This window comes from Methylobacterium sp. 275MFSha3.1 (genome assembly GCF_900108435.1).
Lineage (GTDB): Bacteria > Pseudomonadota > Alphaproteobacteria > Rhizobiales > Beijerinckiaceae > Methylobacterium.
The window spans coordinates 224855-279350 of record NZ_FNWP01000008.1; the positions used below are offsets into that span (position 1 = coordinate 224855).

Consider the following 54496-nt stretch of genomic DNA (forward strand, 5'->3'; position numbering starts at 1 on the left):
CGCCGCCGGGCCCGACCGCCACCATGCCGGCCCTCTCGGCGCCGATCCTGAAGCCCAGCGCGCCGCCGGCCGCCAAGAGGCCGCGGGCGAAGCACCCGCCGAAGCCGGCCTCGGAGCCGGCGCGCCCGGCCACCGCCGCTCCCTACCAGGCGCCGCCCCAGCGGCACGCGCCGAGTGCCGGGCTGGAGCGGAACGCCAAGCTCGGCCTGCGCCGGGGGCGGCTCACGATCGAGGCGCGGATCGACCTGCACGGGATGGTGCAGGCCGAGGCGCATGCCGCGCTGACGGGCTTCCTGCTCCGCGCCCGGGCCGCCGGGCATTCCTACGTGCTGGTCGTCACCGGCAAGGGCGGCCCGGGCCACGCGGACGCCTTCTCCGAGCGGGGCGTCCTCCGCCGCAGCGTGCCGCACTGGCTGCGGGGGCCGGATCTGCGCGGCATCGTCCTCGGCTTCGAGGAGGCCGCCCGCCACCATGGCGGCGGCGGCGCCCTCTACGTCCGCCTGCGCCGCCGCTAGGACGGGCCTCGGCGCGGGACGCGCGGCAAACCGCGCCGGTTCCCCGCGGTTGCGGCCCGGACCGATCCCGCCGATATCCGGATCCGGCGCACGGGGCGCCGCGCACGGAGATGCCGCGAGAGCGATGCCGGAGCTTCCAGAGGTCGAGACCGTGCGGCGGGGATTGGCGCCCGCCCTGGTCGGCGCGCGGTTCAGCCGCGTCACCCTGCGCCGGCCCAACCTGCGCTTCCCGTTTCCCGAGCGCTTCGCCGCCCGCCTCGAGGGGCGAACCGTCACGGGCCTCGCGCGCCGGGCGAAGTACCTCACCGCCGCCCTCGACTCGGGCGAGACGCTGGTCATGCATCTCGGCATGAGCGGGCGGTTCGACGTGGCCCTGCCCGACGGCAGCAACCTGTCCCCGGGAGACTTCTACCTCGAGGGCGCCCAGGGCACGCCCCGGCACGACCACGTGGTCATGGCGATGAGCACCGGCGCCACGGTGACCTACAACGACGCCCGCCGCTTCGGCTTCATGGATCTGGTCCCGAGCGCGGAGCTCGCGGCCTGCCGCCACTTCGCCCGGATGGGCGTGGAGCCCCTCGACGGGCTGACCGGGGCTGTGATCGCGCAGCTCTTCCGCCACAAGCTCGCGCCGCTGAAGGCCGCCCTGCTCGATCAGCGCCTGATCGCGGGCCTCGGCAACATCTACGTGTGCGAGGCGCTGCACCGGGCGCGCCTGCATCCGGAGGCGCCGGCCGGGAGCCTCGCCCGGCCGGACGGGCGCCCGACGCCCAAGGCCAACGCCCTGGCCAAGGCAATCGTGCAGGTCCTCGAGGAGGCCGTGAAGGCCGGCGGCTCGACCCTGCGCGACTACGCCCACACGGACGGCAGCGCGGGCGCGTTCCAGCACGCCTTCCGGGTCTACGACCGGGTCGGCCTGCCCTGCAGCCGGCCCGGATGCGCCGGCGCGATCACCCGCATCGTGCAGGCGAACCGCTCGACCTTCTACTGCGCCACCTGCCAGCCCCCGGGCTGAGCGCGCCGATCGGCGCCTATCGCGCCGCGGAACGGCAATTTCGCCACAAACCCGACTAGGGTTACGCCCCTCGACGTGCGCACCCGGTTGCGGGCAGCCGATCCCGGCCCGCGACGCGTGACGGGTCGCGCGGGCCCAGACAGGATCCCGATGTTCTTCCGCCGCTCAAAGACGCCCGCGCCCGAGACCGCCGCGCAGGATCCGACGGACGAGCCCGCCCTGCCGCAGCGGCTGTCGCCGCGCTCGCCCGGCGAGGCGATCAAGCCGACCGTCGCGCCCCCGCCGCCGGAGAAGCCCGAGCGCGAGCGGAGCGGCCTCGTGGGCCTGATCAGCGGCGCCCTCACCTTCGCGGTGGTCATCGCCATCGCGGCGATGATCGGGATCACCCTGTTCCAGCGGCAGGTGCGCGAGCCGGGACCGCTCGCGGCCGACAAGGTCGTGGTCATCCCGACCCACAGCGGGACGGCCGAGATCGCCGAGACCCTGAAGCGCGAGGGCGTGATCGACCATACCGGCCTGTTCGAGTTCGCCGCCCGCTTCGGCGGCCGGCCGGCGCTGCGGGCCGGCGAGTACGTCTTCAAGGCGCACGCGAGCATCTCCGACGCGCTCGACACGATCGCCACGGGCCGGCAGGTCCAGCACGCCATCACCTTCCCGGAGGGCCTGACCTCCGAGCAGATCGTCACCCGCCTCAACGACAACGACGTGCTCGCCGGCGAGATCAACGAGATCCCCCCGGAAGGCTCACTCCTGCCGGACACCTACAAGTTCGAGCGCGGCGCCACCCGGCAGCAGATCGTCAACCTGATGAAGGCCAAGCAGCGCGAGGTCCTGAACCAGATCTGGCTGCGGCGCAGCGCCGACGTGCCGGTGCGGACCCCGGCCGAGATGGTGACCCTCGCCTCCATAGTCGAGAAGGAGACCGGCCGCGCCGACGAGCGGCCCCGGGTGGCCGGCGTCTTCATCAACCGCCTCAACAAGCGGATGAAGCTGCAATCCGACCCCACGATCGTCTACGGCCTCGTGGGCGGGCGCGGCACCCTCGGCCGCGGGATCCTGCGCTCCGAGATCGACCGGCCGACCCCCTACAACACCTACGTGATCGAGGGCCTGCCGCCGGGGCCGATCGCCAATCCCGGCCGCGCCGCCCTGGAGGCGGTGGCCAACCCGTCCCGGACCAAGGACCTGTATTTCGTCGCGGACGGCACCGGCGGCCACGCCTTCGCCGATTCCCTCGAGGCGCACCAGCGCAACGTCGCCCGCTGGCGGGCGGTCGAGAAGAGCCGGCAGGCGCCGCCGGACGCCGTCGACAAGGTGGAGCCGGGCCCGGATTCGACCACGCCGGGCCGCGCCTCGGCCTACGCGCCGGGCGGCGCCCCCGCGGGCAACGGGATCAACACCAACGCGGCCTTCGCCCTGGATACCGGCACGCCGGGCACGCGCGCCTTCGACGCCTCCGAGGGCACCCGCCTCGATCCCCTCAAGAACCGCAGCTACGATCTGGGCTCGCCCAAGACGGTCCCGACCCTGAGCGAACCGGCACCGGCGCCGCGGGGCCGCCGCTAGGCAGCGGCGCCGGTCCGCGCCGCCGGCTTCGGCGCCGTCGGGGTCGCCCTCAATGCGCCCGTGGGTTCCGCGGGCGCCGCGGCGCCTCTGGCGGCTCGCCCGACAGCGAGGCCGCGATCTGCCGTCCCAGCTCGTAGAGCAGCGCTTCGAGCAGCGGCTGCACCCGCGTCGCCTCGCCGGGCCCGAGATCGCCGACCAGCTCCCACAGGCGCATCGCGTAATCGGCCATCCGCTCGACGGCGGTCCCCGGCTCGGTCGGAGCCCCGAGAAAACCGACCGGCGGCTCGTACGGGCCGTCGACCCGGCTGTCGGTGATGTCGATCACGATGCCCCGGCCGTAGATGTGCCCGTCCGCGCGGCGCTCGAACCGGCCCCGCGCCAGGACCCAGCGCACGACGCCCGGCGCGGGCACGATGCGGTGCTCCCAGGCGAAGAGACCGCCCTCCTCGCGCACGCGACGGCGCTCGCTCTGGTCGCGGGCGAGGTCCTCCGGGTGGAAGAGCGCGGAGAGCTGCTCCCAGGTGATGCCGTCCGCCGCCTCGGCCTCGGTCAGGCCGAAGATCCGCGCCATCGTCGCGTCCCCGCGCACGCATCCCGTGTGCGGCGCATCCTCCCAGATGCCGACGCCCAGCGCGGACATCCCGAACGGCGTGAGCGCGGTCCTCCCCAATACTGATCGCGGCATGCGCCATCCGAGTTCATGTGCAGACGAGCGGGATTTCGAGCACACCTTCACTGCGGAATGCAACGTCGGTCGCGCGACACGAAAGTGAAAACGTGACCACCGCGACCGCGCGGGCGACGGCGGACGGGGCCCGCGTCGCGGGCGGGCGGCCCTACCGGTCCCAACAGCGTGCCGGGTGCCGCTCGACTGCACGGCGCCGCCCGAGATGGCCGGGCGCGCGGCGCGTCCGACGCGCGCCCGACGCGCCTCGCGACGCGGCGACGGCGGCGACCGGCCTCTTCCCACCGGAGTGATCCGTGCTACAGGCCCCGATCTTCACGGGGACGGGGGTCGGCGTGGCCCAGATCGCGAGCATGACCGGTTTCGCCCGGACGGCGGGCAGTGCCGGACCGGTGCACTGGGCCTGGGAGGTCCGCAGCGTCAACGGGCGCGGCCTCGACGTGCGCACCCGCGTGCCGGCCGGCTATGACGGGCTCGGCGAGACCGCGCGCACCGCGCTCCAGAAGACACTCACCCGCGGGCAGTGCCAGTTGACGCTGACCCTCACCAAGCCGGAGACGACCGCGCGGGTGCGGATCAACGAGACCCTCCTGGCGCGCCTCGCCCAGGCGGTGGCCCGGGTGCCGGTCCCCGAGGGCGTGGCCCCCGCCACGATGGACGGGCTGCTCGGCGTGCGCGGCGTGATCGAGGTCGAGGACGAGGCGGCCGACACCGACACCCTCGCCCGGGACCTGGCCGCGGGCGTGGTCCAGCTGGTCGCGGATCTCGTCGAGGCGCGCCGCGCCGAGGGGCGCCAGCTCGAGCAGGTCGTCACCGCTCAGGTCGACCGGATCGCCGCGCTGACCCAGGCGGCCGAGGAGAACCCGGCCCGCCAGCCCGAGGCCGTGCGGGCACGGCTGGAGGCGGCCGTCGCGGCCCTCGGCGGCAGCGGCCTCGACCCGGATCGCCTGCACCAAGAGGCGATGCTGCTCGCCGGCAAGGCAGATGTCCGCGAGGAGCTGGACCGGCTCCGCGCCCACGTGGCGAGCGCCCGGGACCTGCTGACGGCCGGTGGCGCGATCGGCCGGCGGCTGGACTTCCTGGCCCAGGAATTCGGCCGCGAGGCCAACACCCTGTGCGCCAAGGCCAACGATATCAGCCTGTCGCGGATCGGACTCGACCTGAAGGCCGTGGTCGAGCAGTTCCGCGAGCAGGTGCAGAACATCGAATGATGCCGGGCACGATGCTGGGCACGATGCCGGATCGGGACGTGAGGATACGGATGCGAAACGTCGGGGAGCCACGCGCATGACCGAGCCGGCCGGGAGCGTCTCCGACTCGATCGCGCGGCGCGGGTTGATCCTGATCCTCTCCTCGCCTTCGGGCGCGGGAAAGACCACCCTGACGCGGGCGATCGCGCAGGATCCGAGCTGGGCGCTCGACCTGTCGATCTCGGTGACCACGCGGGGGCGGCGCCCCTCGGAGATCGACGGGCGGCACTACCATTTCATCGATCGCGAGGCGTTCGACGACCTGCGCGAGCGCGACGATCTGCTCGAATGGGCCGAGGTGCACGGCAACTTCTACGGCACGCCCCGTCGGCCGGTGGAGAAGGTGCTGGGCTCCGGCCGGGACATGATCTTCGACATCGACTACCAGGGCACGCGGCAGGTGCGCTCCAAGCTCGCCCAGGACGTGGTGACGGTCTTCATCCTGCCGCCCAGCATGGCCGAGCTGCGCCAGCGCCTGGAGCGCCGGGCGGAGGATTCCGCCGAGACGATCGAGAAGCGTCTCGCCAACGCCCGGACCGAGATCCAGCGCTGGGTCGAGTACGACTACGTCATCGTCAACGACGACCTGCAGAACGCCTTCCGGGCCCTCCAGGGGATCCTGGCGGCCGAGCGTCTCCGGCGGGCGCGCCGCACCGGACTCGCCCCCTTCGTCGAGGGACTGCTGGCCGAGACGCCGTGATCCGGCCCTGGAGCGCTCTCCGCCGAAGTGGATACCGGTCGGGCGCAAGAGAGCGTGTCAAGACAAAGGCTTGGAGCTGTGCCCGATTGCAGCGCGATCGCGCACGGCTCTAGCGGCGGATCAGCACGACGCCGCCGATCAGGAGCGCGATCCCCAGGAGGCGTGGCAGGTCGACGGGCCGCTGCGCGAGGCCGAGCAGGCCGGCGTGGTCGAACAGCAATGAGGCGACCATCTGGCCCGTGACGAGGAGCGCGAAGAAGGTCGCGGCGCCGAGCTTCGGGACCAGCAGGATCGCGAGGCCGATGAACACCGCGCCGAACAGGCCGCCGCTCCAGGTCCACCACGGGATGCGCCCCGCCACGCCGACAGTCGGCACCGGGTCGCGCAGGGCGGCGGCGAGGAGCGCCATGCAGGCGAGCCCGACCGCGTAGCTGGAGACCCCGGCCCAGGACGCCGAGTCGAGGCCCGCGCGGAGATTCGCGTTCAGGATCTGCTGCAGGACGAGGCCGGCGCCCGCCAGCACGGCGAGCAGGGCGGAGAGCGCGAAGGCGAGCATTGCGGGACGGGCCTCGGGGTCGGGACGGCGGGCGGCATTGACAACCATCCCGGCCGATGCCGTCAAAGGCCGCGCTGACCCGCGTCCATGCAGTTTCGGCATGATGAACCCCGCACATCTCGACCTCTTCCGCGCCGTGATGCGCCACGGCGGCATGACGCGGGCCGCAGAGGTCCTGGGCATCGGGCAGCCCCATATCAGCCGCGCCATCGCGCAGCTGGAGGCAGCCCTCGGCTTCGCGCTGTTCGTGCGCGGGCACGGCAACGCGTTCCCGACCCCGGAGGGCGAAGCCTTCGCCCAGGAGGTCGCGCAGACCTACGCGGGCCTCGATCACCTGCAGCAGGCCGCGCGCCGGATCCGCGAGCGCGGCACCGGCGGATTGCGCGTCGCCTGCCAGCCCTCCCTGGCCGCCGGATTGCTGCCGCGCGCCATTCGCCGCCTCGACGCGGAATGCCCGGATCTGCGCATCTCGGTCCACGTCCCCAGCCCCGACACGATCTGGTCGTGGACCGCCTCAGGCCAGTGTGACCTCGGCCTCGCCCGGCCGCGCTCCGGCCATGCCGGGGTGAGCGCCGAGCCGTTCCTGCGGGTCGCGGCCGTGTGCGCGCTGCCCCGCGGGCACGCCCTGGCCCGCCGGCGCGTCGTCACGGCGGCGGATCTCGCCGGGGTGCCGCTGATCGCGGCCGGGTCGAGCCCCGTGCAGGCGGCCACCGAGGCGGCCTTCGCGAGCGCCGGCGCGACGCCGCGCTTCGCCCTGATGGCCGAGTACACGGCGGCCCGCTGCGGCCTCGTCGCCGAGGGACTCGGCGCCGCCATCGTCGATCCGGTCCCGGCACGGGCGCTCGGCGGGCTGCCCATCGTGCTGCGGCCGTTCCGGCCCGAGATTCCCATCGAGACGCTGCTGCTCCGGCCGGCGGGCCGGCCACCGGGGCGGCTCGTCGAGCGGCTGATGCTCCATCTGGCGGCGGAGCGCGACGCCCTCGGCGCCGCCTGAGCGGCTCAGGCGGCGGCCGGCAGCTCCGGGACCGGGCAGAGCCACGCGCGCATCGCCGCGAAGGTCGACACGGCCGCGCCGGTGAGCGCGGCCTCCGCGGCCGGGTCGTCGCCGAACGCGTCCAGGCGCGTGCGGAAGGCGGCCCACATCGCCCCCGCGGCGGGCCCGTGCGCCCGGTAATAGGCGAGCCCCGCGTCGGAGAAGCCGTGCAGGCCGGCGATGTGGCGGCCGATCAGCTGCCCGCCGAGGGTCGATCCCTCCAGCACGTAGAGCGCGCCCGTGGCGGCGGCCGGCCCGCGGAGAACCGGAGCGGCCGGTCTCGGGAGCGCCGCGACCGCGCCGGGCTGGAGGCCGAGATGGACGAGGTCGGCCGCGAGGAGCGCGAGTCGGCGGCGCGGCGCCAGGAACGGCTCGTCGGCGAGCCCGGACCCGATGGCCGATTCCCAGACTGCGTGGAAGCCGTAGAGGCGTCCCAGCAGCTCCCGGTAGCCGCCGAGCGTCGCCACCCGCGCCTGCCAGTCGAGGGACGCCTCCAGAGCCCGGTGGGCCGGATCGGTCGCGGCGCGCAGCCGCGCGTGCAGGCCGTCGCGGGATCTCACGCGGTGATCGTGAAGCAGGCGCCGGGAGTGTTGGCGACGGTGAGCTTGGCGTTGATCTGGTCGAGCATCGCCCGGATCAGCTTCATGCCCAGGCCGGAGCCCTTGCTCCGCGCCTTGGCGTCCGCCCAGTCGTCGGGCAGGCCGGCCCCGTCGTCGCAGACGCGCAGCTGGATCTCGCCGGGGCCGGAGGCCGAGACTCTGACCTCGACGCGGCCGATGCCCGCCGGGTTGGCCGCGTATTTGAAGGCGTTGGTGACGAGTTCCGTGGCGATCAGCGAGAGCGCCACGGCCTTGCGGTAGGGCACCATCAGGCCGGGCTCCGCCGACAGGTCGACCGCGTGCCCGTCGCCGGCCAGCCCCGCGAGGTCGTTGCACAGGCTCTCGATGGTCTGGCCGAGATCGACCTCGTCGAACCGATCCGCCTGGTACAGGCTGTCGTGCACCCGCGCGACGCTCATCACCCGCGCGGAGGTGTCGGCGAAGGCCTGCCGGGCCTCGCCGTCGGCGATCTGGCGCCGCTGCATCTGCAGGAAGGCCGAGACGATCTGCAGGGAGTTCTTGACCCGGTGGTCGATCTCCCGCGTGAGCAGGTCCTTCTGCTCGAGCAGACGCTCCTTCTCGGCGAGCAGGCCGGTGAGCTCGTCGATCTTGCGCCGCTGGCGCAGCACCACGCCCTCGACCGCCTCGGCCAGGGAGCCGGCGAGCTGGACCTGCCATTCCGCGAACGGCGCGGCGAAGCCGGTGCGCTCCTCGACCCAGCGCTCGAACGAGCGGCGGGGCAGCACCGCCACGGGACCGCTTCCGGCAAGCACGGGCTTGCGCGGGTCGCCACCCCACGTGACCGTGCTGGGCACCTCGGGCCGGAACCACACCAGCAGGTTCTCGCGCGAATCGTCCACGAAGGCCGCGAGCAGGCCGCTGGCGATCTCGCGATGCGGCCCGGCCTCCGGAAAGTCGGCGCCGAAGCTGTCGCTGCTGTAGACGACCTCGCCCTCCGGCACGCGCGCCCGCAGCCAGCTGGCGATCGCCGCCACCGTCTCGGCCGGCGGCGTCCGGCCGATCAGCGTGACCCGCTCGCCCGAGACGATGCCGGCGCCGGTGGCGCTGAACAGGTCGAGCAGCGTCGTCGTCCCGGCCGTCAGGGCGGCCACGAAATCGTCGGATCGCGTCAGGCCGCGCACGAGGCGCCCCTCGACGTCGAGATGCGCCTGCCGCTCGGCCCAGAGGCGGCGCGACTCGATCTCCTGCACCCGCATGGCGAAGGCGTCCGTGAGCACCGTGGCGGCCGCGCGCGTCTCCGGCGTGACGTAGTGCGGGCGGCGGTGGTGGCCGATCATCAGGCCCCACAGCCGTCCCTCGACCATGATCGAGATCGACATGGACCCGTTCACGCCGAGGTTGCGCTGGTACTCCAGGTGGATCGGCGAGAGCGTGCGGTGCTGGGCGAAAGTCAGGTCGATCGGGCCGTTGCCGGCGCCAGGGGCCGAGACCAGCCCGACCGGGACGCTGTCACGGTCGATGACGAAGCGGCTCTTGGCCTTGGTGTAGAGGGCCCGGGCCTGGGCGGGAATGTCGGAGGCGGGGAAACGCAGGCCCAGCAGGCTGCGCGACCAGCCCGGCACCTTGTCCTCGGCCACGGCCTCGCCGTTCCAGTCCGGGTCGAAGCGGTAGACCAGCACGGCCTCGAAGCCGGTCAGGGCCCGGATCTCGAGAGCCGCGATCCGGGCGGCCTCGGCCAGGGTCGCGGCCTCGCGCAGGCGACCGACGGCCAGCTCGGTATCGACCTGACTTGCCGTGGCGAAATCGTCGGCCGAATCCGGCTCCAGCTCCATCTCGACGATGACGCGGCCGGCATGGGCGTGGACGACGGCGTGATAGGCGCCGCGATCCGGGAAGGTCAGGGTCCGGCGCATGGAGGCGCCATCCTCGAGAGTCCCGCTCGCCAGCCGCGCGCGGATCGCCGCGACGACCTCCGCCGGAAGCACGTCCGCCAGGGGCCGGCCCGCCAGCGGCGGCTCGATCGGGTCGATGATCTCGCCGACATTGGCCGAGTAGGCCGCGACCAGGAGGGTTCCGGCATCGGCCGCGAGCATCACGGCGTTGGGCTGGATCGAGCCCGGGATGTGGATCGGCTCGCGCTCGCAGAGGCTGGCATCCACCGGCTCGGCGCGCACCCGCCGGCCGATCGCCGCCATCACGGCCTCGCGCGACAGGTCGGCGCCGAGGCTCTCGACGGGATCGATGGTCAGCCACGTCACCGGGCGCGTGCCGCCGATCTGGCCGTGTCGCATGTGGATCCGAGCCCGGAGCGGCTGCGGTAGCCGGCCGAAGACGTAGTCGAAGGTCTCGTCCAGGGCGCCGCGGCGCGCACCCGCGAGGAACCGGCCGCGGAAGCTCGGCACGTTGGTGCCCGGCATCACGTCGCGGAAATAGTCGCGCCCGAGGACGGCCTCGCGCGACAGCCCGGAGATCGCGCTCGCGCCCTCGCTGAAGGCCACGACGGTGCCGGCCGCATCGAGCCCGATCACGCCCTGGTCTAGGCGGTCGAGCGCGTCCGGCGCGATGACGTCGAGATCGACGTCCGTATCGGGGGCCTGGCTGGGCGGCATCAGGAGCGAAACCGGCTCATTCAGACCGGTATGGCGACCGAAATGGCCGAGCGCAATGCTAGTGATGTCAGCAAGATCAACGCCTCAGCTCCTCTGTATGATCTTAGACATAATACTGATAAGCCCTTCTTCAACCGTAGGATGGTACACCGGGCGATCATGCACGGCCTGGGCCGTCTGCTTGTCGGCGACGGCGTACGTGAGCAGGTGTGCGAGGTGTTCCACGGCCGGCCCGAGCATCTCGCCCCCGAGCAGTCGCCCGGACCGATCGGCCCAGATCCGCATGCCGCCGCGGTTCAGTCCCTCCACGCGGGCGCGCCCCTGGTCGGAGAAATCCAGGGCGCCGACGATCCGTCGATCGTCCTCCGGGTCGTAGGGCGCGCCGATCACCGCCGCCTGGGGATGGGTGAAGACCATCGCGAGGCTCGTCCACGGCTCCGGCGTCGCGACTGGGCGACCCGCCACGAGGGCGGCCGCGTTGGCGCCCGCGATCGTGCCCTGGCGGCTCGCCTCGTGCAGCACCGGTCGCCAGCCGTCGACGTCGCCGGCGATCAGGATCGGTGCCCCGGCGCAGACGAGGCTGCGCCGGTCGAAGTCCGGCACGCCCGTCTCGCCGATTCGAAGGCCGGTCGCCTCCAGCCCGAGGGGCTCCAGGTTCGGAGAACGGCCGGTGGCGGCCAGCACCCGCGCCGCCCGCGTGACCTGGTCGCGACCGTGGCGGTCGACCCAGCCGAGACGCACGCCGTCGCTGTCAGCAACGGCGTCCCGAACCTCGGCACCGAGGTGAAGATCCATCTCCGAACCGAAGATCGCGGCGGCCTGCCGGGCGAGATCGGGCTCGGTCAGGCCGGCGACGGTGTCGCCCGCGTCGATGACCGTGACGGCGACGCCGAGCCGGGCCATGGCCTGGGCGATCTCGATCCCGACGGCACCGGCCCCGAGAACGGCCAGCGAGGCCGGGAGATCGGGGATCTCGAAGAGCGTGTCGGTGGTGAGGACGTCCGCGCCGAGGCCCCGCAGGGGCTCCGGGACGATCGGGCTCGAGCCCGTGGCGATGACCGCGGCCCGGAAGCGGATCCGGATCGCGTCGTCGATCAGCAGGGTGCGGTCGCTCTCGAACCGCGCCGTGCCGCCGAGGCGCTCGTCTTCGGGGAGATCGTCGAGACCTTCGAGGACGCTGCCGACGAACCGGTCGCGCTCCGCGCGGAGGCGCCGCAGCACGGCGGGCCCGTCCACCGCGACGTCCGGAACCCGGATGCCGAACAGGTCGGCGGTGCGGGCCGCGTGGGCGGCGGTGCCCGCGGCAATCAGGAGTTTCGAGGGCATGCAGCCGACCCGCGCGCAGGTCGTGCCGCCGGGCCCGCGCTCGATCAGGACCGACCGCGCCCCCGCCGCCGTCGCGGCGCGATGGGCCGCGATTCCGGCGGTCCCGGCACCGATCACCGCCACGTCGTAGTCGAGTTCACGCATCAGCATTCCGGACCGTCCGCCGGGGCCAAAGCGTCACGGCTCAGGTTCGTTCCGCCTGCGCGCTCTCGTCTCAGCCCGGCCTGGACCGGCCGGGGCTCCGCGCGCTCCGGCGGCGCGGAGCCGGCGTGTCAGGCGCTGCGGCCAGGGGCCGTGCCGCCGAGGTGGAACACCCGGTGCGGGACCAGCTCGCCGCGCTCCACGTCGCCCACGGCGACCAGGATCCCGGCGCAGGTCGCGAAGGCCTTGCCCTCCACCGGGGCGTCGCGGCCCCGCAGGATGACCGACTGCCCCCGCATCAGGCGCAGGCCCAGATCGCGCGACACCGCGACCTCCGGGATGGCGTCGAGGGCCGTCTCCACCGGTCGCAGGTAGGCGAGGGCCGCCTCGGGGCTGCCGTCGGTCAGGGCCGAGACCGGGCAGGCCTCGGCTTCCGAGAAGGGGCCGACGCGGGTCCGGCGCAGGGCGGCCACGTGGCCGTAGCAGCCGAGCATCCGGCCGAGATCGCGGGCCAGGGCCCGCACGTAGGTGCCCTTGCCGCACTCGGCCTCGATCACGGTCCGCTCGCCGTCGTGCTCGACGATTGCGAGCCGGTCGATCTGCACCGGCCGGGCGACCAGCTCCACGGTCTCGCCCTCGCGGGCGAGGTCGTAGGCGCGCTCGCCCTGAATCTTGATGGCCGAGTAGCGCGGCGGCACCTGCTCGATCGCGCCCACGAAGGCCGGCAGCGCCGCCTCGACCGCCGCCCGGTCCGGGCGGGCGTCGCTCGTCGCGACGGGACGCCCCTCGGCATCGTCGGTGTCGGTCTCGATGCCCCACTGGACGGTGAACCGGTAGGCCTTGCGGCCGTCCATCACGAACGGGACGGTCTTGGTCGCCTCGCCGAGGGCGATCGGCAGGATGCCGGAGGCCAGCGGGTCGAGGGTGCCGGCGTGGCCGGCCTTCTTGGCGTTGAAGGCGCGCTTCACCACCGCGACCGCGTGGGTCGAGGTCATGCCGACATGCTTGTCGAGGATCACCCAGCCCGAGACGTCCCGGCGCTTCGGCCGGTCCGGACGCGGCCCGCGCTGCGGTCGGCGCCCCTCCGGCCCGCGGCGCTCAGCGCTCGGCGGGGGAGCCTGGCGCTCGGCCGGCGGAAAATCTTCCATGGAAACCGTCATGTCCGCGTGTCCCCCGGGGTCGATGCCCCGTCCCTTTCTGCTTGGTATCGGGACTCAATGCCCCGTCCCGGTCTCCGGTTCGTCGTCCTCGGGCCCGGACTCGAGGTCCCGCTGGACCCGCTCGTCCCGCAGCAGCCGGTCGATGCGCGCGGCCTCGTCGAAGGTCTCGTCCCGCCGGAACCGCAGTTCCGGCGCGAATTTCAGGTTCACCCGCCGGGCCACCTCCTGGCGCAGCACCTTCCGGTGGCGCTCCAGGGCGGCGATCACCGGCGCCTCGTCGAGGCCGCCGAGCGGCATCACGTAGGCCGTGGCGAGCTTCAGGTCCGGCGACATCCGCACCTCCGGCACGGTCACGACATGCGTGCCGAGCACCGGATCCTGGATATCGCCGCGCTGGAGCACCTCGGCCAGCGCGTGGCGCACGAGTTCGGCCACGCGCTGCTGGCGCTGCGAGGGGCCGGTGGAGGTCGGTTTCTGGGCCATTCTGTCTCGGGCCGGCCCGCCGGAGCGGACGGCGCACGTCCTGAAAAAAGAAAAGACGGCCGCGGCAGGTGCCGCGGCCGCCCTGTCCGGATGAGTCCGGAGCGTCAGAGGGTGCGGCGGATCTCCTCGACCCGGTAGCACTCGATCACGTCGCCCGCGCGCATGTTCTCGAAGTTCTCGAAGGCCATGCCGCACTCCTGACCGGAGGTGACTTCCTTCGCGTCGTCCTTGAAGCGCTTGAGCGTCTTGAGCTTGCCCTCGTGGATCACGACGCTGTCGCGGATGAGGCGGACATGCGCGCCGCGCTCCACGATGCCGTCGGTGACGCGGCAACCCGCGACCTTGCCGACCTTGGAGACCTCGAAGACCTCCTGGATCGTCGCCTCGCCCAGGCGCTCCTCGCGGAGCGTCGGCGGCAGCATCCCCGACAGCGTGGCTTTGATGTCGTCCACGAGGTCGTAGATGATGTTGTAGTAGCGGATCTCGATGCCCGCCCGCTCGGCGGCCTCGCGGGCCTCCTTGTGGGCGCGCACGTTGAAGCCGATGACGACGGCCTTCGACGCCTGCGCCAGGGTGATGTCCGACTCGGTGATGCCGCCGACGCCGGCCAGGAGGATGCGGGCCGCGACCTCGTCGTTGCCGAGCTTCTCCAGGGCGCCCGAGATCGCCTCGACCGAGCCCTGCACGTCACCCTTGATGACGACCGGCAGCTCCTTGCGGCCGGCGCCTTCCTTGAGGTCGCGCATCATGTCGACCAGCGAGCGGTTGGCACCGCCGGTCCGCGCGTTCTGGCGCTCCCGCTTCTGACGGGCGCGGTACTCGGTGACCTCGCGGGCGCGGGCCTCGTTCGGCACCACGATCACGCGGTCGCCGGCATCCGGCGTGCCGTTGAAGCCCAGCACCTCCACCGGCACCGACGGCCCGGCGTACTGCACGTTCTCGCCGAGATCGTCGATCAGGGCGCGCACGCGGCCCCACTCGGCGCCCGCGACGACGATGTCGCCGGTGAACAGGGTGCCGCGCTGGACCAGGACCGTGGCCACGGGGCCGCGGCCGCGGTCGAGCTGGGCCTCGATGACCGTGCCCTCGCCGTCGCGCTTCTCGTTCGCGCGCAGGTTCATGATCTCGGCCTGGATCTGGATGCCCTCCAGGAGCTGCGGCAGGCCGGCGCCGGTCTTGGCCGAGACCTCGAACTCGAGGGTCTCACCGCCCATCGACTCGACCTGGATGTCGTGCTGCAGCAGCTCCGTGCGGACCCGCTCCGGCTTGGCGTCCGGCTTGTCGATCTTGTTGACCGCGATGATCATCGGGACACCGGCCGCCTTGGCGTGCTGGATGGCCTCGATGGTCTGGGGCATGACGCCGTCATCGGCCGCCACCACGATCACCACGATATCGGTGACCTTGGCGCCGCGGGCGCGCATCGACGTGAACGCCGCGTGGCCCGGGGTGTCGATGAAGGTGATCATGTCGCCGGAGGGCGACGCGACCTGATAGGCGCCGATGTGCTGGGTGATGCCGCCGGCCTCGCCCTCGACCACGTTCTCCTTGCGGATCGCGTCGAGCAGCGACGTCTTGCCGTGGTCGACGTGGCCCATGATGGTGACCACCGGCGGACGGGGATCGAGATCCTCCTCCAGATCCGGCTCGTCGGAGGAGAGGCCCTCCTCGACGTCGGACTCGGCGACGCGGCGCACCGTGTGGCCGAGTTCCTCGGCGATGAGCTGGGCGGTGTCCGAGTCGATCACGTCGGTGATCTTGTGGATCTGGCCCTGCTTCATCAGCAGACGGATCACGTCCACGGCCCGCTCCGACATGCGGTTGGCGAGTTCCTGGATGGTGATCGTCTCGGGGATCGTCACCTCGCGGGACAGCTTCTCCTTCTGCTCCACGTGGCCGCGGCCGCTCATGCGCTGCTGGCGGCGGCGGAACGAGGCGACCGAGCGCGTGCGCTCGTCCTCGCCCGAGGTCGCGTTGGCGATGGTCAGGCGGCCGCGGTTGCGGTCGCCGCCCGGGGATTTCGGGGTCTTCGGCGGCGCGATGATCTTGAGCGGCATGCCGGGACGGCGGATTACCCGCTTGGTCTCGGACTCGTCCTCGTTGGTCTGGGCACCGCGACCGGCGGGGCGCGCCGCGGCCCCCGCGCCGGCGGGACGCGCGGCGGTCGCCGGCGTCGCGCTCTTCTCGGGCTCGGGCGCCGGAGCCGGACGGGCCATGAAGTTGAGGTCGCGCGGCTTGCGCGAGTCGGCCGTGATGGTCTTGCGCGGCTCGCCCGTGGAGGGGCGCGGCGTCAGCGGCGGGCGCGGAGCGGCCGGAGCCGCCGCGGAGGCCGCCGGGCGCGCGGCGGCCGGACGGGCCGCCTCGGGCTGACGGGCCGGCGCTGCCGCGGGGCGCGCCGGCGCCGCGGCGGCGGGACGGGCAGCGGCCGGCTGGGCCGGCGCCTCGGCCGGACGGGCCGGTGTCGCGGCGGGGGCGTCGGCCGCGGGTGCGGGTGCGGGGGCGGCGGCCTGAGCCTCGGCGGCCTTGGCAGCGTCAGCCGCCGCCGCAGCGGCGGCCGCAGCCGCGGCCTTCCGCTCCTCGTCCTCGCGACGGCGGGCCTCGGCGGCCTCGCGCTCGCGGCGGGCCTGCTCCTCGGCCTCGCGACGGCGCGCCTCGGCCTCGGCCTCCACCTTGCGGCGGGCCTCGGCCTCGCGGCGCTGCGCGTCGGCGAGGGCGGCGGCGCGGGCCGCACTCTCCTGCTCGCTCAGGGTGCGCAGGACGACCCCCGAAGCGGCGCGCTGCGCCGGACGCGGGGCCGGCGCCGTCGGCGCGGGGGCCGCCGGGCGTGGGGCCGGCGCGGGTTCACGGGCAGGGGCGGCCGGCGCCGCACCGATGACGCGGCGCTTCACCGTCTCGACCACGACCTGCTTGGAGCGGCCATGGGAGAAGCTCTGACGCACGGTGCCCGCCTCGATCGGCCGCTTGAGGCCGAGCGGCTTCGGGGAAGTCCGGTTCAGAGTCTTGTCGCCCGGGTTGTTCGTATCGCTCATTCAGCCTGAACCCTGAGGGTTTCCATCGTCCCGTGAACCGACACCCGGTGGCGCCGGTCAAAATAGTCCTGCGTCGTCAACGTGAGGCTTCGTCGATCCCGCCGATTCGGGCTGGATCGGGCTCCCCGGTCGCCGCGGCGGCGCCCTCGAAGGAGCGTAGCCGACGCCAACGCGACAGGCAGCCGGCGGCTCCGGCTCCTGCGACGAGCGCAGCGTGTATCACATGATCCCGACCTAAGGCCATGTCCAATTCGTCCTCGGACAGGTCATCGATGATCGGGATCCTTGACATGGCCCCGCCGTGGCGCCTGTGCAAGGCCGACGCGATCTTCCGCCGGCCGTCCGGGCTCGCCTCGGCGGCATGAATCACCGCAATGGCGCCCGGCTGCCCGCCGATCGCGGCCTCGACCTTCGAGAAGCCCGCGACCACGCAGCCCGCCTTGTTGGCCATGGCGATGGCCTGCCGCAGGTCGTCCCGCAGCCCGGCGGCGATCCGGTCCGGCAGGTCGGGGGCGGCCGGGGTCGGCCCCTTGAACGCCCGCGAGAACAGGTTCTTCCGCACCGCGGTCGCGACAGCCTCGCGCCGGGCGCTGATCCAGGCGCCGCGGCCCGGAAGCTTGGCGCGCAGGTCGGGCACGACGCTACCGTCCGGCCCGCGCACGAACCGGATCATCGCGTCCGGCGCCTGGACGACGCGCGTGACGATGCAGGTCCGCTCGGGCGAGCGGCGGCCGGGGCCGGCATCGAGCCCCCCGGCATCCAGCCCGTCCTCGGGCAGGGTCGTGTCGACCGCGACCATCGCGCCTCCGCCGCCGGCGCCCGCCTCAGGCCTCGGCCTGCGCGGGGGCGGCCTCGTCGCCCTCGGCCGCCTCGGCACCCTCCTCGGCCTCCGGCTCCGGCAGGGCCTCGATCCAGCCGGCCTTCAGGCGGGCGGCCATGATCAGGGCCTCGGCCTCGGCGCGGGACAGGTCGAACCCGTCGAGGTAGCCGGCGTGGCGCACGGCCTCGGGACCGCGGCCCTCCGTGTAGCCGACGAGGTCGTCGGTGGCGCAGCCCGCCAGATCCTCGACGGTCTTCACGTCATTCTCGCCGAGGGCGACCATCATGGGCGTGGTGATGCCCTCGATCTCGCGCAGCTCGTCGGCGACGCCGAGCTCGGTGCGGCGGGCGTCGTGCGCCTGCTCGATCCGGGCGAGGTGGTCCTGGGCGCGGGCCTGGATCTCCGTGCCGGTCTCCTCGTCGAGACCCTGGATGCCGGAGAGCTCCTGGATGTCGACGTAGGCGATCTCCTCGACGTTGCGGAAGCCTTCCGCGGCGAGCAGCTGGCCGACGGTCTCGTCGACGTCGAGCGCCTCCATGAACACCTGGGTCCGCTCGGCGAACTCCTTCTGGCGCCGCTCCGATTCCTCGGCCTCGGTCAGGATGTCGATGTCCCAGCCGGTGAGCTGCGAGGCGAGGCGCACGTTCTGGCCGCGGCGGCCGATCGCCAGCGACAGCTGGTCGTCCGGCACCACCACCTCGATGCGGTCGGCCTCCTCGTCGAGCACCACCTTCACCACCTCGGCGGGCTGGAGGGCGTTGACGATGAAGGTCGCCTCGTCCTCGGACCACGGGATGATGTCGATCTTCTCACCCTGCAGCTCGCCGACGACGGCCTGCACGCGAGATCCCCGCATACCCACGCAGGCGCCCACGGGATCGATGCTGCCGTCGCGCGAGATCACCGCGATCTTGGCGCGCGAGCCCGGATCGCGGGCCACCGCCTTCACCTCGACGATGCCGTCGTAGATCTCCGGCACTTCCTGGCCGAACAGCTTGGCCATGAACTGCGGGTGCGAGCGCGACAGGAAGATCTGCGGGCCGCGCACTTCCGAGCGCACGTCGAACAGGTAGGAGCGGATGCGGTCGCCCGGCCGGAAGGTCTCGCGCGGGATCATCTCGTCCCGGCGCACGATGCCCTCGCCGCGGCCGAGATCGACGATGACGTTGCCGTACTCGACCCGCTTCACGATGCCGTTGAGGATCTCGCCGATGCGGTCCTTGTACTCGTCGAACTGGCGGGCGCGCTCGGCGTCGCGCACCTTCTGGACGATGACCTGCTTGGCCGACTGCGCGGCCACGCGGCCGAAATCGAAGGGCGGCAGGGTGTCGGAGATGACGTCGCCGACCAGCGCGCCCGGGTTGTAGCGGCGGGCCTGGTCGAGGGTGATCTCGCGGGCGTCGTTCTCCACCTGATCGACGACCAGGAGGTGGCGCGAGAGGCGCAGCGCCCCGGTCTTCGGGTCGATCTCGGCGTGAACGTCGGTCTCGGCGCCGTAGCGCGAGCGGGCGGCCTTGGCGATCGCCTCCTCCATCGCGTCGATCACGATGGAGCGGTCGATCACCTTCTCGCGGGCGACCGCGTCGGCGATCTGGAGGAGTTCGAGCCTGTTGGCGCTGACGACGGCCATCGGTGTCGGTCCTTCTCTTCCGTCAAATCTTCGGGCCGGCCGCCGGGCGGCCGGCGCGGGGGTCTCAGTGCAGGGAGTCGCGGTCCTTGAGCCGGGACGCCTTGGTCACGACCGGCTTTTTCGGGCCGGTCCGGGCCTGTTTCTGGGGCTTGGCCGCGGGGCTGGCCTTGCGGGGGCCCTTCGGCTGGAACGGCGCGCGCGCCGGCGGCGCGCTCTCCGCGGCGTCCTCCTCGTCCTCGGCCTCGTCGGCCTCGTCCGTGGCGGGCGGCCCGCCGCGGCGCAGCGACTCGCGGATCAGCTCGTCGGTGAGGACGAGATGGGCCTCGGCGAGGTCCTTGAGCGGCAGGTCGATGCGGCTCGGCAGCCCTTCCTTCACGTCGGGCAGGTCGATCGGGACGGTCGCGCCCGTCGGGTCCGGCGCGCCGAGGATGCCGCGGAAGCGCTTGCGCCCGTCCAGCGGCGGGCTCAGCTCGACCTTGGCCTCGTAGCCGGCCCAGCGGGCGAAGTCCGAGACCCGCACCAGCGGCCGGTCGATCCCCGGCGAGGATACTTCGAGGTTGTAGGCACCGCCCACCGGATCGTCGACGTCGAGGATCGGAGAGATCGCGCGGCTCACCGCCTCGCAATCGTCGATCGTGAAGGTGCCGTCCGGCCGCTCCGCCATGATCTGCACGGTGCAGCCGTTGACGTTGGACATCCGCACCCGGACCAGCCGGAAGCCGAGGCCCGCGAGCGGCCCCTCGATCGCCTGCGCGACGCGCGCGGCGACGCCGGCCTCGCGGACGAGGCGCTTCTCGGACAGATCCGCTTCAATCTCGGACGACATGGGTGTTCAGCGCGCAACCTTCGCGGCGTTCTGCCTGGCCGCCCGCGGCGTGGGGCCTCGTGCGGCGAGAGGGTGTGCGGCGAAAAAAAAGAGCGGACCCGGTGGGGCCCACTCCCGAACCGCAGCCTCTCGACTGCCATCAGAACTGTTGAGAGCTAGATAGCGGCCCTCGGCCCGGAGCGCAAGGTGGATCCACCGCGCCGCGCGAGCCCGCTCGTCCCGTCCTCGGCCTTATCCCGCGGTGCCGGAGCGTCGCGGAGGCCTCGAAGGAGCCCTCCTTCGAGGCTCGCCGCGCTCGCACCCCGGGACGAGAGGTTCGGTCGGAGATCGCCTTTGCTCAGCCGCTGCGCGGCACCCGCCCCTCCAGCGGATAGGCCGGATCGTTGTAGCCCGGCGTCGTCGGATGCCCCGCGGCCACGAACCCGTCGACCAGCGCCTCGTCCTCCGGGGTGAAGGCGTAGTCGAGGGCACCGAGATATTCCTGCCACTGCGCCTCCGTCCGCGGCCCGGCGATGACGCCGGTGACGAGGCGGTTGTTCAGCACCCACGCGGTGGCGAACTGGCCGGCCGTGATGCCGCGGGCCTCGGCGTGCTCCCTCAGGGTCCGGGCGATGCGCAGGGATTCCGGGCGCCACTCCGTCTGCATCATCCGGGCGTCCTGGCGGCCGGCGCGCGACTCGGCCGGCGGCGGCGCGTCGGGGTCGTACTTGCCGGTGAGCACGCCGCGCGCGAGCGGCGAGTACGGCACCACGCCGAGCCCGAAATGCGCGCAGGCGGGCAGGTGCTCGGTCTCGGGCATCCGGTTGAAGGCGTTGTAGTAGGGCTGGCTCACCACCGGCCGGTCGATCCCGGCCTCGTCGCAGAGCCGACAGATCTCGGCGACCCGCCAGGAGCGGTGATTCGAGACGCCGAAATGGCGGATCTTGCCCGCCCGCACGAGGTCGGCGATCGCCCGGACCGTCTCGGCCAGCGGCGTGTCGTGGTCCTCCTTGTGGAGGTAGTAGATGTCGATGAAATCCGTGCCGAGGCGGCGCAGGCTGTCCTCGGCGGCCTTCATCACGTGAACGCGCGAGAGGCCGCGGTCGTTGACGCCCGGCCCGGTCGGGTTGGCAACCTTGGTGGCCAGGACCCAGGCGTCGCGCTCTGCCCTGATCGCCCGGCCGGTGATCTCCTCCGAGCGGCCCTCCGTGTAGACGTTGGCCGTGTCGATGAAGTTGATCCCGGCCTCCCGGGCGCTGGCGACGACGCGGCCGGCCGTGGCCTCGTCGGTGGGGCCGCCGAACATCATCGTGCCGAGGCAGATCGGCGAGACCTTGAGGCCCGAGCGGCCGAGCGTGCGATACTGCATGGGATCCCTCCAACGTCCGTCGTCCCGCTATCTCGCCGCGGGAACGGCGCGGTCAACCACAACACAGGTCAACGCCGCCCTGTAACCCGCGAACGCCCGCGGCGAACCGACCCGTGACGGCACCGATGGCCCGGGCAGCCGTTCCCGCCGGTGGCCCGGGCCATCGGCGCGGCGCCGTCGTCCACCGCGAAGCTTCCGTTCGGACCCATGATCGATCGCTCGGCCGCCGCCCTCGGCATCCCCCTCCCCTGGCTCGACCGGGCCGGCCGCCTCTCCTGGCTGAAGCTCGCGGTGTTCGCGTGCTGCGTCGCGCCCGCGCTCTACCTCGCGGCCGCCTACCGGCTCGACGCCCTCGGGGCGAAGCCGATCACCGCGCTGATCCACGCCACCGGCGAGTGGGCGGTGCGCTTCCTGCTCTTCTCGCTGGCGATCTCGCCGCTGCGCCGCCTCGCGGACTGGCCGAAGGTCCTCGTCGTGCGGCGCATGCTCGGCGTCACCGTGATGGCCTACGCGGTGGCCCATCTGACCCTCTACGCCGTCGACCAGAACCTGATCCTCACCAAGGTGATCTCCGAGATCGCGCTCCGGCTCTACCTGACGATCGGCTTCGTGGCCCTGATCGGCCTGATCGCCTTAGGGTTGACCTCCACGGACGCGGCGATCCGCAACCTCGGCCCGAACTGGAACCGCCTGCACCGCCTCACCTACACGATCGCCGTGGCGGCCCTGGTCCACTACTTCCTGCAGTCGAAGATCGACGTCACCGACCCGGTCTTCTCGGCGGGCCTGTTCCTGCTGCTGATGGGCTGGCGGGTGATGCGGCGCTTCCAGTGGCCGGAGCGGCCTTGGTCGCTCCTCTTCCTGGCGATCGTCGCCGGGCTCGCGACCGCCGGCCTGGAGGCCGCGTGGTACGGCCTCGCCAGCGGTGTGCCGGCCAACCTCGTCCTCGCCGCCAACCTGGACTTCTCCGGGCCGATCCGGCCGGCCTGGTGGGTGCTGGCCGTCGGCCTGTCGCTCCCGCTCGTGGCGCTCGTGCGCGGCCCGAAGGCCCCGGCACCGGGCAGGCGACCGGCCCAGGCGGCCCGCCGGGAGCCTATCCGGGAACCCGTCCGGGAGCCCGTCCGGGAGCCCGTCAGGGAGCCCTTGTCGCCGTCGGCCTGATGCCGCAGAACCCGCTCCCGGTCCTCCGCCGCCGGCGGCCCCGGGCCCAGCGGAGCTTTCGAGACGCCATGCGCGGCACGCCTCTCCTGATCGCGGGCTTGCTCGCGCCGACCCTCGCCTTCGCGACGCCCCCCGCGACCCAGGCCGCGAAGCCGGCCGCCAAGGCGGCGCCCGCCGCGCCGCCGCCGGCCGCTGCCGCACCGGCAGCCGCGGCCTGCACGCCGCCAGCGCCGCCGCCGGCCTCCGCGCGCCCGGCCAAGCCGGAGCTGCCGCCGAAGCCCGCCTGCCTCGACGCCAAGGAGGGCTGCCCGGGCTGGGAGGCCTACAGCTACAACGACGCGATCAAGGCCTATAACCTGCAGGCGCAGGCCTTCCGGCCGATCGCCGAGGCCTACCTGCAGAAGCTCAATGCCTACGTGAAGGCGAGCGCGGACTACGCCCAGTGCGAAGTGAACGCGATGCAGAAGTAGCCGGCTGAACGGCGGCCGACACCGCGGCTCGGAGGCGGTTCAGGCACCCGGTCGCATCCTCCGGCGATGATGGCCGCGATCCCCGCGCGCCCGCTCACGCCGAGGCCACCGTGCCCGCTCGTCGTCTCCTCTTACGAACCGGCTTCTGCGCCCTGCTCCTCGCCGCCGGCCCGGCCCTGGCCGCCGATTTCGACGGCCCCTACCCGCCGCACGGCGACGGCGGCCCCGCCCAGGACGACGAGCCGGAGCGCCGGCCACCGCCGCCCTCTCCGGGACCGCGGCCCGAATCCGAAGTCCGCGGTCCCCGCTTCACAGCGGCGCCCCCAGAAGCGTCCCCGGAGGCGTGCCGGGAATTCGTGCGGCGGCGCTTCGGTCCGGACGGGGAGCCGGTGCTGCGACGGGTGCGAGTCTGCGACGAGCCGGTCGTCGACCGCGGGCCGCCGCCGCCTCCCCCGCCGCCGGAGGACATCCCGCCCCGTCGCTGGGGCGGGCCGCGCTGGTAGCGTGGGAATCCGGCTCAGATGCGGGCCGGCGCCTTCCTGAGGGCGGCCGCGAAGGCCTTGAGCTGGCGGTTCAGATCCGCCAGCTCGTTCAGCGCGATGGTCTTGTGGCCGTCGCGGACCGCGCGCTCGATATCCTCGACCTGCAGGTCGACGAGGCGGCGGATGGCGGTGGCGACTTGTTGTCGGGTCATCGATTCGAGCGTCTCGTCCGAGCGTCCTGGCGGGCCTCAACGGACGGCCGGTGCGCGGCCGTCGACACGTTTCGGTGATAGGCCGGTAGGCTTAACCGATGGTGTCCGCGGCCCCGCCGTTCACAGGGGATCGGGCCCTAGCGGCGCTCGCGCATCTCGCTACGGCGCATCGGCATCGCGTCGATGGTGGCGAACAGCCTCTGCGGCGCGATCGGCGCCGCTTCGGTGATCTTGGCACCCCCGTCCTTGCCGACCAGGACCGCGCGGAAGCTGTCTGCGGGCAGGCCGAGGCGCTCGCGCAGGGCCCGCGCCTCGGCCCCCGCGCCGACCGCTTCGAGCACCACGAGGTCGCGCTCGGCGACGCCGGTGCGGACCGAGGCCAGCGCCGTCCGCTGCGCCCGGAGCTGCGCGTCCCCGGCCTCGGGCGCCGACAGCACCAGCACCCGCGCCCGGTCGCGATAGCCGTCGAGGGGACCGGCCAGGGCGGCCCCCGCCGCCATAGCTGCCAGCCCGAGTCCCAGTGCCGTCTCCCGCATGCAACCGCTCCGCGCTCTCGAGTCGGGACAACGCGCGACTCGGCCGCGCGATCGCGGCGGCGCGTTTGCCTCGCGGGCCCGGCGCCCCAGATCGGGGCGGAAGCCCGTGTCCCGGAGTCCGGAATGACCACCGCCATGAACCGCCGCATCGTCCTGGCCTCGCGCCCGCACGGCGAGCCGCGGCCCGAGAATTTCCGCCTGGAGGAGGTGCCGGTGCCGCAGCCCGGACCCGGCCAGGTCCTCTTGCGCACCCGCTGGCTGTCGCTGGACCCCTACATGCGCGGCCGGATGAGCGACGCGAAATCCTACGCGGCGCCCGTCGAGATCGGCGCGCCGATCACCGCCGAGACGGTGGGCGAGGTGGTCGCCTCCAACCACCCCGATCACGCCGTGGGCGACCTGCTGACAGCCTTCGCGGGCTGGCAGGAGTACGTCGTCACCGACGCCAAGGGCTCGCGCAAGGTCGACCCCGATGCCGCCCCGCCCTCCACGGCGCTGGGCGTGCTCGGGATGCCGGGCATGACCGCCTATACCGGCCTCCTCAACATCGGCCGGCCGAAATTCGGCGAGACCGTCGTGGTGGCCGCCGCCGCCGGCCCCGTGGGCTCCCTGGTCGGCCAGATCGCCAAGATCCACGGCGCCCGCGCCGTCGGGATCGCGGGCAGCCCCGAGAAGTGCCGCTACCTCACCGAGGAGCTCGGCTTCGACGCCGCGATCGACCATCGCGGGTCCGACCTGCCGGGCGCGCTGGCGGCCGCCTGCCCGAAGGGCATCGACGTGTACTTCGAGAATGTCGGCGGCGCGGTCTTCGCCGCCGTGCTGCCGCTGCTCAATCCGTTCGCGCGGATCCCGGTCTGCGGCCTCGTCTCCGCCTACAACGCCACCGAGGTGCCCCCCGGCCCGGATCGCCTGCCCGGCCTGATGCGCGCGGTCCTGACCAACCGGCTGCACATCCAGGGCTTCATCGTCTGGGACTTCGCCGAGCAGGCGGACACGTTCCGCAAGGAGGTCGCCGGCTGGATCCAGGACGGGCGCGTCCGCTACCGCGAGGACGTGGTCGAGGGGCTGGAGAACGCCCCGGACGCGTTCATCGGCCTGTTGAAAGGTCGGAATTTCGGCAAGCTCGTCGTCCGCGTCGCCTGAGAGCGGCTTGCTGCCGAAACGGAACAGATATAGAACAAATCGATCCGTCGGCGCTGCGGAAAGCGGGCACAAGCCCGCCCCGCCGGTTGCCGCTCCGGAGGCCCGGGCGCATGGTTCGCGCGCCGCCGGGCAGATGCCCTGTGAGATCCGTACGACTAGGAGAGAGCGATGGCGGGCAGCGTCAACAAGGTGATTCTGGTGGGCAATCTCGGGCGCGATCCCGAGATGCGCCGCCTCGGTTCGGGCGACCCGGTCTGCAACCTCCGGCTCGCGACGTCGGAGTCGTGGAAGGACAAGGCAACCGGCGAGCGCAAGGAGAAGACCGAGTGGCACTCGGTCGTGATCTACAACGACAACCTCGCCCGGGTGGCCGAGCAGTACCTGCGCAAGGGCTCGAAGGTCTACATCGAGGGCCAGCTCCAGACCCGGAAGTGGACCGACAATTCCGGCGTCGAGAAGTACACGACCGAGGTGGTGCTCCAGCGCTTCCGCGGCGAGATGACGATCCTCGACGGGCGCGGCGGCGGGGGCGGCGACTTCGCCGGCGAGGACGAGGGCGGCGGCCAGATCAGCCGCGGCGGCGACTTCGGCGGTGGCCGGGGTGGTGATCGCGGCGGCGATTTCGGCGGCGGTCGCGCCCAGGGCGGCGAGCGGCGGCCGGCCCCGGCCTCCTCGGGTGGCGGCGGTGGCGGTGGCAGCCGCGGCGGCTACGACCTCGACGACGACATCCCCTTCTAGAACCGCCCGCGATCCGGAGGCCCTATACCGTCACCCGAGTCGGCCTGCCCGACCCGGGTGACGCGGACATCTGGGCTGCGTCAGCGCAGCCGTTTCAAGGCAGCATCCCGGGACCGCGCGGCGGTGCCCGGGATCCAGATCCGCTGGCGCAGGTCTCGGGCCGCCCGCCTTCGGCGCCCCGGAGCGCCGCCGCTCAGCCCTTGAGCTGCCGGTTGCAGGCCGAGTAGTAGCCGCCGCCCTTCTCGATCCACTTCATGCCGCCCAGCGTGCCGGCAGCCTTCGCGGCGTTGTAGCTGTCGAGGCAGGTGTGCATCCGGGCCTTGCCGGCCGATTCCTTGGCGTATTTCGGATCGACGGCGCGGGGGAACGTGGCCGACGCCGCGGCGGCGGACGTCGTCCCGGCGCGCGGGGCGGCCGGCGGCGCGGCCGGAGCTGTCGTCGCGGTCGGCGAGACAGGGTTCGGCGCGGTCGTCGGGGCGTTGTCGGCCGCCGCACCGCACTCGGCCTTGCGGAAGTCGTTCCACTTCTGGCCGTTGAGCGTGCCGGCCTGCTTGGCGGCCTGATACTTGACCGAGCAATCCTTCGCGGAGAGCGCGGCGGCCGGCGCGGCGCCGGCCACGAGGCCGGCGATCATCAGGGATGCAAATACATAGCGACTCATGACGAAGAATCTCCGGGACACTATGTTGCGTCCCGAAAGAGATTAATACGGCTCTATGCCGTCGTGAATATGGGTTTGTCCGTTCCAGGGGACAACGCGATGGCCGAACACTGACCCGGCACCGGCCGGCCGCGGATCCGGATCGCGCGCGGCGGGCCGAGCTCTGGATGCGGCGACCCGAACTCGGGTCGCCGACGCGGATCACCAGCCGCCGTAGGACCGGCGCGGGCCCTCGTAGCCGCCATAGCCGCCGTAGCCGCGGTCGTAGCCGCCGTAGCCGGGCCGGCCGCCGTAGGGTCCCCGCGGTCCGCCCCAGCCCCAGCCGCGATCGTTCGGCCGGCAATGGCCCCAGGGATTGGGATGGAAGCCCGGACCGCAGCCTCCGGCCACGCGCTCGATCACCGATCCGGCATCGGGCGGCCCGTAGCCGAACGGCGCCGCGTTGGCCGTCGTGGCGGTCGCGAGAGCCGCGGCGGCCACCGCGACGAGGCCGATCACCTTGGCGCGCATCATGACACGATCTCCTGAATCTGCGGCCCGGACGCGCCGGGCCGATGACAGGAGGATGCGCCGGCCGCTGTGAACCCGGACAGGCTCGGGCATTCATCGAGCCGACACTCTCGGCCGGGCCTCCGCGCGGCGGGTCGGTCAGGCGGCCTGGAGCTGGATCGGCGCCGGTGCGGGCGCCCGCGAGCGCGCGAAGAGGTCGGCGCCGACCGTCTCGCCCGCAGCCCTGACCAGCGTGGCCTCGTCGCAGGAGCGCGCGACCTTCAGGCCGAGCGCCTTGAGCCGAGCGTGCTCGGCGCAGTAGGCGGCGATCCGTGCGCGGCCGTAGGCCGGCATCGGCGCGAGCAGCCGGTCACGCTCCGCGTCGTCGGCGCGGAACAGGGCCGAGATCAGCTCGATCGGAACCGGATACCGCGCCAGGGCGCTCGGGTGGGGTCGGTTGCCGTCGCGCGCCATGGGTGCCTCTCCGCTTCGCTGTGCGGTGGAAGGTTCGGCAACCATAGTTAACGATCAGTTGTGATCGCGGCGGGAGCCCCGGTGAGCCGCCCCGCGGCGCCTCAGCGGCGGGGCGGGCTCACCCAGGTTCCGCCGGCGGCGCGATCCGTATCCGGCGCCGCGAACGGGGGTCGCGCGACCGCCCAGCGGGCGACCGGGCCCGCGGCCGGCGCGATCGAGCCCGTCGTCTCGGGGTCGGTCCAGACGGGGGCGCCCGCGGCGACCAGCGCGGGTGACGCGGACGGATCCGGCAGGTTCCGCTCGTAGCCGGCGACGACCGCCGCGAGGGCGATCGCCACGAGGAGGAACGCTAGACCGTCGACGATCATGGAGCCGAGTCTCGGCATGGTGCCCGCGCCTGTTGACCAAGCCTCCGGGCTACGGCGGCAGGGTTAACGAACCCTGTCAGAACCCGGCGGATCGGGCCGACGCGTTCAGATGTTGCGGGCGCCGCGCAGCGTCTTCAGGCCGATTCCCGTCGACTCGAAGCCGCCGTCGACGGCGAGCTGCTGACCAGTGATGTAGGAGGCGCGCTCCGAGCAGAGGAACACGATAGCCTCCGCGAGCTCCGTCTCCAGCCCGTAACGGCCGAGCGGGACGGCGTCGTGGTAATCCGCCCGGATCTCGGGGCTGTGCACCGCCTTAGCCATCGCGGTGTCCACCGGACCGGGGGCGACGGCGTTCACGCGGATCCCGTACTGCGCCAGCTCGGCGGCCTGCTGCTTGGTGAGCTGCGCGAGCCCCGCCTTGCTGGTGCCGTAGGCGGTGCGGAGCGTCGAGGCGCGCAGGCCCGAGATCGAGGTGATGTTCACGATGGCGCCGCCGCGCTCGGACAGGAGCGGGACGGCCGCCTGCGTGCACAGGAACGGGCCGGACAGGTTGACGGCGAGCACCCGCGACCAGTCGGCGAAGGTGGTCTCGGTCAGCGGCTTGAAGATCGCGATGCCGGCATTGTTGACCAGGGCGTCGAGGCGGCCGAACCGGTCTGCGACCTGCTGGATCGCCGCCGCCACCGCCTCGGGCTCGGAGACGTCGGCCGTCACCGCGAGCGTGGCTTCCGGACGGCCGAGCCGCTCGGCCGCCGCCGCCGCGCCCGGGCCGTCGATGTCGAGAAGGGCGACGTTCCAGCCGTCGGCGAGGAAGCGGGTCGCGGTGGCGAGGCCGATGCCGCGGGCGGCCCCCGTCACCAGTGCGGTCCGGGCCTGGGCGTCGCTCATGGTCGTCTCCGTCGGGATCGGCGGCGCCCGGATGGCGCGGGTCAGCGTTCGGGTCAGCGGCGGTGCCATCACCGCGCGCCGGACCCGGGCGGCCTTCCGGGCCGTCCCGCCGTTGTGAACCGATCCGCCCTCAACGTCTGATGGATCGCGCGCGCGCCGTCGAGGGTCTGCCCGAACATCCGCCCGGCGATGACCCGCGTCAGCGAAGCGACCCGGGAGCGCCACGCCCGGCGGATGTCCCGCGGGTCCGGGTCGCGTCGCAGCGCTCGGGACGACGGCGTGGTGCCGCCGCAAAGAGCGGCGACGGGTGCGGGATCAGAGCATCGGCATGCCGCCGGTGACCGGCACCAGCGCCCCGGACATGTAGCTGCCCTCGCGGGAGGCGAGCAGCACGTAGGCCGGCGCGAGTTCCGCGGGCTGGCCGGCGCGGCCGAGCGGCGTCTGCGCACCGAGCTGCTCCATCTGCTCCGGACTCTTCACGATCGGCTGGATCGGCGTCCAGACCGGCCCGGGGGCGACGCAGTTCACCCGGATGCCCTGCGGCGCCAGCAGGTTAGACAGGCCGATGGTCAGGCTCGCGATCGCGCCCTTGGTGGCGGCGTAGATCAGCATGTTCGGCCCGGCGACCTTGGCCTGCACGCTGGTGCTGTTCACGATCGCGCCGCCCGGCTTCATGTGCGGCACCGCCGCCTGGGCGAGGTAGTACATGGCGAAGACGTTGGCGCGGAACGAGCCCTCGATGTCGGACGCCGCCAGATCGTCGAGGCCCTCGTTCACCACCTGGGCGGCGGCGTTGTTCACGAGGATGTCGAGGCGCCCGAAGGCCGCGACGGTGCGCGCCACGAGATCCCGGCACCGGGCCTCGTCGCGGATGTCACCGGGGAGCAGCAGGCAGCGGCGGCCGGCCTTCTCGATCCAGGCCTTCGTGTCTTCGGCATCCTCCTGCTCGGCTTCGAGATAGGAGATCGCCACGTCGGCGCCCTCGCGGGCGTAGGCGATGGCCACCGCCCGGCCGATGCCGGAATCGCCGCCGGTGATCAGCGCCGCCTGACCCGTGAGCAGGCCTTTGCCGACGTAGCTCTCCTCGCCGTGGTCGGGGCGCGGCGTCATCTTCGTGGTGAGGCCCGGGCGGGTCTGCTGCTGGTCGCCGGGGAAGGGCGGCCGGGGGCCGGCCTCGCGCGGGTCCTGGGTCATCGGGTGCGGCTCCTCGGCTTGGGACCCGCAGGATCTAGGGCCGTCGCCGCGGCCACCGCCTGCGCCCGGGGGTCACAGGCGGTGGCCGCGACCGGGCCGTCTCAGAAGGCCCGGTTGCGGTTGGCGTGCGGGCCGCCGTAGCGGCGACGGAGGTAGGACACGACCTTGGGAAGCAGGAAAGCGATCAGGATCTTGCGCATCGGGGCTCGCTCACGTCACGGGTTCGTGAGCGGGCAATGCTCGGACCGCGCCGCAGTTCCGCGCCTGGTCACAGCTCCAGCGTGAGGGTCACCGGGGCGTGGTCGGAGGGGCGCTCCCAGGCGCGGGCCTCGCGCAGCACCTCGACCTTGCGGACGGTGCCGGCGAGGTCCGGCGACACCCAGGCGTGGTCCAGGCGCCGCCCCTTGTTGGCGGCCGACCAGTCGGGGGAGCGGTAGCTCCACCACGTGTAGATCTTCTCCGGCTCCGGGGTGAGGTGGCGCGCCGCGTCGATCCAGCCCGCCTCCCCGCGCAGCACCTCCAGCGCCTCAGTCTCCACCGGCGTGTGGCTGACCACGTCGAGGAGCTGCTTGTGCGACCAGACGTCGTGCTCCAGGGGCGCGACGTTGAGGTCGCCCACGAGGATCGCCGGCCCGGAGACGCGCCTGCCGCCCCAGGCGCGCAGTTCGGACAGGAAGTCGAGCTTGTGGGCGAATTTCGGGTTCAGGTCGCGGTCCGGCACGTCGCCGCCGGCCGGGACGTAGAAATCGTGCAGCACGATGCCCGAGGCCGCCCCGGCCTCCGGCCCCAGCACCGCCGAGATGTGGCGGGCGTCCTGACGCTCGCAGAAGCCCATCACGGCGCGGGTGTGCAGGGGGAAGCGGGAGAGGATCGCGACGCCGTTGTAGCCCTTCTGGCCGGCGAACATCACGTGCTCGTAGCCCGAACCGCGCAGGGCCTTCAGCGGGAAGGCGTCGTCCGGGCACTTGGTCTCCTGGAGGCAGAGCACGTCCGGTCTGTGCTCGGCGAGGAAGCGCAGCACGAGGTCGATGCGCAGGCGCACCGAGTTGATGTTCCAGGTGGTGACGGTGAATTGCACGGGCGGCGCTGGGGTTCTGACGGCGTTGCGCTCCGATAGCCGATTTCGCGGCCCGCGACAGTCCGCTCACCGCCCGCCCGGCGAAAGGCCGTGCGCGCCCGGCCGGCAGGCGCTATGTCCGGGCCCTGCCCTGTCCCGGGCCCCTCGTCGAGGCCCGCCATGGCGCACGCCCGCTCGCTCCTGTTCGCCGTCTACTGGGCCGCCTGGACGACCCTGTTCCTCGCGCCGCTGGCGATCTTCCTCCTGTCCGGATCGCCCCAGCGGCCGATCCGCAGGGCGACGCGGCTCTGGGCGCGCGGGATCCTGGGCGGGCTCAGGCGCATCGTGGGGCTGCGCTACGTCGAGGAGGGCCGCCAGCACCTGCCGGACGAGCCCTGCCTGATCGTCGCCAACCACCAGTCGACCTGGGAGACGCTGGCCTTCCTGGTCCTGGTGCCGGACGTGGCGATCGTCGCGAAGCGGGAGCTGCTGGCGATCCCGGTGGTCGGCTGGTTCCTCCGACGCTCGCCGATGATCGTCATCGACCGGGCCAAGGGCACCCAGGCCCTGCGCACCATGATCGACGGCGGTCGGGAGGCGGTCGCGGCGGGGCGGTCGGTCCTGATCTTCCCCGAGGGTACCCGCGGCGCGATCGGCGAGCCGCTCCGCTTCAAGCGCGGCGTCGAATTGCTCTACGGCCGTCTCGGCCTGCCGGTGGTGCCGGTGGCGCTCAATTCCGGCCTGTTCTGGCCCGGGGGCGCGGCGACCCGGTCCGGCACGGTGGTGGTGAGCTACCTCGCGGCCCTGGCCCCCGGCCTGTCGACCGCGGAGTTCCTGCACGGGACGGAGGGCGCGATCGATCGGGAGTTGAACCGGTGGCGGCCCGGCGACGCGGCCGGGCTCGGCGCCCCCTGAGGGGCGACCCCGTCACTTCTGCGATTGCTGGATCTGCTGCTGCATCGCCTTGTCCTCGGACCGCCCGTAATTGATGAAGAACAGGCTGCCGTCGACGCTCTTGCCCTTCTGCAGGTTCGAGAGCGTCACCGTGGTGACGTAGCCCTGCGGGTCGGTGATCCGCCACTGCGACAGGGTCTTCATCTCGGCGTCGAAGAACAGCTGGATCTTCGAGGTGCCGCCGAGGGTGGCGCGGTCCTCCAGGCTGATGCGGACGCTGCCCGGATCGCTCGCCACGTCGGTGACGGTGAGGTCGCGGGCGAGGTCGATCTTCTCGCGCAGGAGGAATTTCAGCGGCGTCTGGGTGATGAAGTAGAGGTCCTGGGTGTTCAGCTTGCGGTCGCGCACCGCCACCGAGGTCCCGTCGGCGACCACCTCTAGCGGCGAGGGCTGGTCGTAGTCGAAGCGCAGGCGGCCGGGCTTGACGAGCGTCAGCTTGCCGCCGATCCGGCGGCCGTCGGCGCCGATCTGCACGAAATTGCCCGTCAGGGTGTTGATGCCGTTGAAGTAGGCGTTGGCCTGCGCCAGCAGCGCGGCGGGATCGGCCGAGTCGGCGGTGACGATCGCCGTCGGCGCGCCCACCGCCGCGACCTTCGGCTCGGGCGCCTTGTGGTCCGCCTTGTCGGCGGCCTTGTCGCCGCCCTTGCCGGACTTGGCCGTGCCGGGCTTCGCCTCCTTGCTCGCCTCCTTGGCCTTGGGCGCGGCCTTCTTGGCCGGCGCGGGGGCCGCCGGGGCGGCCTCCGGCTGCGGGGCGGGCTCCTCCTTGTGGCCGAACAGGCTGTCGATGAAGGCGCCGACCTGCGCGTGGGCCGGGTTGGCTGTCGCGAGCCACAGCCCGGCGGCGATCACGGAGCCGGCTGTGCGGGTGCGGCGGCCGATCATCGGCAGAGTCTCCTGAGGAGCCGCGGGCAAGCTCCGGCGGCGAAACAGAGGTGGGCGGGCCGCTGCGGACGCCTTGCCGTCCCCTCGTCTTCGCGAGCGGAGCGAGGCAATCCAGGTGCGCCACGATACCGGAGGTCGCGCTACTCTGGGTTGCTTCGCTCCGCTCGCAGAGACGGGGCGGGTTTCGCAGCCCCCTTTTAGAACCTCGCCCTGTGGCGAAGATGCGACGTCCGGGCCGCCCCGTGGCGAGGCGGCCCGGACAGCGTCTCACTCGTCGTCGTACATCCCGGCCGAGCTGTGCGTCGCCCCGGCGACCAGGATCTCGCGCTTGCCTGCGTGGTTGGCCGGGCCGACGATGCCCTCGATCTCCATCCGCTCCATGATGGAGGCGGCGCGGTTGTAGCCGATCTGCAGCCGGCGCTGGATGTAGCTCGTCGACGCCTTCTGGTCGCGCAGCACCACCTCGATCGCCTGCTTGTAGAGGTCGTCGGAGTCGCCGCCGCTCGCCGCCGCGAAGGCGCCGATGTCGAAGACGGGGGCCTCCTCCTCGGGCTCGTCGGACCGCTCGGCCTTGTCGGCCGCGGCCGCCTTGCCCCGGCCGGACCGGCCGCCCTCCTTGGCGGGCTCCTCGGGCGAATCGTCGGCGGTGACGGCGTCGAGGTAGCTGGGGCGGCCCTGGCGCTTGAGGTGGGCGACCACGCTCTCGACCTCGCTGTCCGAGCAGAACGGCCCGTGCACCCGCGTCGTGCGCCCGCCCCCGGCCATGAACAGCATGTCGCCCTGGCCCAGAAGCTGCTCGGCGCCCATCTCGCCCAGGATCGTGCGGCTGTCGATCTTGCTCGTCACCTGGAAGCTGATCCGGGTCGGGAAGTTCGCCTTGATCGTCCCGGTGATCACGTCCACCGACGGGCGCTGCGTCGCCATGATCAGGTGGATGCCCGCCGCGCGCGCCATCTGCGCCAGGCGCTGGATCGCCCCCTCGATGTCCTTGCCGGCCACCATCATCAGGTCGGCCATCTCGTCGACCACGATCACGATGTACGGCAGAGGCGTCAGATCCATTGCCTCCTCTTCGAACACCGCCTCGCCGGTGTGGCGGTCGAAGCCGGTCTGGATCGTGCGCGTGATGGTCTCGCCCCGGTCGCGGGCCTCCTTCATGCGGGCGTTGTAGCCGTCGATGTTCCGGACGGCGATCTTGGCCATCTTCTTGTAGCGTTCCTCCATCTCGCGCACGGCCCACTTGAGGGCGATGACCGCCTTCTTGGGGTCGATGACGACCGGGGAGAGCAGGTGCGGGATGCCGTCGTAGACCGACAGCTCCAGCATCTTCGGATCGACCATGATCAGGCGGCACTCCTCGGGCTTGAGCCGGTAGAGCAGCGACAGGATCATGGTGTTGATCGCCACCGACTTGCCCGAGCCGGTCGTGCCGGCGACCAGGAGGTGCGGCATGCGCGCGAGGTCGGCGATGATCGGCTCGCCGCCGATGTTCTTGCCCAGGCACAGCGCCAGCTTGTGCTTGCTCTCGGCGAAGTCGGCCGACGAGAGGAGCTCGCGCAGGAACACGGTCTCGCGGGTCTCGTTCGGCAGCTCGATGCCGATGACGTTCCGGCCGGGCACGACCGCGACGCGGGCCGAGACCGCCGACATCGACCGGGCGATGTCGTCCGACAGGCCGATCACGCGGCTGGACTTGGTGCCGGGGGCGGGCTCGAGCTCGTAGAGGGTGACGACCGGGCCCGGCCGCACCGCCAGGATGTCGCCGCGCACGCCGAAATCCTGGACCGTCTGCTGCAGGTTGAGGGCGTTCTGCTCCAGCACGTCGGCGTCGACCTCCTCGCTGCCGCCGGGGGCCGGCAGGGCGAGCAGTTCGAGGGACGGCAGCTCGTAATCGGCGTTCTCGATCGGCGCGATCTCGAGGTGGCGGCCGGCCGGGATCAGGTGTGCCCGCGGCGCCACCAGGGGGACCGACGCCGGCGCGGGGGCCGGCAGGGCCGCGACCTCGATCGCCTCGACGGCAGCGGCGACCGGCTCGGCCTCGGCCTCGATCTCCGCCTCGATCTCCGTCTCGACCGGCTCCGGCTGCGGCGCCAGCTTGCCGCGGAGCAGGACCGGGCGCGGCGTCATCGGGATCACAACGCGCTCCGCCTCGGCGCGCGCGGCGACCGGCGCGGCAACGACCGGGACGGGACCGGCTTCGGGCACGGCCGGGGGTGCTGGCGGGACGGCGGTCGGCTGGCCGGCCGCGCGAATCGCCGCCCGGGCCGCCATGGCGCTGAGAGCCGGCGCGCGGCGGGGCGCCTCGGACGCGGGGGCGGCCGGAGGCTCGGCCGCGGCGCTGCCGGGGCCGAAGACCAGCGACAGGCCGGACGCGGCCGGCGGCGCGACGGGCGGCAGGAAGGCGCTCCGGATCGAGGCGGCCTCGTCCATCCGCTGGCCGGTCTCCGTCCCGTTATCTTGCCCGTCGGCGGGACGCGGCGGCTGGTCGAACCGGACGAGCCGGTCGAGCACGTAGACCGGCCGCGGCGGCAGCGACCGCAGGTGCGAGATATCGAGGGGCATGGAGACGAAGCGCTCGTCGGACGCCGCCGGCGCCGAGACGGCGGCCGGGGTCGGCGCGACCTCGGCGGGCTGCGCCTCCAGGGCCGACCAGGCATCGACGGACGACCAGTCGCCGCCGTCGAACCAGGGCTGGACCTCGGACCAGTCCGGCAGGTCCGACCAGTCGCGGGCCGGGGCCTCGGCGACCGTCTCGACCGGCGCGGCGGCGACCAACGCGGCCGCGACCGGGGCGATCGCCGCCGTGGAGGCGGCCAGCTCGACCGCGGGCCGGACCGGGCGGCGGTCCGGCGTGCGGAAGAAGCGGACGCCCGGCGGCGCGACGAAGGGCTGGCGCCACAGCGGCACCGGCTCCGCGTCCGGCGCGGCGGCTTCGGGCAGGGCCGGCACGGCTGCGGCGCGCTCGGCCGCCTCGGCCGCGATCCGCGCGCGCTCGACCCGCTCCTGCTCGGCCTTTTCGCGGGCGGCCCGCTCGGTCTCCAGGGCCAGGGCAGCGGCCTGCGCCTCGGCGCGGGCGCGCTCCAGGGCGACGCGCTCGGCCTCGAGGGCGCGCTGGCGGCGCTCCTGCAGAACCGAATCGGGGGTGCGGGTGTAGCGCACCGCCGAGGGCGCGGCCGGTTCCGGCGCGGCGGCCGGCGTCGCGACGTGGTCGGTCACTTGGTGGGCCACATGGCCGGACGCATGGCCCGCGAGCGGAGCCGCGGCCGGCGCGTAGTCGGGGGCGATGGCGGCGGGGCGGCGCGGTTGGCGCACCAGCACGCCCGGCGAGGAGGCGCTGCGGTCGATCCGGCTCTCGAAGATCGGGGCGTCCAGGGCGTCGAGGCTCGCCCGGTCGTCGAAGACCTGGGCCGGCCAGTGCGGCTCGGGCGCCGCGGCGCGCGGGGCGCGCTCGGAGCCCTCGCGGCCGACCATCGCGCCCGGCGGAGTGAGCCAGCTCGGCTCGGCCCGGCGCCCGGGCGCGCCGTAGGACGGGCGGGCGGGCAGGCCCGCGGGAGAGCCGGAGAGGCGGCGGGTGAGGCTCGCGCGGAGCGCCATCAGCCGGTGCGCCAGGGCTCCCAGGGAGAGGCCCGAGCGGTCGCCGCCGCGGACAGGGCGGGCGGGGTCACGGTGGGAGTACGGAGGCCGTCCCGATGCGCGCATGGGTTCTCAGACGATACTCGAAACAGGGATCCGCCGACGCGCGGCGGCTGTTCCTGAGTTAGGCCATTCGTCGTTAATGGAGGCTTGCCGTCGGCCGCGGTGCGGAAACCATGCGGGACGTTCGGCCCGGCGCTCCGGCAGGGCCCCGCGCATCGCCGCGGCCGGGCCGTCACGGCCACCGGCGACCGATTCGAACGCGGAATCTCGAGGTAACGACGCCCGATGGACCGGAAATCGCGATCTGGGCCCCGTCCCGATCCGCCGCAGCGCAGTCTCTCGCGATGACGTCGGGAACAGGCCAGGGCGCGAACAGGCTCTGCGCCGCCCCCCGCCCGCGTCCGCTATAGTAACCCGCAGCCACCCCTCACCCGGACAGGTGCCCGTGTCTCCAGCCACCTCCGAATCGCCGGCGCGCTTCCGCTCCCTCTACCGCCACGGCTTCGCCCGGGTCGCGGCCTGCACCGGCCGGAGCCATCCGGCGGAGCCCGAGCGCAACGCCGACGTCATCCTCGACCTCGCCCGGACCTGCCACGATTCGGGCGCGGTGCTGGCGGTCTTCACCGAGCTCGGCCTCTCGGCCTACGCGATCGAGGACCTGCTGCTCCAGCAGACCCTGCTCGACGCGGTCGAGGTCGCGGCCACCCGCGTGATCGCCGACTCGGCCCGTCTCCGGCCGCTGCTGATCGTCGGCGCGCCCCTGCGCTGGCGGCACCGCGTCTACAATTGCGCGCTCGCCATCCAGGGCGGCCGCCTGCTCGGCGTCGTCCCGAAGACCTTCCTGCCGAACTACCGGGAATTCTACGAGAAGCGCCACTTCGCCTCCGGCGCCGGGATCGTCGGCGAGACCGTCCGGGTCGCCGGTCAGGACGCGCCGTTCGGCACCGACCTGCTGTTCCCGGCCGAGGACCTGCCGGGCCTCGTGGTCGGGGTGGAGATCTGCGAGGACCTGTGGGTGCCCGAGCCCCCCGGCATGCGCGCCGCGCTCGCCGGCGCCACCGTGCTGGCGAACCTCTCGGGCAGCCCGATCACGGTGGGCCGTGCCGAGTCGCGGGCGCTCCTGTCCCGGGCGGCCTCGATGCGGGGCGCCTGCGCGTACGTCTACGCGGCAGCCGGCCAGGGCGAATCGACCACCGACCTGTCCTGGGATGGCCAGACCAGCGTCGACGAGCTCGGCGTGCGCCTCGCCGAGGGCGAGCGCTTCCCCGAGAAGCCGGTGACGACGCTGGCCGACATCGACCTCGACCTGATCGCCCAGGAGCGCCTGCAGGCGGGCAGCTTCGACGACGACGCGCGCGGCCGCACCCTGCCCTATCGCCGGGTGCCGTTCTGGCTCAACCCGCCCGAGGCCGATCTCGGCCTGATCCGGCGGATCGAGCGGTTCCCGTTCGTGCCGGCCGACCCGTCGCGCCTCGCGCAGGATTGCTACGAGGCCTACAACATCCAGGTCGCCGGCCTCGCCAAGCGCCTGGAGGCCACCGGCACCCGCAAGGCCGTCATCGGCGTCTCGGGCGGCCTCGATTCGACCCACGCGCTGATCGTGATCGCCAAGGCGTTCGACCGCCTGGGATACCCGCGCTCGGACATCCTGGCCTACACGCTGCCGGGGTTCGCCACCTCGAACGCCACCAAGACCAACGCCCACGCGCTCATGAAGGCGCTGGGCTGCACGGCCGCCGAGATCGACATCCGCCCGGCCGCCAAGCAGATGCTCGCCGACATGGACCACCCCTTCGCCAAGGGCGAGGCGGTCTACGACGTGACCTTCGAGAACGTGCAGGCTGGCCTGCGCACCGACTACCTGTTCCGGCTCGCCAACCACGCCGGAGGCATCGTGGTCGGCACTGGCGACCTCTCGGAGCTGGCGCTCGGCTGGTGCACCTACGGCGTCGGCGACCAGATGAGCCACTACGCGGTCAATGCCGGCGTGCCGAAGACGCTGATCCAGCACCTGATCCGCTGGGTGATCGGCAACGGCGAGGTCGGCCCGGACGAGGCGCGCACCCTCCAGGCGATCCTCGACACCGAGATCTCCCCCGAGCTGGTGCCGGTGGACCAGGACGACAGCCCGCAGAGCACCGAGGGGACGATCGGCCCCTACGCGCTGCAGGATTTCAACCTGTTCTACACGCTCCGGCACGGGTTCCGGCCCTCGAAGATCGCCTTCCTGGCGCTGCACGCCTGGGGCGACAGGGAGCGCGGCACCTGGGCGCCCGACTTCCCGGAGACCAAGCGGGTCGCCTACGACCTCCCGGAGATCCGCCGCTGGCTCGGGGTGTTCCTGAGCCGCTACTTCGGCTTCAGCCAGTTCAAGCGCTCGGCGCTCCCGAACGGGCCGAAGGTCTCGGCGGGGGGCTCCCTGTCGCCCCGGGGCGACTGGCGCGCGCCCTCCGACGGGTCGGCGCGGATCTGGATCGACGAGTTGAACCGAAACGTCCCTGAAACTTGACCGTCACAAACTCGACCGATTGTGCCATTATGAGCACGGTCAAGCCGATTCTTCGCAATGCGAAATCTTGTATTGGGAAAATTGGCTTCGAGGGCGGCCAGGCGGAGGACTTCGGATGCGAAGCTACAACCTGTTCCAGCTCAAGGGCGAGGAGGGCCTCTGCTGCGCGGTGCCGGAGGCCAGCACGGTCCCGCCCTTCATCGGCGCGGGTCGCTGGACCTTCGGCGGCAAGCTGGGCGACGGCGGCCGGCAGCCCCTCGACTTCGACGGGCGGGCCGCCGACACCGCGGTGCGCTTCAACGGCTTCTACCTGTTCCAGACCGTGGACCGGCGCTTCATCGCCTGAGCGGGCTCCGTCCGTCGCGGCGAGCAGGACGGCGTCGGGACGATCGGCGCGGTCCTGCCGGGTCGCCGCTCCGGCCACGGAACGACGAACCGAAGTCGTCGCGCGTAAATCGGACCGGCCCGGGGCGCGGACTCGCTCTTCCGGAGCCTTGGCGGCAGCACGTTACCGGTATCGAGCCCTATAGCGGGCCTCGACTCGGCGATCGCGACCAAGATTCCTTAAGGGCTCGCGTGCAGGTTTCGCGGAACCGTCAGCTGTCCGGAGCCGCCCGCATGTCGGAGCATCGCAGAGAGGCGCGCCAGAGGGTCTTCCTCAAGGGCCGCATCGTCTTCAATAACGGGTCGTCGAGCCTCGACTGCCTGGTGCGCGACATGTCCCCCACGGGCGCGCGCCTCGTGATGAGCGAGGCCACCACGCTTCCGGACGCGTTCGACCTCTACATCCCGCAGAAGGACCGGACCTACCGGGCCACCCTGCGCTGGCGCCGGGAGGACGGCATCGGCGTGACCTTCGAGGCGCCGGCCCGGGCCGGCACCGCGCCCGCTTCGCCCGATCCGGCCGCGACGGACGCCTCCGTGACCCTGCTGCTGAAGCGCATCAGCGAGCTCGAGACCGAGAACGCCGCCCTGCGCCGGCTGCTCGCCAGCATGGCCCAGTCGGGCGACTCGGCGAGCGCGGCCTGATCCTCAGGCCTGGGCGTCAGGCCTGTGCCTCGAGCGCCGCGCGGATGCGGGCGGCGTGCTCGGCGAGGACCCCGTTATCGGCCATCCCGCCCTCGTGGCGCTTCAGCGGCACGCCCTCGCGCCGCGGGATGACGTGGACGTGCAGGTGGAAGACGGTCTGGCCGCCGGCCGGCTCGTTGAACTGGAACACGGTCAGACCCTCGGCCCGGAACGCAGCCTTCACGGCGCGGGCGACCTTCTGGACGCTCGCCATCAGGGCGCCGAGCGAGTCCGGGTCGGCGTCGAGCAGGCCCCGGGCCGGCGCCTTCGGGATCACCAGCGTGTGGCCCTCGCCCTGGGGCATCACGTCCATGAAGGCCAGGGTGTGGGCGTCCTCGTAGACGCGGTGGCAGGGGATCTCGCCCCGCAGGATCTTGGCGAAGATGTTGTCGGGATCGTAGCGGGCGTCGGCCATGCTGCCTCCGGGACTCCTTGAGCGGCCGCAGGTTGCACGGGGCACCGGCCCGCGTCCACACGGGAACAACCTGCGCGCCGCAATGCTTGCATCGCCGCGGCGGCGGCGCCGTGCCGGGGTCCGAGAGCCCGGCGTCCCCCAGACCGCGCAGGGAGTTCCGGATGGCGCACGAGAGCACGGGAGCGATCTACGCGGCGGCGGGCGCCAACCTCGCCATCGCGGCGGCGAAGTTCGTGGGCGGGGCGCTGACCGGCTCGACCGCCATGCTCGCCGAGGGCGTGCACTCGGTGGTCGACACGGCGAACCAAGTGCTGCTCCTCGTCGGCATGAAGCGGGCCGAGCGCCCGGCCGACGCCCGTCACCCGTTCGGCTACGGCCGCGAGATCTACTTCTACGCCTTCGTGGTCGCGCTGATGATCTTCCTCGGCGGCGGACTGTTCGCCGTCTACGAGGGGATCGAGCGGGTCCGCCATCCCGAGCCGGACGTGGATGCCGAGCTGTTCGGCTACCGCCTGCCCGGCCTCTGGGTGAACGTCGCGATCCTGGGCTTCGCCATCGCGGCGGAGGGCACGTCGTTCTTCGTGGCGATCCGCCAGTTCTGGGCCGAGAAGGGCAAGCACTCCGCCGTGCGGGCGATCCGGCGCAGCAAGGATCCGACCCTGTTCACCGTGCTCGCGGAGGACACCGCGGCCCTGATCGGCCTCCTGATCGCGCTCGCCGGCGTGGCCCTGTCCCACCTCCTGGAGATGCCGAGCCTCGACGGCTGGGCATCGGTCGGCATCGGCCTCGTGCTGATCGGCATGGCGGCGTTCCTGATGGTCGAGACCCACGGCCTGCTGATCGGCGAGGCGGCCGATCCCGAGGTCGTGGCGGCGATCGCGGAGCTGGTCCGCGGCGAGCCGGGCGTGGTCCACGTCAACGAGGTGCTGACCCAGCACCTCGGCCCGTCCGACATCCTGGTCAATCTCAGCATCGACATGACCGACGATCTCAGCGCCGGCGAGGTCGAGAGCCTCGTCACGCGCCTCGACCGGGCGCTGAAGGCGCGCAGCCCCGACGTCACCCGGGTCTTCATCGAGATCCAGCAGCAGGGCGACCACAAGGTCCGGGCGGCGGCCTGAGGGGTGCCGCCTCGCCGGCGCGCACGGACCTCTGTCAGGCGGCCGCACCGGGCGTCGGGGCCGGCGCGAGCACGCCGTCCCAGGGGACAGGCGACGGGAAGACCTCGTCGAGGAAAGCGAGGAACGCCCGCACGTTCGGGCTGCCGCGCCGGCTCTCCGGCCAGAGCGCCGTGAAGACCGAGCGCTCGACCGCGAAGTCCTGCAGGATCGGGATGAGCGCGCCCCGCCCGACATGCGGTGCGGCGATGTAGGTCGGCGAGATGCCGATACCGCCACCGGCCACCAGCACCGCCGTCACCGCGTCGCTGAAATCCGCGACGATGCCGGTATCCGGCGTGATCTCGACCCTGCGGCCGCCCACGTGGAACGGCCAGCGCAGGGCCTGCCCCGTGCTCTGGAAGCGGAAGTTCACGCAGTCGTGGTGGACCAGATCGTCCGGATGCCGCGGCGTGCCGCGCCGCGCCAGATAGGCCGGGGCCGCGAAGGCGCAGACCCGGTGCGGCGCGAGGCGGCGCGAGACCAGCCGGGAATCCGCGAGGTCGCCGACCCGGATCGCGACGTCGATGCCCTCCTCGATCAGGTCCACGAAGCGGTCGCTCAGGCGCAGGTCGACCGACAGCTTCGGATGGCGCGCGCGGAAGCGCGGCAGGGCCGGCGCGAGCAGGTGGACGCCGACCGGGATCGACGCCGCCACCTTCAGGGTGCCGGCGGGCTCGGAGCGTGCCGCGACCGCGGCCTGCTCGATCGCCTCGGCCTCGCGGAGGAGCCGCAGCGCGCGCTCCTGCAGGTCGCGCCCCTCCGGCGTCAGGGTCAGCGAGCGGGTGGTCCGGGTGAAGAGGCTCACGCCGAGCCGCGCCTCCAGCCGCTGCACGCTCTTGCTCACCGCCGAGGGCGAGATGCCGAGGGAGCGGGCGGCCGCCGAGTAGCTGCCGAGGGAGGCGGAGCGGGCGAAGGCGACGATGCCCGTGAGCCGGTCGAGGCCGATCTGTTCCATGACGGCACGACTGAAGCGAAGAGCGGACCGATTATCAAGGAAGGGTCGCTGGCCCAATCTCCCGTCCATCGGCGCCGCGCTGGCGACGACCGGCCAGGTTTCCCGCCATGAGCAGCACCCTTCAGGATCGCACCGTCGTGGTCTTCGGCGGCACCTCGGGCATAGGCCTCGCGGCCGCCCGCCAAGCCAGGGCGGCGGGCGCGGAGGTCGTCGTCGTCGGCCGCCACGCGGCGGGCGCCGAGCGCGCCGCGGCGGAGAACGGCTTCGCCGGCTGGCGCGCCGCCGACGTGACGCGGCCCGAGACGATCGCGACCGCTCTGGCCGACATCCCCCGCGTCGACCACCTCGCGCTGCTGGCCGGGACCTTCGTGGCCGGCAGGGTCCTCGAGGCCGAGGTCGAGCACCTCGCGCGGGCCTTCGACGAGCGAATCTGGGCTGCCATTCATGCCCTGCGCGCCCTCGGCGGCCGGCTCGCCGGGGACGGCTCGGTCACCCTCATCTCCGGCGCCCTGGCGGACCGCCCGAGCGCGCAGGGGACCGCCGTGCTGGCGGCGGCGTCGGCCGCGATGGAGGCCTTCGCCCGCGGCCTCGCGCTCGAACTGGCACCGGTGCGGGTGAACGCGCTCTCGCCCGGCACCACCGACACCCCGCTCCTGGCCCGCACACTCGGCGCCCACCGCGACGCCTACGTGGCCGGGCTGACCGAGAGGCTGCCGCAGAGACGCCTCGGCACCGCCGAGGAGGCCGGTGCCGCCGTCGTCTTCCTGATGAGCAACGGCTTCATGAACGGCGAGACCCTGCACATCGACGGCGGCGGCCGCCTGATATGAGCCGCCGGCCGCCGCGCGGCACGCCCGACAACCCCCTTCGAAGGAGATGCGCGATGTCCGACGGCACGGAGGCCGCGCCGGCGGCAGAGCCCGACTACGACCGGCTGCTGCGCGCCAATCTCGCGCGGATCTTCAACGCGCGGGACGCCGGCGCGCGGGCGGCCGCCCTGGCCGAGCTCTACGTGGCCGAGCCGACCCTGTTCGAGCCGGACAACGTCGTGCGCGGGCGGGCCGCGATCGCCGCGGTCGCCGGGGCGCTCCTGGACCGGTTCGGGCCGACCTTCCGCTTCGTGCCCGTCGGCACGGCCGCCGGACACCACGGCGTGGGATCGCTGCGCTGGGAAGCCGGTCCGGAGGGCGGCCCGGTCGCGGTCACCGGGACGGACGTTGCCGAGATCGTGGACGGCAGGATCGCGCGACTCTGGGTGCTTCTCGACCCGCCGCCCCCCTGAGACCGCCGCCACCGAACGCTCCGATCTTCAGTCGCTCCGGCCCACCTGCCGGAGGCTCAGCGCCCAGAGCCGCTCCTGGACGGCCTCGTCGCGGCTCTCGGCCGAGGAGACCTTCGGCCGACCGTGGGAGAAGTATCGGCCCGTGACCCCGTCCAGGCCCGGGTCGCTGGCCACGTGGAGGGAGGTCCGCGCGCCCTTCTCGGGCGTGATCAGCAACGGCCGCATCAGCGCCCAGGCCGCGCCGAGCAGGCCGCCGGTGTTCTTGGCGAAGCCGGTATTGACCACCCCCGGATGGACGGCGTTCGCCGTGATGCCGCTGTCGCGCAGGCGCCGGGCGAGCGCGTAGGTGAACAGCACGTTGGCGAGCTTGGCCTGGGCATACGCGCCCATCGCCCGGTAGCGCCGGGCGCCCTCGACGTCGTCGAAGTCGATGTGCCCCCGGTAATGGGCCGCCGATGCGACGTTGACGATCCGCGGCTTCCCGCCCGCCGCCGCCGCGTCCTTCAGCGTGTCGAGGAGTTCGAGGGTCAGGAGCACGTAGCCCAGATGGTCGAGCGCCCAGGTCCGCTCGATCCCGTCGACGGTCAGCGTGCGCCGGTCGAAGATCGCGCCGGCATTGTTCACCAGCACGTCGAGGCGCGGATAGGCCGCCCGCAGGGTCCCGGCGAGCCGGCGGATCTCGGCCTGCGCGGACAGATCCGCGCGGTGCGGCTCCACGGCGGCGCCGGGCACCGCGGCGCGGATCCTGTCGGCGCAGGCCTGCAGCTTCCCGCTGTCCCGGCCGACCATGGCGACCCGCGCGCCGAGGCGCGCGAGACCGAGGGCCGTCTCGTAGCCGATGCCGCCGGTCGCCCCGGTGACGAGGCAGACCGCGCCGCGCACCGCGCCGGCCTCAGAACACCGCCTGGCCGACCGCGAAGGCGATGACCACGATCACGATGGCGATGAGCAGGAACAGGCCGAACAGGATGCGGGCCAGCGAGCCGGCGCCGGAGGCGATGCCGGTGAAGCCGAGACCGCCGGCGATCAGCGAGATCACGAAGCAGATGAGGGCCCATTTCAGAAGGGTCATGGCGTCACTCCGGCTGCGCCCCGGCGCGGGGCCTGATGCTGCTGCCTCAACCGACGCCAAGCGAGACCGTTCCGCGGATTCGGGGCCGGTCCGCTTTTATTCTTACCCGCGTCCGGCCGCTCGGTCGGGGACGCGGTCAGCCGGTCTTCGCCACGGGCTGCGCCGGCACGTCGGCCCGTTCCAGCATGATCTCCGCCAGGGTGTGGTAGAGGCCGCCGCGGCAGATCGCCTTCGAGGCCGCGTCGGCCAGGAGCGCCGCGACCATCAGGGGGATCACCATCGCGTGGTTCTGGGTCATCTCGGTGACGATGACGAAGCTGGTGATCGGCGCCTGCAGCACGCCCGTCAGGTAGGCCACCATCCCGATCAGCACGACGGCGCCGACGGGCATGCCCGGCAGGAATCCGTGGACCGTGCCGCCGAGGCCGGCCCCGACCGCCAGGGACGGCGCGAACAGGCCGCCCGGGATACCGCTGATCGAGCTGAGCACGGTGGCGGCGAATTTCAGGGGCGCGTAGGTCCAGCCGGCCGTCGCGTCGCCGTGGAGGATGGCCTTGGCCTCCTCGTAGCCGGTCCCGTAGGCGGCGCCCCCGGAGGCGAGGCCGCACAGGGCGACGCACAGCCCGCAGGCCGCCGCGAAGATCACGGGCCGCTTCCGGATCATCCGTCCGGCCGCGCCCGGCAGGCCGCGGGCGAACAGGATGACGAGGCGGCTGAACAGGCCGCCGGCGAGGCCGCCGACCACGGCGATCAGCGGCACGATCCAGCTGGCCGCCAGCGGCAGGGCGGCGTCGGTCGTCCCGAAATAGGTATAGTTGCCGAGGAGCCCGAGCGAGGTCAGGCCCGCGGCCACGATCCCGGCCACGATCAGGCCGGAGGAGCGCGCCTCGTAGGCGCGTCCCAGTTCCTCGATGCCGAACACGATGCCGGCGAGGGGCGTGTTGAAGGCCGCCGCGACGCCGGCCGCGCCGCCCGCGAGGAGCAGCCCGGGCAGGCGCTCCGGGGTCAGGCGGCCGAAGGCGGCCATGATCGCGGCGCCGACCTGCACGGTCGGCCCCTCGCGGCCCGCGGAGGCGCCGCAGAACAGGCCCAGGAACAGGACCAGCACCTTGCCGAAGGCCACGCGCGGCGAGATCAGGGAGTAGCGGAAGCCGGTATCCCGGGCGTGGCGGGCGGCGATCACCTGCGGGATGCCCGAGCCCTGCGAGTTCGGGAAGACCGTGAGGGCGAGCAGCGCCGCGAGGGCGAAGCCCGCGGGCGTCAGCACCAGGGCGATCAGCGGCGACGGCGCGGTGAGCCGCCGGAACCCGTCCTGCGCGAGGTCGGCGCCCTTGGCCATCAGCACGGCGGCGAGGCCCACGCCGATGCCGCCCACGAGGAAGAGCAGCCGCCCGCGCCAGAGCGGATAGGCCTCCATCGAGGCCGACCGCAGGCGCATGATCGAGCGGCGGTAGCGCGACCGTTGCGGGAGCGGAGCATCCGTCGTGTCCCGCACCTCGTCCCGCTTCTCGACCATTAAAGAGCACCTCGTCCGCGCAGTGAGAGCGGACGCTATAGCGCAATGGTCAAGGAAAGGCCCCCTGCGCGGGACGGCCGAGGGCCGGCACCGGCGTGCCGGCCCCGCCGCTCAGCCGATCACCACCTGTGGTGCCAAGCCGCCCGATGCCAGCCGCCGTGATGGTGCCAGCCCCAGGGGCGATGCCAGCCCGCGTGGCGCCAGCCCCACCGATGGTGCCAGCCCCAGGGACGGCCCCAGCCGTAGGCCACCGGTCGGGCGTAGTAGACCGGGCGGTACGCGTAGGGGCGCCAGTTCGGCTTGCACCAGCCTGACCAGCCCCGGTGGAAGCCCGGGCCGCAGCCCTGGGCAGCCTCCGCCGTACCGGCCGTGGCGGCCAAGGTTCCGAGCGCGAGGAGTGCTGCGCCTGCCAGCTTCATCCGCATCGTCGTCCTCCGTTCAGTTTCGAGCAGCGCGATGATCCGGCCCCGGTCTGACCGAGTTGTCGCCGGATCATGTCCGGCCGTCCGCGACGGGCCGGAAGTGGGCTCGAAACATCCGAGGCCGGGGAAGTGTTTCTTCACGAACCTGTGCGCGCGAGACGACTGAGCCTTCGCGAAGACAAGCGTCGCAATACGCTGCCGCCCGGTCCGGTCATCGTGCGACGATTGCGACGATACCGAAGCGCCCCAGCGGCCGCGCGGCCGTCCCGCCTCAGCCCTCGGCGGCGCAGAGCTTCTCCACCGCCCGCACGTAGGCCTTGGCATCGAACTTCTTGAGCGAGTTCTCGCTCTGATAGCGGACCGTGCCGAAGATCTCGCGCTTCTGCCAGGGCCGGTCGTGCAGGCCGTACACCCAGGCGACGTTGGTGAAGGAGTTCGGATCGCGCCCGTCGAGGAAGTAGCGGTTGTTCAGGCGGAGCGTCCGCGCGAAGCCCTCCTCGGGCGACGGGGACCATTCGAGGATCTTCTTGCCCCAGTACATCCGCAGCTGGTTGTGCATGTAGCCGGTCTCGCGCATCTCGCGCATCGCGGCGTTCCAGTAGCGGTCGTGGGTCTCGCCGGCGGCGAGCTGCGCCTCCGAGTAGGCGTGGGGGCGCTCGTCCTTCGCGTGCTCGGCCAGGGTCTTGCGCGCCCAGTCCGGCACGGCCCTGTCGTAGGCGTCGTAGCCCTCCGTGTAGAAGACGTGGTTCATGGCGAGCTCGCGCCGGACGATCAGCTCCTCCAGGTAGGCGCCGCGGTCGTCGGCATCGCCGACCTTGGCCTCCCGCACCGCCAGGGCGATCTCCACCGGCGAGATCTGCCCGAAATGCAGGTAGGGGCTCATGTGCGAGGCGGCGGCCGCCTCCGGCATGTTGCGCCCCGCGCCGTAGCCCGAGAACCCGTCCTTCAGGAACGCCTTCAGGCGCTTGCGGGCCTGCGTCTCGCCACCCGTGAAGCGCTTCACCGGGCCGACCTCCCGGTCGAGGGTCATCCCGGCGAGCACCACCTCCGGATCGGAGACGTCGATCGCGCTCTTCAGCGTCAGGCGATCGGCCGCGCGCTTCACCCGGCGGGGTTTCAGCGCCGCGAGGAACGGGTCCCACAGCCGGTTCAGCTTCGGCCTCAGCGTCCGGGCGGCGTACTCGTGCTTCGGCGAGGCCGTCTCGACCGGCACGACGACGTCGCCCTCGACCTGGACGATCCGCGTCTTCACCGACTTGGCGATCTGCCGGTACCAGCCCTTCTGGATCGCGAGGTAGCCGCGGTCGAGCACGAGGAGCGCGGCGTCCTCGGCGAGGGCGATGGCGATCTCGGCGGGCGAGCACTTGCGCATGACGAAGCCGATCCCGCGCTTCTCCAGGCCTGCCTTCGCGTCCGCGAGACCCTGGAGCAGGAAGGCGTAGTGCCGGGCATTGGCCTCTGGAAAGCCGCTCGCGCCGTCCAGCAGGCCGAAGCAGGCGATGACCGGCAGATCGAGGCGGTTTCCCTCCTCGATGGCGAGTTCGAGAGCCGGATTAAACGTCGCCCGGTTGGCCTGCTGCAGGAGATACAGGACGTAGGCGCCGTCTTCGCGCGGCTCGACATCGTTGAGGATCCGGATCCGTTCGCCCTGGATCGCCATGCTCACCTGCTCCTTGCTTGGCGCGCCGCGCCGGAACCTTGGCCGGAGAAGGTAGAGCGGGCGGGATTTTCGTCCGTCCGGACCGGACGGATGAAAAGCCGCAGTCGAGGCGACGGGCCGAACTCCGGCTCCAGCCGCCAAACCCCCGCCTCATCAGGGACTTGCACGGCGATCGATCGCTCCCGCCCGCGACAATGCAGGTTTCGATCGCGCTCGACGGCCTGCGACATTTTCAACACAGGCGGGAAGCGACGCGTGCGCGAGCGCACGAAAGGACAGCCCTGCTGTCCTGATGCTCTTGAATTTTCCGTCGAGGAGCGCAGATTGTGCAGCGCGGGAAGGCGATGGCGTCGCCCTTCCGCAGCCCTTCTTGGGCGTTTCCTCCCTAGACTTCGGGCCGCTCCTTCGGGAGTGGCCTTTTTTCTGTCCGGAGCAGGCGCGGGCCCCGGTCCGGCCCTTCCACGGGCGCGTTGAGGGGCAGCGCGCTTCCCGCGCAGGCGGGGCGCCCGGGGCGCGACGGACCCCTCTCCGGCGGCCCTGCCTCTCTAGGAGATCCGCGCCGCCGGCGATCCGACAGGCCCTCGGCCACGGCGTGTCAGCGCGTCGCGCTGGACCCCGCCCGGCTCGCCGCCAGCGCCGCGGCCTTGCCGGCCGCCGTGTAGAGGTCGAGGCGCGCGTAGACGCCGAATTCCGAGCCGTCGTCGAGGAAACCGCCGCCCGGCCCCTGCGTCTCGGTAAGGATCGCGTTGGCCTCGTCGAGCGTCAGCGCCGGGAAGGCCGCGGTCAGCAGGTGGCCGGCCTCCGGCGCGATCTTGCCCACGTCCTCCCGCCGGCCGGCGGTGTCCGGATGCACCACGGGCAGGCCGTAGGTCTGGGTCGCCGCGTAGAAGGCGGCGTTGGCAGCCGCGTCCTTGAACCGGCCGGTATCCTTCGCCGCGCAGGCCGACACCGCGTCGCCGCAGCCGGCCTTCAGCGCCTCGGTCATCGCCGCGCGGGCCTCCGTCAGGAGCGCCCGGTAATCCGTCACGCCGACCGTCCTGTCGGCCTCGGCGGACGCCTTGTCGAGGACGGCCGGGTTCTTCCGGATCTGGCCGACATAGGCCGGATCGTTGGCGAGCAGGTGCGCGAGGGCGTGCAGCGAGGTCGCCCGGCCGCCCAGCACGTCCATGGCGTAGTGCGCCCCGACGATGATCCGGTCGTTGCCGTACTCGGCGGCGCGGGCGACCATCTGCTGGTAGCGCTCGGGCACGAGGAGCGCGAGCACCATGGACTCGGTGTAGCCGTAGGTGGTGTGCCCGCTCGGGTAGGACGGGCTGTTCACGAGGTCCTGCGAGGGGCCGCGCAGCCAGTCGAGGCTGTCGGACGCGTCACCGAAATAGTCCTTGCCGCGATACGAGAGGAGGCGTGGCAGGGTCTGGAACGGCCGCGAATTGCCGTAGCGGTCGGCGCCTGGGCTCCCGGCCGGCCGGTCGTAGGCCTTGCCGAAGACGTCGGTGACGGCACCGTTCGACAGGATCGCGGCGGCCTCGTCCGAGACCGGATGCTTGCCGTTGGTCGTGGCGTTGGCGAAGAAGTACTTGCCGGAATTCGAATCCGACTTGGTCACGTTGTTGGTGTAGCCGATCAGGTTGGCGACCGCCGGCGCGATGCTGGTGAAGGTCTTGTAGTCGCTGTAGGTCGCCTTGGCGTGGTAGGCGCGGGCGAGCGTGGTGCCGAGGCCGTCGGCGAGGTTGGCGGCGTTGCCGTCGGTGATGAAGCAGTCCTGCAGGGCGAGCTGCTGCTGCTCGGGGAACGGCAGGAGCGTCGGCTGCTTCAGCGCGCCGCTCTGGATGTCGCCGGTGACCCGCAGGTTCGCGTCGAGCGCCGCCTTGCCGTCGGGCGTCGTCTGCAGCCGGGCCACCGGGACCAGCCCGCGCAGGGCCGACAGGTTGGCGGCCGACTGTGCGAGGGCCTGGAGGGGCAGCGCCGCCCCGAGCAGAGCCAATCCGACCCGCAGCGTCCCGAACATGCAGCCCTCCCCTCGCCGATGCCGTGCCGGACGCTAGAGCCGTTCCCGATCGCGTGGCAATCGGGCGCGGCCCCGACGTCCCCATCTTTGAAGCGCCCCCGGGGCGCCGCGCCGGCCTCCCGCGGCGGCGCGCGCCTCAGCCCCGCGCCCGGGCGCGGATCATGAAGTTGTCGTAGGTGTACTCTGCCACCTGGAACCAGAGGTACTCCTCGTTGCGGAAGGTCCGCATCGCCTCGTAGACGCGGCGGAAATCGGCGTTCTTGGCGGCGATCTCGGCGTAGACGTCATTGGCGTTCTTGAGGGCGGCCTCCATGACGTCCTGGGGGAACGGCCGCAGCTGCGCGCCCCCGGCCACCAGCCGGCGCAGGGCCTGCGGGTTGCGGGCGTCGTACTTGGCCTGGACGTCGGCGCCGACCTCGGCGGCCGCGGCCCTGAGGATCCCCTGGTAGGATTTCGGCAGCGCCTTCCACTTCTCGGCGTTGAACCAGAAGTGCAGCATGGCGCCGCCCTCCCAGAAGCCGGGATAGTGGTAGATCGGCGCGACCTTCTGCAGGCCGAGCCGCTCGTCGTCGTAGGGGCCGATCCACTCGGCAGCGTCGAGCTTCTTGCTCTCCAGGGCCGCGTAGATCTCGGGGCCCGGCACCGCCTGTGGCTGGACGCCGAACTTGGCGAGCACCTGGCCACCCATGCCGCCGATCCGGAACTTCAGGCCCTGCAGGTCCGCGAGGGTCTTGATCTCGCGACGGAACCAGCCGCCCATCTGGGCGCCGGTGTTGCCGCCCGGCAGGCAGACCAGCCCGGCCTTGGCGAAGACCTCGGCGAAGAGTTCGGCGGCGCCGCCCGCCTGCCACCACGCGGCGGCGCCCCGGGCGTTGAGGCCGAAGGGCACCGCGGTGGCCAGCGCGAAGGTCGGATCCTTGGCCATGCCGAGGGTCGCCGGACCGTGTCCCATCTCGACGGTGCCGGCGGCCACGGCGTCGAGCAGGCCCTCGGCCGGGACCGGCTCGCCGGGGCCCTGGACCTGGATCTGGAAGCGCCCGTCGGTGGCCTCCGCGACGATCCGGCTGAGCGCCTCGGGGGCGCCGTACAGGATGTCGAGGGTCTTCGGGTAGGCGGAGGACAGGCGCCAGCGCAGCTCCGGGGCGGACTCGGCCCGGGCCGGCGCGGCGAGCGGCCCGGTCAGGGCCGCGGCGGCGCCGAGGCTGGCGGTCAGCACGCTGCGGCGCCGCGTCCCGGCCGCGGGGGATCGCGCGAGGTGAGGTTCGTCCAACGGCATCTCGTCCGAGCAGGTCCGACCCGTCCGGGCCGGAGCGGGGGTCGCAGGTAGCACGTGCGTGCCGGTTCTCGAAAGCCGCGGGCGGCCCGGGCAGTTCCGTGGCGCCTCGAAACCGGACCGTGCCCGTGCTAGGCGCCCGGGATGCGAACCGAGCCAGCCGTCACCCTGCACACCGTCTGCGGCCTGGAGGAACTGGCCGGCCACGGCGCGCGCGGCGTGAGCCACGTCCTGTCGCTGCTCGATCCCGGCACGCCGGAGCCCGCGGCCTTCACCGCCTACGGCGCCCACGCCCGCACGACCCTCCGGTTCCACGACTGCCTCGGCCCGGGCGACGGTCTCGTCCCGCCCGAGCCGGAGCACGTCGCGGCGATCCTGGATTTCGGGCGGGCGCTCGACGGGGCCGGCCATCTCCTGGTCCACTGCCATTACGGCCTGTCGCGCTCCACGGCGGCGCTGCTGACCCTGTTCGCGCAGGCCGAGCCGGACGCGTCCGCCGCCGCCCTGGTGGAGCGGCTCCACGCCCTGCGCGAGCCGGCTTGGCCGAACGCGCGCATGATCGGCTACGCCGACGCGATGCTCGGGCGGGACGGGGAACTCAGCGCGGCGGTGCGGCGGCTGCACGCCCTGCAATTGCGGGTCCGCCCGCATCTGGCAGAGCTGCTGCGCGGCCTCGGCCGCGGCGCGGAGGTCGAGGCCGCAGAGACCTTGTGAGGTTGCCTGTGCGGGGTCCGCCCCTCACTTGCCGGCCGGCGTGAAGCTCCCGTCCTTCCACACGTAGAGCACGTAGCCCTGGGCGGTGACGTCGCCCTTGGCATCGAAGCCAACGGTGCCGAGCACGAGATCGAAGCGCTCGGTGTGCAGCGCCTGCGCGATCGGCCTCGGCTCGGTGGAGTGGGCGAAGTTGCCGGCCGCCACCAGCGCCTGCATGGCCGCGTACCCGTAGATCGTCGAGCCCGTGGGATCGACGCCCTCGGCCTTGAAGGCCTTCACGACGGCCGCGGCGGCGGGCTGCCGGCTCGGGTCGAGGTAGAAGGTCATCAGCACGCCGTTGCTGGCCGATCCGGCGATCTTGGCGAAGTCCGGCGTGGCGATGGCCGAGGTACCGAACCATTGCGGCCGGAAGCCCCGGTCCGCCGCGATCTTCACGAGGCGACCCATCTCGGCGGCGTCGCCGCCGTAGTAGACGACCTCGATCCCCGCGCCCTTCAGGCGGTCGGCCAGGGCGGCGTCGTCGGCGTCGCTCGGCGAGAACGACAGGAACAGCGCCTCGTTCACGCCGATGCGGTTGAGGTTGTCCTTGGTGGCGGCGGCGAGGCTGCGGGCCGCCGGCGTCTGGTCCTGGATCAGCGCGATCTTCCGGTCGCGGAACCGCTCGGCCAGCACGGCGGCGGACAGGCGGGCCTGATCGTCGTCGCGGCCGCAGACCCGGAAGATGTTCGGCAGCCCCCGGTCGGTGAGCCGGGCCGCCACCGAGGCCGCGGTGATCATCACCACCCCGTTCTGGGCGTAGATGTCGGAGGCCGCGATGGAGGCGTTGGAGCAGACATGGCCGACGACGAGACGGACGTTCGACCGGACGAAGTGGTTGGCCACCGCCATGGCGGTGTTCGAGTCGCAGGCATCGTCCTGCACGTCGAGGGTCACGGGCTGGCCGTCGAGGCCACCCATGGCGTTGGCGTCCCGGGCGGCGGCCTCGACGCCGCGCAGAACCTGCTCGCCGACCGCCACGTAGGGACCAGACCGCGGAACCGCGACGCCGACCACCACGTCGGCCACCGCTTGGGTGGCGGGCAGGAGCGCGAGACACAGGCTCAGGGTGATCAGCGCGGGCCGGAGCGGCCCGTGGGCGGGGACGAAACGTCCGATCTTCATCGGGCTCTTCTGGGCATCCTTGCGCGACACGTCGGCGCGACGGCGGATGCGGCTCCGTAGCCTCGATCCCGCCCCGCACCCAGTGCCCATACGCGAGGACGCGGCGAAACGCGATTTTTTTCCGCGGCGGTCCTGTCGACGACCCGGTCCCTACTTGGCGTAGGCGTAGGCCGTCGCGGCGGAGGCGACCGGTCCGGTGACGCCGTTGAAGGCGGTGAGGACCTTCTGGACCTCGGTGAAGGGGGCGTTCGACACGTAGATCAGATCGCGGTTGCGCATCCGGAACGCCTGGGACACGAACAGGCTGTTGGGGTCGCGCATGTCGATCCGGTAGACCACCGGCACCAGAGGCGTGCCCAGAAGCTTCGAGCCGGGGCTGAGCCGGCGCACGACGCTGGCCGGCTCGAACCGGAAGATGAACGTCCCGGCCGGGTCGGCGGCGAAGTCCGACAGGCCGCGCGCCTTGGCCAGCGCCTGCGCCAGCGTGATGCCGTCGGCCTGGAACGGCAGCTCGGTGCTGTTGCCCAGCGCGCCCACCGCGATGAAGGTCTGCGGGTCGCGCACGAGCGTCAGCACGTCGTTGGGCCGCAGGTAGATGTTCTCACGCGGGTTCGACACCACCGTGGTCAGCGGCACGGTCGCGGTCACCGGCCCGCGCGAGAGCCGCACGAAGGTCTCGTTGAC

52 protein-coding genes and 1 pseudogene (1 of these 53 only partly in view) are annotated in these 54496 nt (G+C 72.7%); 19 read left to right on the forward strand and 34 right to left on the reverse strand.

Going from position 1 to position 54496, the window contains the following annotated elements:
- The 3 genes from BLW78_RS11810 to mltG form a co-directional block, all read left to right on the forward strand.
- Positions 1-515, forward strand: the 3' portion of a protein-coding gene (locus BLW78_RS11810; protein WP_091679695.1) for a Smr/MutS family protein. 118 nt of this gene lie to the left of the window's left edge; the window shows 515 of its 633 coding nt (coding positions 119-633); its start codon lies beyond the left edge, outside the window; its stop codon occupies positions 513-515.
- Positions 516-639: 124 nt separating this feature from the next.
- A complete protein-coding gene (mutM, locus tag BLW78_RS11815; protein ID WP_091679698.1) occupies positions 640-1530 on the forward strand; it encodes a bifunctional DNA-formamidopyrimidine glycosylase/DNA-(apurinic or apyrimidinic site) lyase in 891 nt (296 codons plus the stop codon).
- A 150-nt stretch (positions 1531-1680) separates the two neighbouring features.
- Positions 1681-3096 carry an endolytic transglycosylase MltG gene (gene mltG / locus BLW78_RS11820; protein WP_020092705.1) on the forward strand — a complete coding sequence of 472 codons (1416 nt, stop codon included), beginning with the start codon at positions 1681-1683 and terminating at the stop codon, positions 3094-3096.
- A 49-nt stretch (positions 3097-3145) separates the two neighbouring features.
- On the opposite strand, the gene BLW78_RS11825 is transcribed toward mltG, so the two are convergent.
- Entirely contained in the window at positions 3146-3781 is a 636-nt protein-coding gene (locus BLW78_RS11825; RefSeq protein WP_244526920.1) for a PAS domain-containing protein, read from the reverse strand.
- A gap of 353 nt (positions 3782-4134) precedes the next feature.
- Here BLW78_RS11825 and BLW78_RS11830 point away from each other — a divergent pair, with 353 nt between their 5' ends.
- Positions 4135-4992 (forward strand): YicC/YloC family endoribonuclease, encoded by an 858-nt coding sequence (locus tag BLW78_RS11830; RefSeq protein ID WP_091679788.1) that lies wholly within the window; start codon positions 4135-4137, stop codon positions 4990-4992.
- A gap of 76 nt (positions 4993-5068) precedes the next feature.
- The gene (gene gmk / locus BLW78_RS11835; RefSeq protein ID WP_056525786.1) at positions 5069-5731 is read left to right on the forward strand and encodes a guanylate kinase; all 663 of its coding nucleotides are present in this window, start codon (positions 5069-5071) and stop codon (positions 5729-5731) included.
- A gap of 109 nt (positions 5732-5840) precedes the next feature.
- On the opposite strand, the gene BLW78_RS11840 is transcribed toward gmk, so the two are convergent.
- On the reverse strand, positions 5841-6287 hold the full coding sequence (locus BLW78_RS11840; RefSeq protein ID WP_091679703.1) for a DMT family transporter: 447 nt from the start codon (positions 6285-6287) through the stop codon (positions 5841-5843).
- A 100-nt stretch (positions 6288-6387) separates the two neighbouring features.
- Between BLW78_RS11840 and BLW78_RS11845 the strand changes: the two genes are divergently transcribed.
- Positions 6388-7281: a LysR family transcriptional regulator gene (locus BLW78_RS11845; protein ID WP_091679706.1), complete on the forward strand. Its 894-nt coding sequence runs from the start codon at positions 6388-6390 to the stop codon at positions 7279-7281.
- 5 nt (positions 7282-7286) lie between these two features.
- Here BLW78_RS11845 and BLW78_RS11850 read toward each other — a convergent pair whose 3' ends face one another.
- The 10 genes from BLW78_RS11850 to BLW78_RS11895 all read right to left on the reverse strand — a co-directional run bounded on the left by BLW78_RS11850 (position 7287) and on the right by BLW78_RS11895 (position 21252).
- On the reverse strand, positions 7287-7880 hold the full coding sequence (locus BLW78_RS11850) for a biliverdin-producing heme oxygenase (RefSeq protein ID WP_091679708.1): 594 nt from the start codon (positions 7878-7880) through the stop codon (positions 7287-7289).
- Positions 7877-10489: a histidine kinase dimerization/phosphoacceptor domain -containing protein gene (locus BLW78_RS11855; RefSeq protein WP_091679711.1), complete on the reverse strand. Its 2613-nt coding sequence runs from the start codon at positions 10487-10489 to the stop codon at positions 7877-7879. The genes BLW78_RS11850 and BLW78_RS11855 overlap by 4 nt, the downstream gene beginning before the upstream one ends.
- Before the next feature lie 84 nt (positions 10490-10573).
- A complete protein-coding gene (locus BLW78_RS11860; protein WP_091679790.1) occupies positions 10574-11959 on the reverse strand; it encodes a dihydrolipoyl dehydrogenase in 1386 nt (461 codons plus the stop codon).
- A gap of 128 nt (positions 11960-12087) precedes the next feature.
- Complete coding sequence (truB, locus tag BLW78_RS11865; protein WP_056525771.1) at positions 12088-13104, reverse strand: tRNA pseudouridine(55) synthase TruB; 1017 nt, start codon at positions 13102-13104, stop codon at positions 12088-12090.
- 66 nt (positions 13105-13170) lie between these two features.
- Entirely contained in the window at positions 13171-13599 is a 429-nt protein-coding gene (gene rbfA / locus BLW78_RS11870) for a 30S ribosome-binding factor RbfA (RefSeq protein WP_020092715.1), read from the reverse strand.
- A gap of 104 nt (positions 13600-13703) precedes the next feature.
- A complete protein-coding gene (gene infB, locus BLW78_RS11875) occupies positions 13704-16628 on the reverse strand; it encodes a translation initiation factor IF-2 (RefSeq protein WP_091679715.1) in 2925 nt (974 codons plus the stop codon).
- 76 nt (positions 16629-16704) lie between these two features.
- Positions 16705-17427 carry an RNA-binding protein gene (locus BLW78_RS11880; RefSeq protein WP_020092717.1) on the reverse strand — a complete coding sequence of 241 codons (723 nt, stop codon included), beginning with the start codon at positions 17425-17427 and terminating at the stop codon, positions 16705-16707.
- A gap of 25 nt (positions 17428-17452) precedes the next feature.
- The gene (gene nusA, locus BLW78_RS11885) at positions 17453-19078 is read right to left on the reverse strand and encodes a transcription termination factor NusA (protein ID WP_091679718.1); all 1626 of its coding nucleotides are present in this window, start codon (positions 19076-19078) and stop codon (positions 17453-17455) included.
- A 64-nt stretch (positions 19079-19142) separates the two neighbouring features.
- Complete coding sequence (rimP, locus tag BLW78_RS11890; protein ID WP_091679719.1) at positions 19143-19904, reverse strand: ribosome maturation factor RimP; 762 nt, start codon at positions 19902-19904, stop codon at positions 19143-19145.
- A gap of 337 nt (positions 19905-20241) precedes the next feature.
- Positions 20242-21252: an aldo/keto reductase gene (locus BLW78_RS11895; protein WP_020092720.1), complete on the reverse strand. Its 1011-nt coding sequence runs from the start codon at positions 21250-21252 to the stop codon at positions 20242-20244.
- A gap of 207 nt (positions 21253-21459) precedes the next feature.
- Here BLW78_RS11895 and BLW78_RS11900 point away from each other — a divergent pair, with 207 nt between their 5' ends.
- From BLW78_RS11900 to BLW78_RS30920, 3 genes are all read left to right on the forward strand, one after another.
- Positions 21460-22413: a protein-methionine-sulfoxide reductase heme-binding subunit MsrQ gene (locus tag BLW78_RS11900; RefSeq protein WP_056526149.1), complete on the forward strand. Its 954-nt coding sequence runs from the start codon at positions 21460-21462 to the stop codon at positions 22411-22413.
- A gap of 68 nt (positions 22414-22481) precedes the next feature.
- Positions 22482-22883 carry a hypothetical protein gene (locus tag BLW78_RS11905; RefSeq protein ID WP_056525759.1) on the forward strand — a complete coding sequence of 134 codons (402 nt, stop codon included), beginning with the start codon at positions 22482-22484 and terminating at the stop codon, positions 22881-22883.
- A 110-nt stretch (positions 22884-22993) separates the two neighbouring features.
- A complete protein-coding gene (locus tag BLW78_RS30920) occupies positions 22994-23386 on the forward strand; it encodes a hypothetical protein (RefSeq protein WP_139307692.1) in 393 nt (130 codons plus the stop codon).
- Between the two features lie 14 nt (positions 23387-23400).
- On the opposite strand, the gene BLW78_RS31345 is transcribed toward BLW78_RS30920, so the two are convergent.
- Both BLW78_RS31345 and BLW78_RS11910 read right to left on the reverse strand, forming a co-directional pair.
- The gene (locus tag BLW78_RS31345; RefSeq protein ID WP_012320668.1) at positions 23401-23577 is read right to left on the reverse strand and encodes a hypothetical protein; all 177 of its coding nucleotides are present in this window, start codon (positions 23575-23577) and stop codon (positions 23401-23403) included.
- Between the two features lie 137 nt (positions 23578-23714).
- The gene (locus tag BLW78_RS11910) at positions 23715-24113 is read right to left on the reverse strand and encodes a DUF4174 domain-containing protein (protein ID WP_091679721.1); all 399 of its coding nucleotides are present in this window, start codon (positions 24111-24113) and stop codon (positions 23715-23717) included.
- Positions 24114-24236: 123 nt separating this feature from the next.
- Here BLW78_RS11910 and BLW78_RS11915 point away from each other — a divergent pair, with 123 nt between their 5' ends.
- Both BLW78_RS11915 and ssb read left to right on the forward strand, forming a co-directional pair.
- Positions 24237-25256, forward strand: a complete 1020-nt coding sequence (locus BLW78_RS11915) for an NADP-dependent oxidoreductase (protein ID WP_091679722.1) — start codon at positions 24237-24239, stop codon at positions 25254-25256.
- A 168-nt stretch (positions 25257-25424) separates the two neighbouring features.
- Complete coding sequence (gene ssb / locus BLW78_RS11920) at positions 25425-25994, forward strand: single-stranded DNA-binding protein (RefSeq protein WP_020092725.1); 570 nt, start codon at positions 25425-25427, stop codon at positions 25992-25994.
- A gap of 193 nt (positions 25995-26187) precedes the next feature.
- On the opposite strand, the gene BLW78_RS11925 is transcribed toward ssb, so the two are convergent.
- The 7 genes from BLW78_RS11925 to xth form a co-directional block, all read right to left on the reverse strand.
- Positions 26188-26655, reverse strand: coding sequence for a hypothetical protein (locus BLW78_RS11925; protein WP_091679723.1), 468 nt, complete (start codon positions 26653-26655; stop codon positions 26188-26190).
- A 201-nt stretch (positions 26656-26856) separates the two neighbouring features.
- The gene (locus tag BLW78_RS11930; RefSeq protein WP_091679725.1) at positions 26857-27168 is read right to left on the reverse strand and encodes a GCG_CRPN prefix-to-repeats domain-containing protein; all 312 of its coding nucleotides are present in this window, start codon (positions 27166-27168) and stop codon (positions 26857-26859) included.
- A gap of 135 nt (positions 27169-27303) precedes the next feature.
- Positions 27304-27618, reverse strand: a complete 315-nt coding sequence (locus BLW78_RS11935) for a hypothetical protein (protein WP_091679726.1) — start codon at positions 27616-27618, stop codon at positions 27304-27306.
- 101 nt (positions 27619-27719) lie between these two features.
- Positions 27720-27986 (reverse strand): hypothetical protein, encoded by a 267-nt coding sequence (locus tag BLW78_RS11940; protein WP_091679728.1) that lies wholly within the window; start codon positions 27984-27986, stop codon positions 27720-27722.
- A gap of 105 nt (positions 27987-28091) precedes the next feature.
- On the reverse strand, positions 28092-28874 hold the full coding sequence (locus tag BLW78_RS11945) for an SDR family NAD(P)-dependent oxidoreductase (protein ID WP_091679793.1): 783 nt from the start codon (positions 28872-28874) through the stop codon (positions 28092-28094).
- Between the two features lie 315 nt (positions 28875-29189).
- A complete protein-coding gene (locus BLW78_RS11950; RefSeq protein WP_091679729.1) occupies positions 29190-30068 on the reverse strand; it encodes an SDR family oxidoreductase in 879 nt (292 codons plus the stop codon).
- Between the two features lie 268 nt (positions 30069-30336).
- The gene (gene xth / locus BLW78_RS11955) at positions 30337-31146 is read right to left on the reverse strand and encodes an exodeoxyribonuclease III (RefSeq protein WP_091679731.1); all 810 of its coding nucleotides are present in this window, start codon (positions 31144-31146) and stop codon (positions 30337-30339) included.
- A gap of 159 nt (positions 31147-31305) precedes the next feature.
- Between xth and BLW78_RS11960 the strand changes: the two genes are divergently transcribed.
- Positions 31306-32040 carry a lysophospholipid acyltransferase family protein gene (locus BLW78_RS11960; RefSeq protein WP_091679733.1) on the forward strand — a complete coding sequence of 245 codons (735 nt, stop codon included), beginning with the start codon at positions 31306-31308 and terminating at the stop codon, positions 32038-32040.
- A gap of 12 nt (positions 32041-32052) precedes the next feature.
- On the opposite strand, the gene BLW78_RS11965 is transcribed toward BLW78_RS11960, so the two are convergent.
- Both BLW78_RS11965 and BLW78_RS11970 read right to left on the reverse strand, forming a co-directional pair.
- Positions 32053-32961, reverse strand: a complete 909-nt coding sequence (locus tag BLW78_RS11965; RefSeq protein WP_091679734.1) for a LolA family protein — start codon at positions 32959-32961, stop codon at positions 32053-32055.
- A 267-nt stretch (positions 32962-33228) separates the two neighbouring features.
- Positions 33229-36555 carry a DNA translocase FtsK gene (locus tag BLW78_RS11970; RefSeq protein WP_091679736.1) on the reverse strand — a complete coding sequence of 1109 codons (3327 nt, stop codon included), beginning with the start codon at positions 36553-36555 and terminating at the stop codon, positions 33229-33231.
- A gap of 487 nt (positions 36556-37042) precedes the next feature.
- On the opposite strand from BLW78_RS11970, the gene BLW78_RS11975 reads away from it, so the two are divergent.
- From BLW78_RS11975 to BLW78_RS11985, 3 genes are all read left to right on the forward strand, one after another.
- Complete coding sequence (locus BLW78_RS11975) at positions 37043-39106, forward strand: NAD(+) synthase (protein ID WP_091679737.1); 2064 nt, start codon at positions 37043-37045, stop codon at positions 39104-39106.
- Positions 39107-39221: 115 nt separating this feature from the next.
- The gene (locus BLW78_RS11980; RefSeq protein ID WP_020092738.1) at positions 39222-39452 is read left to right on the forward strand and encodes a hypothetical protein; all 231 of its coding nucleotides are present in this window, start codon (positions 39222-39224) and stop codon (positions 39450-39452) included.
- A 272-nt stretch (positions 39453-39724) separates the two neighbouring features.
- A complete protein-coding gene (locus tag BLW78_RS11985) occupies positions 39725-40135 on the forward strand; it encodes a PilZ domain-containing protein (RefSeq protein ID WP_020092739.1) in 411 nt (136 codons plus the stop codon).
- A gap of 16 nt (positions 40136-40151) precedes the next feature.
- Here the strand turns inward: BLW78_RS11985 and BLW78_RS11990 are convergent, their stop codons facing one another.
- Positions 40152-40589 carry an HIT family protein gene (locus BLW78_RS11990; protein WP_091679740.1) on the reverse strand — a complete coding sequence of 146 codons (438 nt, stop codon included), beginning with the start codon at positions 40587-40589 and terminating at the stop codon, positions 40152-40154.
- 161 nt (positions 40590-40750) lie between these two features.
- Between BLW78_RS11990 and BLW78_RS11995 the strand changes: the two genes are divergently transcribed.
- On the forward strand, positions 40751-41710 hold the full coding sequence (locus tag BLW78_RS11995; protein WP_091679741.1) for a cation diffusion facilitator family transporter: 960 nt from the start codon (positions 40751-40753) through the stop codon (positions 41708-41710).
- 34 nt (positions 41711-41744) lie between these two features.
- Here the strand turns inward: BLW78_RS11995 and BLW78_RS12000 are convergent, their stop codons facing one another.
- Positions 41745-42704 (reverse strand): LysR family transcriptional regulator, encoded by a 960-nt coding sequence (locus BLW78_RS12000; RefSeq protein ID WP_056525717.1) that lies wholly within the window; start codon positions 42702-42704, stop codon positions 41745-41747.
- Positions 42705-42811: 107 nt separating this feature from the next.
- Between BLW78_RS12000 and BLW78_RS12005 the strand changes: the two genes are divergently transcribed.
- Positions 42812-43534 (forward strand): SDR family oxidoreductase, encoded by a 723-nt coding sequence (locus BLW78_RS12005; protein WP_091679744.1) that lies wholly within the window; start codon positions 42812-42814, stop codon positions 43532-43534.
- 53 nt (positions 43535-43587) lie between these two features.
- On the forward strand, positions 43588-43986 hold the full coding sequence (locus BLW78_RS12010; RefSeq protein WP_091679746.1) for a nuclear transport factor 2 family protein: 399 nt from the start codon (positions 43588-43590) through the stop codon (positions 43984-43986).
- Positions 43987-44013: 27 nt separating this feature from the next.
- Here the strand turns inward: BLW78_RS12010 and BLW78_RS12015 are convergent, their stop codons facing one another.
- The 7 genes from BLW78_RS12015 to BLW78_RS12045 form a co-directional block, all read right to left on the reverse strand.
- Positions 44014-44868 (reverse strand): SDR family oxidoreductase, encoded by an 855-nt coding sequence (locus BLW78_RS12015; protein ID WP_091679749.1) that lies wholly within the window; start codon positions 44866-44868, stop codon positions 44014-44016.
- Positions 44869-44878: 10 nt separating this feature from the next.
- Entirely contained in the window at positions 44879-45058 is a 180-nt protein-coding gene (locus tag BLW78_RS12020) for a DUF1328 domain-containing protein (RefSeq protein ID WP_010685332.1), read from the reverse strand.
- A 136-nt stretch (positions 45059-45194) separates the two neighbouring features.
- Positions 45195-46574 (reverse strand): chloride channel protein, encoded by a 1380-nt coding sequence (locus BLW78_RS12025; RefSeq protein ID WP_091679751.1) that lies wholly within the window; start codon positions 46572-46574, stop codon positions 45195-45197.
- Positions 46575-46693: 119 nt separating this feature from the next.
- Positions 46694-46993 carry a GCG_CRPN prefix-to-repeats domain-containing protein gene (locus BLW78_RS12030; RefSeq protein WP_091679795.1) on the reverse strand — a complete coding sequence of 100 codons (300 nt, stop codon included), beginning with the start codon at positions 46991-46993 and terminating at the stop codon, positions 46694-46696.
- A 274-nt stretch (positions 46994-47267) separates the two neighbouring features.
- Positions 47268-48656, reverse strand: a complete 1389-nt coding sequence (locus BLW78_RS12035; RefSeq protein ID WP_091679754.1) for a deoxyribodipyrimidine photo-lyase — start codon at positions 48654-48656, stop codon at positions 47268-47270.
- Between the two features lie 595 nt (positions 48657-49251).
- Positions 49252-50664 carry a phosphatase PAP2 family protein gene (locus BLW78_RS12040; RefSeq protein WP_091679756.1) on the reverse strand — a complete coding sequence of 471 codons (1413 nt, stop codon included), beginning with the start codon at positions 50662-50664 and terminating at the stop codon, positions 49252-49254.
- A gap of 136 nt (positions 50665-50800) precedes the next feature.
- Entirely contained in the window at positions 50801-51934 is a 1134-nt protein-coding gene (locus BLW78_RS12045) for a TRAP transporter substrate-binding protein (protein WP_244526922.1), read from the reverse strand.
- Positions 51935-52081: 147 nt separating this feature from the next.
- Here BLW78_RS12045 and BLW78_RS12050 point away from each other — a divergent pair, with 147 nt between their 5' ends.
- Positions 52082-52651 (forward strand): tyrosine phosphatase family protein, encoded by a 570-nt coding sequence (locus tag BLW78_RS12050; protein ID WP_020092750.1) that lies wholly within the window; start codon positions 52082-52084, stop codon positions 52649-52651.
- A gap of 24 nt (positions 52652-52675) precedes the next feature.
- Here the strand turns inward: BLW78_RS12050 and BLW78_RS12055 are convergent, their stop codons facing one another.
- Both BLW78_RS12055 and BLW78_RS12060 read right to left on the reverse strand, forming a co-directional pair.
- Positions 52676-53812 carry a branched-chain amino acid ABC transporter substrate-binding protein gene (locus BLW78_RS12055; protein WP_091679798.1) on the reverse strand — a complete coding sequence of 379 codons (1137 nt, stop codon included), beginning with the start codon at positions 53810-53812 and terminating at the stop codon, positions 52676-52678.
- A 150-nt stretch (positions 53813-53962) separates the two neighbouring features.
- Positions 53963-54496: pseudogene (locus BLW78_RS12060) on the reverse strand (sugar transporter); the annotation flags it as partial.

Bases quoted from the DNA above. Each gene is read 5' to 3' on its own strand.
- mltG (WP_020092705.1), top strand. From the start codon at position 1,681: ATGTTCTTCCGCCGCTCAAAGACGCCCGCGCCCGAGACCGCCGCGCAG.
- BLW78_RS12040 (WP_091679756.1), bottom strand. From the start codon at position 50,664: ATGTTCGGGACGCTGCGGGTCGGATTGGCTCTGCTCGGGGCGGCGCTG.
- BLW78_RS11900 (WP_056526149.1), top strand. From the start codon at position 21,460: ATGATCGATCGCTCGGCCGCCGCCCTCGGCATCCCCCTCCCCTGGCTC.
- BLW78_RS11980 (WP_020092738.1), top strand. From the start codon at position 39,222: ATGCGAAGCTACAACCTGTTCCAGCTCAAGGGCGAGGAGGGCCTCTGC.
- BLW78_RS12005 (WP_091679744.1), top strand. From the start codon at position 42,812: ATGAGCAGCACCCTTCAGGATCGCACCGTCGTGGTCTTCGGCGGCACC.
- BLW78_RS11970 (WP_091679736.1), bottom strand. From the start codon at position 36,555: ATGGCGCTCCGCGCGAGCCTCACCCGCCGCCTCTCCGGCTCTCCCGCG.
- rimP (WP_091679719.1), bottom strand. From the start codon at position 19,904: ATGTCGTCCGAGATTGAAGCGGATCTGTCCGAGAAGCGCCTCGTCCGC.
- BLW78_RS11830 (WP_091679788.1), top strand. From the start codon at position 4,135: ATGACCGGTTTCGCCCGGACGGCGGGCAGTGCCGGACCGGTGCACTGG.
- BLW78_RS11995 (WP_091679741.1), top strand. From the start codon at position 40,751: ATGGCGCACGAGAGCACGGGAGCGATCTACGCGGCGGCGGGCGCCAAC.
- BLW78_RS11945 (WP_091679793.1), bottom strand. From the start codon at position 28,874: ATGAGCGACGCCCAGGCCCGGACCGCACTGGTGACGGGGGCCGCCCGC.
- BLW78_RS12010 (WP_091679746.1), top strand. From the start codon at position 43,588: ATGTCCGACGGCACGGAGGCCGCGCCGGCGGCAGAGCCCGACTACGAC.
- BLW78_RS11880 (WP_020092717.1), bottom strand. From the start codon at position 17,427: ATGGTCGCGGTCGACACGACCCTGCCCGAGGACGGGCTGGATGCCGGG.
- BLW78_RS11950 (WP_091679729.1), bottom strand. From the start codon at position 30,068: ATGACCCAGGACCCGCGCGAGGCCGGCCCCCGGCCGCCCTTCCCCGGC.
- rbfA (WP_020092715.1), bottom strand. From the start codon at position 13,599: ATGGCCCAGAAACCGACCTCCACCGGCCCCTCGCAGCGCCAGCAGCGC.
- truB (WP_056525771.1), bottom strand. From the start codon at position 13,104: ATGGAAGATTTTCCGCCGGCCGAGCGCCAGGCTCCCCCGCCGAGCGCT.
- gmk (WP_056525786.1), top strand. From the start codon at position 5,069: ATGACCGAGCCGGCCGGGAGCGTCTCCGACTCGATCGCGCGGCGCGGG.
- mutM (WP_091679698.1), top strand. From the start codon at position 640: ATGCCGGAGCTTCCAGAGGTCGAGACCGTGCGGCGGGGATTGGCGCCC.
- BLW78_RS11905 (WP_056525759.1), top strand. From the start codon at position 22,482: ATGCGCGGCACGCCTCTCCTGATCGCGGGCTTGCTCGCGCCGACCCTC.
- BLW78_RS11825 (WP_244526920.1), bottom strand. From the start codon at position 3,781: ATGCCGCGATCAGTATTGGGGAGGACCGCGCTCACGCCGTTCGGGATG.
- BLW78_RS12035 (WP_091679754.1), bottom strand. From the start codon at position 48,656: ATGGCGATCCAGGGCGAACGGATCCGGATCCTCAACGATGTCGAGCCG.
- BLW78_RS11860 (WP_091679790.1), bottom strand. From the start codon at position 11,959: ATGCGTGAACTCGACTACGACGTGGCGGTGATCGGTGCCGGGACCGCC.
- BLW78_RS11960 (WP_091679733.1), top strand. From the start codon at position 31,306: ATGGCGCACGCCCGCTCGCTCCTGTTCGCCGTCTACTGGGCCGCCTGG.
- ssb (WP_020092725.1), top strand. From the start codon at position 25,425: ATGGCGGGCAGCGTCAACAAGGTGATTCTGGTGGGCAATCTCGGGCGC.
- BLW78_RS11965 (WP_091679734.1), bottom strand. From the start codon at position 32,961: ATGATCGGCCGCCGCACCCGCACAGCCGGCTCCGTGATCGCCGCCGGG.
- BLW78_RS11940 (WP_091679728.1), bottom strand. From the start codon at position 27,986: ATGATCGTCGACGGTCTAGCGTTCCTCCTCGTGGCGATCGCCCTCGCG.
- BLW78_RS12025 (WP_091679751.1), bottom strand. From the start codon at position 46,574: ATGGTCGAGAAGCGGGACGAGGTGCGGGACACGACGGATGCTCCGCTC.
- BLW78_RS11930 (WP_091679725.1), bottom strand. From the start codon at position 27,168: ATGATGCGCGCCAAGGTGATCGGCCTCGTCGCGGTGGCCGCCGCGGCT.
- BLW78_RS11915 (WP_091679722.1), top strand. From the start codon at position 24,237: ATGACCACCGCCATGAACCGCCGCATCGTCCTGGCCTCGCGCCCGCAC.
- BLW78_RS11935 (WP_091679726.1), bottom strand. From the start codon at position 27,618: ATGGCGCGCGACGGCAACCGACCCCACCCGAGCGCCCTGGCGCGGTAT.
- BLW78_RS11990 (WP_091679740.1), bottom strand. From the start codon at position 40,589: ATGGCCGACGCCCGCTACGATCCCGACAACATCTTCGCCAAGATCCTG.
- BLW78_RS11985 (WP_020092739.1), top strand. From the start codon at position 39,725: ATGTCGGAGCATCGCAGAGAGGCGCGCCAGAGGGTCTTCCTCAAGGGC.
- BLW78_RS12020 (WP_010685332.1), bottom strand. From the start codon at position 45,058: ATGACCCTTCTGAAATGGGCCCTCATCTGCTTCGTGATCTCGCTGATC.
- BLW78_RS11840 (WP_091679703.1), bottom strand. From the start codon at position 6,287: ATGCTCGCCTTCGCGCTCTCCGCCCTGCTCGCCGTGCTGGCGGGCGCC.
- BLW78_RS11845 (WP_091679706.1), top strand. From the start codon at position 6,388: ATGATGAACCCCGCACATCTCGACCTCTTCCGCGCCGTGATGCGCCAC.
- BLW78_RS12050 (WP_020092750.1), top strand. From the start codon at position 52,082: ATGCGAACCGAGCCAGCCGTCACCCTGCACACCGTCTGCGGCCTGGAG.
- BLW78_RS12055 (WP_091679798.1), bottom strand. From the start codon at position 53,812: ATGAAGATCGGACGTTTCGTCCCCGCCCACGGGCCGCTCCGGCCCGCG.
- BLW78_RS11910 (WP_091679721.1), bottom strand. From the start codon at position 24,113: ATGCGGGAGACGGCACTGGGACTCGGGCTGGCAGCTATGGCGGCGGGG.
- BLW78_RS31345 (WP_012320668.1), bottom strand. From the start codon at position 23,577: ATGACCCGACAACAAGTCGCCACCGCCATCCGCCGCCTCGTCGACCTG.
- BLW78_RS11855 (WP_091679711.1), bottom strand. From the start codon at position 10,489: ATGCCGCCCAGCCAGGCCCCCGATACGGACGTCGATCTCGACGTCATC.
- BLW78_RS11895 (WP_020092720.1), bottom strand. From the start codon at position 21,252: ATGCAGTATCGCACGCTCGGCCGCTCGGGCCTCAAGGTCTCGCCGATC.
- BLW78_RS11925 (WP_091679723.1), bottom strand. From the start codon at position 26,655: ATGAGTCGCTATGTATTTGCATCCCTGATGATCGCCGGCCTCGTGGCC.
- BLW78_RS12000 (WP_056525717.1), bottom strand. From the start codon at position 42,704: ATGGAACAGATCGGCCTCGACCGGCTCACGGGCATCGTCGCCTTCGCC.
- infB (WP_091679715.1), bottom strand. From the start codon at position 16,628: ATGAGCGATACGAACAACCCGGGCGACAAGACTCTGAACCGGACTTCC.
- nusA (WP_091679718.1), bottom strand. From the start codon at position 19,078: ATGGCCGTCGTCAGCGCCAACAGGCTCGAACTCCTCCAGATCGCCGAC.
- BLW78_RS12030 (WP_091679795.1), bottom strand. From the start codon at position 46,993: ATGAAGCTGGCAGGCGCAGCACTCCTCGCGCTCGGAACCTTGGCCGCC.